Annotated in this window: 48 protein-coding genes and 4 tRNA genes (1 of these 52 only partly in view); 21 read left to right on the forward strand and 31 right to left on the reverse strand. The window is 46.5% G+C overall.

Annotation, left to right across the window (positions count from 1 at the left end):
• A protein-coding gene (locus tag ACPEPR_RS04310) for a YebC/PmpR family DNA-binding transcriptional regulator (protein WP_005177213.1) crosses the window boundary here: on the forward strand, positions 1-375 show its final stretch. 375 nt of this gene lie to the left of the window's left edge; only the last 375 of its 750 coding nucleotides appear in the window; the start codon falls outside the window, past its left edge; the stop codon is at positions 373-375.
• A gap of 52 nt (positions 376-427) precedes the next feature.
• Here ACPEPR_RS04310 and ACPEPR_RS04315 read toward each other — a convergent pair whose 3' ends face one another.
• On the reverse strand, positions 428-898 hold the full coding sequence (locus tag ACPEPR_RS04315; RefSeq protein WP_005177212.1) for an Lrp/AsnC family transcriptional regulator: 471 nt from the start codon (positions 896-898) through the stop codon (positions 428-430).
• A 376-nt stretch (positions 899-1,274) separates the two neighbouring features.
• Between ACPEPR_RS04315 and ACPEPR_RS04320 the strand changes: the two genes are divergently transcribed.
• Positions 1,275-2,870, forward strand: coding sequence for a hypothetical protein (locus tag ACPEPR_RS04320; RefSeq protein WP_423562006.1), 1,596 nt, complete (start codon positions 1,275-1,277; stop codon positions 2,868-2,870).
• 59 nt (positions 2,871-2,929) lie between these two features.
• On the opposite strand, the gene ACPEPR_RS04325 is transcribed toward ACPEPR_RS04320, so the two are convergent.
• A complete protein-coding gene (locus ACPEPR_RS04325; protein WP_423562007.1) occupies positions 2,930-3,694 on the reverse strand; it encodes a glutathione S-transferase family protein in 765 nt (254 codons plus the stop codon).
• A 54-nt stretch (positions 3,695-3,748) separates the two neighbouring features.
• Here ACPEPR_RS04325 and ACPEPR_RS04330 point away from each other — a divergent pair, with 54 nt between their 5' ends.
• Together ACPEPR_RS04330 and ychF are read left to right on the forward strand one after the other, a co-directional pair.
• Positions 3,749-3,994, forward strand: a complete 246-nt coding sequence (locus tag ACPEPR_RS04330; protein WP_168390519.1) for a hypothetical protein — start codon at positions 3,749-3,751, stop codon at positions 3,992-3,994.
• A gap of 22 nt (positions 3,995-4,016) precedes the next feature.
• Positions 4,017-5,108: a redox-regulated ATPase YchF gene (ychF, locus tag ACPEPR_RS04335; protein ID WP_005177206.1), complete on the forward strand. Its 1,092-nt coding sequence runs from the start codon at positions 4,017-4,019 to the stop codon at positions 5,106-5,108.
• A gap of 353 nt (positions 5,109-5,461) precedes the next feature.
• Here the strand turns inward: ychF and ACPEPR_RS04340 are convergent, their stop codons facing one another.
• Complete coding sequence (locus ACPEPR_RS04340) at positions 5,462-5,956, reverse strand: hypothetical protein (protein WP_423562008.1); 495 nt, start codon at positions 5,954-5,956, stop codon at positions 5,462-5,464.
• A gap of 102 nt (positions 5,957-6,058) precedes the next feature.
• Here ACPEPR_RS04340 and ACPEPR_RS04345 point away from each other — a divergent pair, with 102 nt between their 5' ends.
• The 5 genes from ACPEPR_RS04345 (at position 6,059) to dapC (ending at position 12,431) form a co-directional block, all read left to right on the forward strand.
• The gene (locus ACPEPR_RS04345; protein ID WP_045795021.1) at positions 6,059-6,817 is read left to right on the forward strand and encodes an AzlC family ABC transporter permease; all 759 of its coding nucleotides are present in this window, start codon (positions 6,059-6,061) and stop codon (positions 6,815-6,817) included.
• Entirely contained in the window at positions 6,807-7,154 is a 348-nt protein-coding gene (ygaH, locus tag ACPEPR_RS04350) for an L-valine transporter subunit YgaH (protein WP_104472645.1), read from the forward strand. Before ACPEPR_RS04345 ends, ygaH begins: the two co-directional genes overlap by 11 nt.
• Positions 7,155-7,344: 190 nt before the next feature.
• Entirely contained in the window at positions 7,345-8,550 is a 1,206-nt protein-coding gene (gene purT, locus ACPEPR_RS04355) for a formate-dependent phosphoribosylglycinamide formyltransferase (RefSeq protein WP_104472646.1), read from the forward strand.
• Between the two features lie 23 nt (positions 8,551-8,573).
• Positions 8,574-11,237, forward strand: a complete 2,664-nt coding sequence (gene glnD / locus ACPEPR_RS04360) for a [protein-PII] uridylyltransferase (protein WP_160243368.1) — start codon at positions 8,574-8,576, stop codon at positions 11,235-11,237.
• 24 nt (positions 11,238-11,261) lie between these two features.
• A complete protein-coding gene (gene dapC, locus ACPEPR_RS04365; RefSeq protein WP_104511227.1) occupies positions 11,262-12,431 on the forward strand; it encodes a succinyldiaminopimelate transaminase in 1,170 nt (389 codons plus the stop codon).
• 124 nt (positions 12,432-12,555) lie between these two features.
• Here dapC and ACPEPR_RS04370 read toward each other — a convergent pair whose 3' ends face one another.
• Positions 12,556-13,038, reverse strand: a complete 483-nt coding sequence (locus ACPEPR_RS04370; RefSeq protein WP_423562009.1) for a glutathione peroxidase — start codon at positions 13,036-13,038, stop codon at positions 12,556-12,558.
• Complete coding sequence (gene msrB, locus ACPEPR_RS04375; RefSeq protein WP_005177175.1) at positions 13,035-13,454, reverse strand: peptide-methionine (R)-S-oxide reductase MsrB; 420 nt, start codon at positions 13,452-13,454, stop codon at positions 13,035-13,037. Before msrB ends, ACPEPR_RS04370 begins: the two co-directional genes overlap by 4 nt.
• A gap of 155 nt (positions 13,455-13,609) precedes the next feature.
• On the opposite strand from msrB, the gene ACPEPR_RS04380 reads away from it, so the two are divergent.
• Positions 13,610-14,842: a pyridoxal phosphate-dependent aminotransferase gene (locus tag ACPEPR_RS04380; protein WP_005177173.1), complete on the forward strand. Its 1,233-nt coding sequence runs from the start codon at positions 13,610-13,612 to the stop codon at positions 14,840-14,842.
• A 61-nt stretch (positions 14,843-14,903) separates the two neighbouring features.
• Here the strand turns inward: ACPEPR_RS04380 and ACPEPR_RS04385 are convergent, their stop codons facing one another.
• The gene (locus ACPEPR_RS04385) at positions 14,904-16,880 is read right to left on the reverse strand and encodes an acyltransferase family protein (RefSeq protein ID WP_423562010.1); all 1,977 of its coding nucleotides are present in this window, start codon (positions 16,878-16,880) and stop codon (positions 14,904-14,906) included.
• Positions 16,881-17,009: 129 nt separating this feature from the next.
• Between ACPEPR_RS04385 and gloB the strand changes: the two genes are divergently transcribed.
• On the forward strand, positions 17,010-17,744 hold the full coding sequence (gloB, locus tag ACPEPR_RS04390) for a hydroxyacylglutathione hydrolase (protein ID WP_423562011.1): 735 nt from the start codon (positions 17,010-17,012) through the stop codon (positions 17,742-17,744).
• Positions 17,745-17,759: 15 nt separating this feature from the next.
• Here gloB and ACPEPR_RS04395 read toward each other — a convergent pair whose 3' ends face one another.
• Positions 17,760-18,032, reverse strand: a complete 273-nt coding sequence (locus tag ACPEPR_RS04395; protein ID WP_075166696.1) for a hypothetical protein — start codon at positions 18,030-18,032, stop codon at positions 17,760-17,762.
• Between the two features lie 452 nt (positions 18,033-18,484).
• Between ACPEPR_RS04395 and ACPEPR_RS04400 the strand changes: the two genes are divergently transcribed.
• Positions 18,485-18,688, forward strand: coding sequence for a hypothetical protein (locus ACPEPR_RS04400; protein WP_005177162.1), 204 nt, complete (start codon positions 18,485-18,487; stop codon positions 18,686-18,688).
• A gap of 158 nt (positions 18,689-18,846) precedes the next feature.
• Here the strand turns inward: ACPEPR_RS04400 and ACPEPR_RS04405 are convergent.
• The 6 genes from ACPEPR_RS04405 to ACPEPR_RS04430 all read right to left on the reverse strand — a co-directional run bounded on the left by ACPEPR_RS04405 (position 18,847) and on the right by ACPEPR_RS04430 (position 21,757).
• Positions 18,847-18,931 (reverse strand) — tRNA-Leu (locus ACPEPR_RS04405).
• Between the two features lie 86 nt (positions 18,932-19,017).
• Positions 19,018-19,102, reverse strand: a tRNA-Leu gene (locus tag ACPEPR_RS04410).
• 39 nt (positions 19,103-19,141) lie between these two features.
• Positions 19,142-19,215, reverse strand: a tRNA-Trp gene (locus tag ACPEPR_RS04415).
• Positions 19,216-19,248: 33 nt separating this feature from the next.
• Positions 19,249-19,333 (reverse strand) — tRNA-Leu (locus tag ACPEPR_RS04420).
• Positions 19,334-19,440: 107 nt separating this feature from the next.
• Positions 19,441-20,277, reverse strand: a complete 837-nt coding sequence (locus ACPEPR_RS04425) for a protein kinase domain-containing protein (RefSeq protein ID WP_423562012.1) — start codon at positions 20,275-20,277, stop codon at positions 19,441-19,443.
• A complete protein-coding gene (locus tag ACPEPR_RS04430) occupies positions 20,243-21,757 on the reverse strand; it encodes a DUF3336 domain-containing protein (protein ID WP_005177157.1) in 1,515 nt (504 codons plus the stop codon). Before ACPEPR_RS04430 ends, ACPEPR_RS04425 begins: the two co-directional genes overlap by 35 nt.
• 180 nt (positions 21,758-21,937) lie before the next feature.
• On the opposite strand from ACPEPR_RS04430, the gene ACPEPR_RS04435 reads away from it, so the two are divergent.
• Positions 21,938-22,810, forward strand: coding sequence for an ATP-binding protein (locus tag ACPEPR_RS04435; RefSeq protein ID WP_423562013.1), 873 nt, complete (start codon positions 21,938-21,940; stop codon positions 22,808-22,810).
• A 71-nt stretch (positions 22,811-22,881) separates the two neighbouring features.
• Here the strand turns inward: ACPEPR_RS04435 and ACPEPR_RS04440 are convergent, their stop codons facing one another.
• Positions 22,882-23,313, reverse strand: coding sequence for a GFA family protein (locus ACPEPR_RS04440; RefSeq protein ID WP_104484024.1), 432 nt, complete (start codon positions 23,311-23,313; stop codon positions 22,882-22,884).
• Positions 23,314-23,442: 129 nt separating this feature from the next.
• Complete coding sequence (gene tsaD, locus ACPEPR_RS04445) at positions 23,443-24,459, reverse strand: tRNA (adenosine(37)-N6)-threonylcarbamoyltransferase complex transferase subunit TsaD (protein WP_075175188.1); 1,017 nt, start codon at positions 24,457-24,459, stop codon at positions 23,443-23,445.
• A 147-nt stretch (positions 24,460-24,606) separates the two neighbouring features.
• Between tsaD and rpsU the strand changes: the two genes are divergently transcribed.
• Together rpsU and ACPEPR_RS04455 are read left to right on the forward strand one after the other, a co-directional pair.
• Positions 24,607-24,822, forward strand: a complete 216-nt coding sequence (gene rpsU, locus ACPEPR_RS04450; RefSeq protein ID WP_001136722.1) for a 30S ribosomal protein S21 — start codon at positions 24,607-24,609, stop codon at positions 24,820-24,822.
• Between the two features lie 33 nt (positions 24,823-24,855).
• Positions 24,856-25,302 (forward strand): GatB/YqeY domain-containing protein, encoded by a 447-nt coding sequence (locus tag ACPEPR_RS04455; protein WP_005177146.1) that lies wholly within the window; start codon positions 24,856-24,858, stop codon positions 25,300-25,302.
• A 117-nt stretch (positions 25,303-25,419) separates the two neighbouring features.
• Here the strand turns inward: ACPEPR_RS04455 and ACPEPR_RS04460 are convergent, their stop codons facing one another.
• From ACPEPR_RS04460 to ACPEPR_RS04525, 14 genes are all read right to left on the reverse strand, one after another.
• Entirely contained in the window at positions 25,420-25,776 is a 357-nt protein-coding gene (locus ACPEPR_RS04460) for a hypothetical protein (protein WP_180134076.1), read from the reverse strand.
• 48 nt (positions 25,777-25,824) lie between these two features.
• On the reverse strand, positions 25,825-26,220 hold the full coding sequence (locus ACPEPR_RS04465; RefSeq protein WP_168416327.1) for a GFA family protein: 396 nt from the start codon (positions 26,218-26,220) through the stop codon (positions 25,825-25,827).
• A gap of 38 nt (positions 26,221-26,258) precedes the next feature.
• Positions 26,259-27,698 carry a M48 family metalloprotease gene (locus tag ACPEPR_RS04470; RefSeq protein WP_423562014.1) on the reverse strand — a complete coding sequence of 480 codons (1,440 nt, stop codon included), beginning with the start codon at positions 27,696-27,698 and terminating at the stop codon, positions 26,259-26,261.
• A gap of 82 nt (positions 27,699-27,780) precedes the next feature.
• The gene (locus ACPEPR_RS04475) at positions 27,781-28,749 is read right to left on the reverse strand and encodes a 2-hydroxyacid dehydrogenase (protein WP_423562015.1); all 969 of its coding nucleotides are present in this window, start codon (positions 28,747-28,749) and stop codon (positions 27,781-27,783) included.
• A complete protein-coding gene (locus ACPEPR_RS04480) occupies positions 28,746-29,417 on the reverse strand; it encodes a hypothetical protein (RefSeq protein ID WP_423562016.1) in 672 nt (223 codons plus the stop codon). The genes ACPEPR_RS04475 and ACPEPR_RS04480 overlap by 4 nt, the downstream gene beginning before the upstream one ends.
• Before the next feature lie 136 nt (positions 29,418-29,553).
• Entirely contained in the window at positions 29,554-31,443 is a 1,890-nt protein-coding gene (locus ACPEPR_RS04485) for a M48 family metallopeptidase (RefSeq protein ID WP_104505564.1), read from the reverse strand.
• 90 nt (positions 31,444-31,533) lie between these two features.
• Complete coding sequence (gene purF, locus ACPEPR_RS04490; protein ID WP_005177128.1) at positions 31,534-33,072, reverse strand: amidophosphoribosyltransferase; 1,539 nt, start codon at positions 33,070-33,072, stop codon at positions 31,534-31,536.
• 24 nt (positions 33,073-33,096) lie between these two features.
• On the reverse strand, positions 33,097-33,672 hold the full coding sequence (locus ACPEPR_RS04495) for a CvpA family protein (protein ID WP_016658356.1): 576 nt from the start codon (positions 33,670-33,672) through the stop codon (positions 33,097-33,099).
• Between the two features lie 4 nt (positions 33,673-33,676).
• Positions 33,677-34,678 (reverse strand): quinone-dependent dihydroorotate dehydrogenase, encoded by a 1,002-nt coding sequence (locus tag ACPEPR_RS04500; RefSeq protein ID WP_016658357.1) that lies wholly within the window; start codon positions 34,676-34,678, stop codon positions 33,677-33,679.
• A 90-nt stretch (positions 34,679-34,768) separates the two neighbouring features.
• Positions 34,769-35,248 (reverse strand): type II secretion system protein GspM, encoded by a 480-nt coding sequence (gspM, locus tag ACPEPR_RS04505; RefSeq protein WP_168389884.1) that lies wholly within the window; start codon positions 35,246-35,248, stop codon positions 34,769-34,771.
• A complete protein-coding gene (gene gspL, locus ACPEPR_RS04510) occupies positions 35,248-36,387 on the reverse strand; it encodes a type II secretion system protein GspL (RefSeq protein ID WP_423562017.1) in 1,140 nt (379 codons plus the stop codon). The genes gspM and gspL overlap by 1 nt, the downstream gene beginning before the upstream one ends.
• A gap of 33 nt (positions 36,388-36,420) precedes the next feature.
• Positions 36,421-36,876, reverse strand: a complete 456-nt coding sequence (gene sixA / locus ACPEPR_RS04515) for a phosphohistidine phosphatase SixA (RefSeq protein ID WP_163142241.1) — start codon at positions 36,874-36,876, stop codon at positions 36,421-36,423.
• An 84-nt stretch (positions 36,877-36,960) separates the two neighbouring features.
• Positions 36,961-38,034 carry an NAD(P)H-dependent glycerol-3-phosphate dehydrogenase gene (locus ACPEPR_RS04520; protein WP_016658361.1) on the reverse strand — a complete coding sequence of 358 codons (1,074 nt, stop codon included), beginning with the start codon at positions 38,032-38,034 and terminating at the stop codon, positions 36,961-36,963.
• Between the two features lie 30 nt (positions 38,035-38,064).
• Positions 38,065-38,640 (reverse strand): nitroreductase family protein, encoded by a 576-nt coding sequence (locus tag ACPEPR_RS04525; protein WP_034597478.1) that lies wholly within the window; start codon positions 38,638-38,640, stop codon positions 38,065-38,067.
• 224 nt (positions 38,641-38,864) lie between these two features.
• Between ACPEPR_RS04525 and ACPEPR_RS04530 the strand changes: the two genes are divergently transcribed.
• Complete coding sequence (locus ACPEPR_RS04530) at positions 38,865-39,245, forward strand: hypothetical protein (protein WP_005177108.1); 381 nt, start codon at positions 38,865-38,867, stop codon at positions 39,243-39,245.
• Between the two features lie 112 nt (positions 39,246-39,357).
• Here the strand turns inward: ACPEPR_RS04530 and rhlB are convergent, their stop codons facing one another.
• Complete coding sequence (gene rhlB / locus ACPEPR_RS04535) at positions 39,358-40,509, reverse strand: ATP-dependent RNA helicase RhlB (protein WP_005177106.1); 1,152 nt, start codon at positions 40,507-40,509, stop codon at positions 39,358-39,360.
• A gap of 95 nt (positions 40,510-40,604) precedes the next feature.
• Positions 40,605-40,817, reverse strand: a complete 213-nt coding sequence (locus ACPEPR_RS04540) for a cold-shock protein (protein WP_005177104.1) — start codon at positions 40,815-40,817, stop codon at positions 40,605-40,607.
• A gap of 385 nt (positions 40,818-41,202) precedes the next feature.
• On the opposite strand from ACPEPR_RS04540, the gene ACPEPR_RS04545 reads away from it, so the two are divergent.
• The 5 genes from ACPEPR_RS04545 (at position 41,203) to ACPEPR_RS04565 (ending at position 44,060) form a co-directional block, all read left to right on the forward strand.
• The gene (locus ACPEPR_RS04545) at positions 41,203-41,439 is read left to right on the forward strand and encodes a sulfurtransferase TusA family protein (protein ID WP_016658363.1); all 237 of its coding nucleotides are present in this window, start codon (positions 41,203-41,205) and stop codon (positions 41,437-41,439) included.
• Between the two features lie 136 nt (positions 41,440-41,575).
• Positions 41,576-42,445 (forward strand): RNA polymerase sigma factor RpoH, encoded by an 870-nt coding sequence (gene rpoH, locus ACPEPR_RS04550; protein ID WP_005177101.1) that lies wholly within the window; start codon positions 41,576-41,578, stop codon positions 42,443-42,445.
• A 221-nt stretch (positions 42,446-42,666) separates the two neighbouring features.
• Positions 42,667-43,032 carry a DUF423 domain-containing protein gene (locus ACPEPR_RS04555; RefSeq protein WP_005177099.1) on the forward strand — a complete coding sequence of 122 codons (366 nt, stop codon included), beginning with the start codon at positions 42,667-42,669 and terminating at the stop codon, positions 43,030-43,032.
• Between the two features lie 32 nt (positions 43,033-43,064).
• Positions 43,065-43,262, forward strand: coding sequence for a sulfur carrier protein ThiS (gene thiS / locus ACPEPR_RS04560; RefSeq protein WP_005177095.1), 198 nt, complete (start codon positions 43,065-43,067; stop codon positions 43,260-43,262).
• A 12-nt stretch (positions 43,263-43,274) separates the two neighbouring features.
• Positions 43,275-44,060, forward strand: coding sequence for a thiazole synthase (locus ACPEPR_RS04565; protein WP_005177093.1), 786 nt, complete (start codon positions 43,275-43,277; stop codon positions 44,058-44,060).
• The last annotated feature ends 88 nt before the right edge of the window (positions 44,061-44,148 follow it).

Consider the following 44,148-nt stretch of genomic DNA (forward strand, 5'->3'; position numbering starts at 1 on the left):
ACCAACGGTTCAGTGGCCTTCTTATTCACCAAACGTGGTGAAATTACGTTTGAAGATGTGTCTTTAGAAGATCAGATCATGGACGTGGCATTAGAAGCCGGTGCAGAAGATATTGAAGTCTCTGAAGATGAAATTCTGGTGATTACCACTCCAGAAACGTTTGGTACCGTTCAGGATGCTTTAGCAGCAGCAGGTTTAAAATCTGACAATGCTGAAGTGGTGATGAGCCCATCAACCAAAGCTGAAATCACCGACATCGATCAGGCTAAGAAAATCATGAAGATGATTGATATGCTTGAAGATCTGGATGATGTTCAGAACGTTTATACCAACGTTGAATTCTCTGATGACGTTTTAGCAGCCTTAGATGCTTAAAACTTACAGATAAAAAACGCGCTCATCTGGCGCGTTTTTTATTTCTTAGAAATTAAACTTTATTGAGCAAATTCGAGCAGTTTAAAACATTATATTCTTTAATGACGAAGCTCGAATGCAGCGCCACCACATGGTCAATTTTACCAATGCGTTTGAGTAAAATTTCACTGTAGTTTTCCATATCCCGCGCAATCACTTCTACAATAAAGTCAGCGGTTTGCCCGGTCACCAAAAAGGCATTAATCACTTCGGGAATATTTTCCAGTTCTTCCAGAAACTTGGCAAAGGTATCGGTATCATGTTTACTCAGCGACACCTGCAACAGGACATGCAGACTAAAGCCGAGTTTCTGGTAATTAATTTCCCGCTTTAAACCTGAAATAATATTATGATCAATCAGGCTTTTAATCCGGCGATGTACCGAACTCACCGACAAATTCACCCGCTCCGACAGTTCATTTAAATTGACATCTTCATGACTTAAAATTTCAAGAATATGCTTATCAAAGCGATCCAGTTCCATTTTTATACTCTTTTTAACAGGCAATGACACTTTATAATTTTAGCCGAATCAGTACCACAACAATATTTATTTCTCATTATTTTTTCATCTATTGAAATTTTTTTTCAAGATATGATGTGCAGACACAACTGTAGCCTAACGGATCAGACCTCTGCCATTTATCTTGATCTTTTAAAAACAGATAAACGGTTAGCTTCAATAAACCGCTGTTTTCTCAAAAATTTCCTTCTCTCTACTGCGTTTAAATTGCCTTCTCTGCCCAAATACAGCTAATTCCAGAACGTTCACCTTTTACAAGTGTATACAAATAGATTAAAAAAAGATGCGTTTCAACACCAGCAAAAACAAAAACATAAGAACACAAGGAATCGTCTTCATGGCTTTTAAATCTTTCAGTTTGCTGAAAAGCAAGCTCAGCCCGGTTTTAACTGTCGAAACCCAAACCAGCAGCTTTTTCAGTGGCATCAGCTCGACCTTGTCGAACTGGTTTGGACAACTCACCAGCCCCTCTACCCCAACCCTCGACAGCTTATTGCAAAGTCTGTTGTCTGGAAACAGCCTGGACAGTAGCAGTCTTAGCAATTTAATCAGCCAGTTTACAGGAAGTAATAGCGGCAGTTTGGATATTTCTAGCCTGATTAATCAACTGACCCAAGCCAATGGGGGCAGTTTTGATCTGGGCTCAATTAGCAATTTAATCGGTGGTCTGATTGGCGGTGATACTGCTGATCTGGATTTTGAAGCCATCAGCCAGCTGATTGGTGGCTTGATTGGCGGTAATACGGGCGACCTGGATATTGGTACCATTGCTGACCTGGTCGGTGGTCTCATCGGCGGTGGTGCCGGCGACTTTGATATTGGCGCAATCGTAGAACTGGTGAGCGGCCTGATGGGTGGTGGTTCGGATGATCTCGACATCGCAGCGATTACTGAATTGGTTGGTGGGTTGATTGGCGGCGGTGCTGGTGATATTAATATTGGCGCGATTGCCGGATTAGTCAGTGGATTAATCGGTGGTGGTTCAGGCGCTATCAACATTGCAGCGATTGCTGAATTGGTTGGCGGTTTAATTGGTGGTGGCGCTGGCGATATTGATATCAGTGCAATTGCCGGATTAGTCAGTGGATTAATCGGTGGTGGTTCAGGCGATCTCGATATCACAGCGATTGCTGAATTGGTTGGTGGTTTAATTGGCGGCGGTACGGGTGACTTTGATATCGGTGCAATCGTAGAGCTGGTAAGCGGTCTGATGGGTGGTAGTTCAGGCGATATCGACATCGCAGCGATTGCTGAGCTTGTCGGTGGTCTCATCGGTGGTGGCGCTAGCGATATTGATATCGGTGCAATTGCCGGATTAGTCAGCGGATTAATTGGTGGTGGTTCAGGTGATCTCGACATTGCAGCCATTGCTGATCTGGTCGGTAGTCTGATTGGCGGTGGCGCCGGCGACTTTGATATTGGTGCAATTTCAGAACTGGTCGGTGGCTTAATCGGTGGTAATACGGGTGAAATTAACCTTGAAACGATTTCTGAACTGTTTGAAGGACTCATCGGCAATAACACCGGTGATCTGAACCTTGAAACACTGACCCAGTTATTTGAAGGCTTAACAGGTGGCAGCAGTGAGTTTGACTTAAGTGCCTTACTTGGCGGTCTCCCAGACATCGGCAGTGGTTTTGATTTAGGTGGCTTACTGGAAGGTCTGACTGACGGTGGCACAGACTTTGACCTAGGCAATCTTACTGACAGCTTGGGCGATGCATTTGGTTCAACTGACTTTAATCTGGAAGATCTGTTACAAGGCGCCAGTACAGGAGCAGACAGCAGTCTGAGTCTGGACAACCTGTTACCTGAACTTCAAGAAGCTCTGCAATCGACCAGTACAGAAAGCAGTAGCAGCAACTTTGACCTGCTCAGCCTTGCGCCGCAACTGCCTGCAATTGATCTGGATTCATCTACCCCATTCATTTAATGGATTTGATAAAGTCATAAAAATACACGCTACAGGCGCGTATTTTTTATGGTTGCCGTTTAGATACCGCGCCAGTCCACACGGGCATGACGCTCGGTCTGATAAATTCTCAGTACATATTGCCCTAAAGGTAAATCACTGAGTTCATGTTTAAATTGCAGGAATTGTTCGGACAAGGTTTCGCCCTGCTCTTTTTCCCACGGTGTATCCTGAATTTCCAGAATCGGAGCCAGCATGGAACAGACCGCAATATCCGCCAGGCCTAAACGCTCACCGACAAAATATGCGCCGCCATTGGCTATCAGACGCTGGTTTAATTCGGCTATTAAACGGCGCATTTCCCGTTCCGATTCATCAACCTTGTCCTGATCCAGCTGATAGCCTTTGGAAATCAGCATCTTCATAATCGGTTTGGAGTATTTTTCAAATTGACGTAAATAACCTTTTTCACCAATCAGCAAATCTAAAGGCTGCTCACTTTCAGATAAAGTATGTGCCAAGCCCCAGCGACGAACGTGATAGCCCAGAGTCGAGGCCAACTGGTCAATCTCCAGTGCTTCATTGCGCTGTGTCGGGTCTGGGCGTAATAAGGTATGCTCCGGATACACCTCATCTAAATACAGGGCAATTTGGGTACTGTCCGCAATCCATTGATCCTGATCGCGTAAAATCGGCAGCTTGTTTTGTCCGGTTTTTAGCTTGGCAAAAGCCCGGTGCACGCCCGGAATTAAATTCTGCGCGTTATAATCCAGTTCCTTATGATCCAGCAGCCAGCGCGCTTTTTCACAAAAATGAGATAAAGGAAACTGGTACAAAATACGCATATCTTCTCCGTCAATTTTTATTTTTTGTTCAATAATTTGAACAGCCAACATCCATTGGCTACTTTAGTCATACTGCTGCTGAAAAACAATGCGCTTTTTATTCAAAAATCGCCGGTATTCGGCCAAACGCTTCATCAAGCGTATTTAGGTCAGGCTATCCTGTTTAAAAATCAACAAAGATACGGCACGCATTACCCACCATCCGCAGCACATATTTCAGAAATATGCTTTTTCAACAAACATCCCCGCCATGACCTGACTTTATGCTGGCTTTCATGTAAAATCAGCGACAATTTTTGAATAACACTTTGTGAGTCATTTCATGGGTTTTAATTGTGGTATTGTAGGTCTGCCTAACGTTGGTAAATCGACTCTTTTCAACGCCTTAACCAAAGCTGCAATTGCTGCTGAAAACTTCCCGTTCTGTACCATTGAGCCAAACACCGGTATTGTGCCGGTGCCGGATGCGCGTTTAGACAAACTGGCGGCCATTGTAAACCCACAACGTGTCCTGCCGACCACCATGGAATTTGTGGATATCGCCGGTCTGGTTGCAGGTGCTTCAAAAGGTGAAGGTCTGGGTAACCAGTTCCTCGCCAACATCCGTGAAACTGACGCGATTGCTCACGTGGTGCGTTGTTTTGAAGATGAAAACGTCATTCACGTCAATGGTAAAATTGACCCGCTGGACGATATTGCCACCATCAACACTGAACTTGCGCTGGCCGACTTAGAAACGGTATCGAAAGCCGTGACCCGTTTAACCAAAACCGCCAAAGGCGGCGACAAAGAAGCAGTTGCGACCAAAGCCGTGCTAGAAAAAATCCTGCCATTACTGGATGAAGGCAAACCGGCACGTGCAGCCAATCTGGACGATGACGAACGTAAACTGATTCGTGGTTTTGGTTTATTAACCTTAAAACCCACCATGTATATTGCCAACGTGGCGGAAGATGGCTTTGAAAACAACCCGCATTTAGATGCAGTACGTGAACTGGCAGCAGCTGAAAATGCGATTGTAGTACCACTCTGCAACCAGATTGAAGCCGAAATTTCATTATTAGAAGATGATGAACGTGCTGAATTCTTAGAAGCAATGGGTATGGAAGAACCTGGTCTGAACGTGGTCATCCGCGCAGGTTATGGCTTACTCGGCCTACAAACTTACTTCACTGCCGGTGTGCAGGAAGTACGTGCCTGGACGGTGAAAGTCGGTGCAACCGCTCCACAAGCGGCAGGTGTCATTCATACCGACTTCGAAAAAGGCTTTATCCGTGCTGAATGTGTGGCCTATGATGATTTCGTACAATACAACGGCGAAGCCGGTGCCAAAGAAGCAGGTAAATGGCGTTTAGAGGGTAAAACTTACATCGTACAAGATGGTGATGTTTTACACTTCCGTTTTAACGTGTAATCGCCTGATATCAATGAAAAACCCTCAAATATTTGAGGGTTTTTTTATACTCTTTTTTTGAAGAGCAATCTTTGGCTCACCACAATTTAAGCAAGAAAATTAATCAATCAGCGAACCGATCTTGATATCTTCTTTGATTTACTGAGATGTTATTGAATTCCCTACGCTTTCCAGTTCTCGAAAGCGCTTGATTTCAGTGCACTCAAGCGCACCATAACCGTTCAGCACCGTGAAAGATGCGCCAATATCTTGCAGACTAATTGTGTAATGTAATCGCTATTCTGATTGCAAAGATCAATTTAATACGGCGGCGCCATTAAAAAAGCGGAGCCAGAACTCCGCTTATTGATGCTTCAGGATGCTGTCGCAATCGTATTGCCTTTTTGTTTGGGATCGGTATTGCCCAGTTCCGGATGGGCAATCGCATCGGCACATTGCTGTTTATCGCGTTCATAATCGGCCTGTTTCTGGCTTACCGTTGCGCTACTTTCCAAAGTGGCACGCGCCCAGATTTCCAGACTGGTGAGTGCTTTACGGCATAAGGCATATTTTCCTTCGGTGACTGAATCGGTCATTTTGACGTTAATGCGCCATTCGGTGCTTAACTGGCGCGCCGGTTTGCGTACATTATCTTCAATTAAATTGCGCTGTTTGCGATAAACATAAGGTTCCACCTCATTCATCAGCTTCCAGGCCGCTTCTGCATACGCCGTTGCATCATTGGTCAGTTTCGGTGCAGGTTTAATTTCCGGCTTTTCACCGGACTGATCGCCCCCACAGGCCTGTAATAACAGGCTACTGCCCAGTACAGTTGCAACCACAAATTGACGTGTTTTGAACATCCACATATCTGGCTCGCTTCAACAAACATTTCGGCACTATGCTAGTGAATTCGGGTACAATACACAATCATCATTTGACTCCTTGTTCAACTCTCCTTCAGGTGTGTCGTGTCTGAACACAAAACGCTTTCCACACAGCCAGCCGGTTTTTGGCAAGGCGCTAAAGATAGCCAAGCCATTATTTTTACTTATCTCCCCGTTTCTTTTGCATTTGGCGTTTCGGCGACCCAATTCGGTTTTAGCGCCTGGGAAGCCCTGTTTTTATCCTGCACCATGTATGCCGGTGCCAGCCAGTTTCTGGTGGTGGCCCTGTTAGGCAGCGGCACCTCCATCTGGATGACCGCCCTGACTGTCATTGCACTGGATATTCGCCATCTGCTCTATGGCCCGGCCTTAACCAACCTGATTCAGGACCGGCTCAATTTAAAGAAAACCGCGATCTGGGCCTGGGGCCTGACCGATGAAGTCTTTGCTTCCGGCATGATCAAGCTGTCGCAGCGCCGGCAACAATGGTCGGAATCCTGGATGCTGGGTTTAAGTCTGTTTAGCTGGATGTCATGGGCGCTCGGTTCTTTACTGGGCGGTCTGTTTGCCGATCAGGTCAGTAAGCTGCCGCAGTTTTTACAAGCCGCACTGGATTTCCTGTTACCGGCCCTGTTCCTGAGTTTCCTGCTGGCCGCCTTTGAGAAAAAACATACCTTTGTGGTCAGTGTGACTTTGGTGGTATCAGCTATCGCCTGCTATTTCATTGACCTGTCCGCTGCCATCTTTATTGGTATTTTATCGGGCATTTTTGCAGGTCTGTTCAAACACTATGTCTTAAAACAACCGGATGATGCATACGCAGGAGGCTCACATGAATCTTGAAATTATTCTGGTCGGGATTGTGGTCGGCATCGCCAATTTTGCTTCACGCTTTGGACCGTTTTTTGTGATTCAGAAGTTTCAGCAGGACTCACAAAAACGGGGTGCCCTCTGGCTAAAGATTGCTTTGGGTTCAATTGGTATTGCCGCAATCAGTTCAATGCTGGTGGTCGCGACCTTGCCACCGTTACTGGAAACGCCCAATAAAAGTTTTGCCATGCTGGTCGGATTTATAGTGCTGGCCGGGCTGTATTTTAAATACAAGAAAATTGTACCGGCCACCTTGACTGCGGCCGTGACCTATGGCCTGATTTATACCTATATTCCATTTTCCTTCTAGGTTTTGACTTCAACACCAGACCCATTGACGCAGTGCTGCAGTTGTGCTGCGTTTTCAACACTGTATTTCCTCTTGCCCACTGCGTCTAAAAATTGTTGGACAAAATCACGATTTTCTCCGAATCGGCACTAACATCGCGGTGCAGTTCTGCTATGCTAAAAGCCCATAAAATCAAGCATGGATGAATTACATGAGCGTGACGATTGGTACTCCTCTTCAAGCTTCGGCATTTAAAGTATTGCTATTGGGTTCAGGAGAATTGGGGAAAGAGGTGGTGATTTCTTTACAACGTTTAGGTGTAGAAGTGCATGCCGCCGACCGATATGATCATGCCCCTGCCATGCAAGTGGCGCATCATGCCCATACCATTAATATGGCCGATCCTAACGCACTGAAACAGCTGATTGCTCAGGTGCAACCGCATCTGATTGTGCCGGAAATTGAAGCCATTGCCACAGAAGTGCTGCTGGATATTGAAGCGCAAAACGTTGCTACCGTGATTCCATCAGCCAAAGCAGTCAATCTGACCATGAACCGCGAAGGCATCCGCCGTCTAGCTGCAGAAGAACTGGGACTGCCAACCTCTGCCTACCGTTTTGCCGACTCTCTGGAAAGCTTCCGCGCAGCCTGTGATGATATTGGCTATCCAAACTTTGTGAAGCCGGTGATGTCCTCCTCAGGCAAAGGCCAATCCCGGGTAAAAAGCTTTGATGAAGTCGATGCCGCTTGGGACTATGCGCAAACCGGTGGCCGTGTGAATCAGGGCACCGTGATTGTTGAATCGCAGATTGATTTTGATTTTGAAATTACCCTACTCACGGTACGCTCTAAACATCCAGAAACTGGTGAAATTGAAACCTCATTCTGCGACCCGATTGGCCATCGTCAGGATGCCGGTGATTATGTCGAAAGCTGGCAGCCACAACCAATGAGCAGCCAGGCCTTAGCAGAAGCCAAACGTATTGCCCACAAGGTTACCAGCGCACTTGGCGGCTGCGGTATTTTTGGGGTAGAACTGTTTGTCAAAGGCGATCAAGTGTGGTTTAGTGAAGTGTCACCTCGTCCACACGATACCGGTTTAGTCACGTTGGCCTCACAATACCAGAGTGAATTCGAATTACATGCCCGTGCGATTCTCGGCTTGCCAGTGAACACGGCGCGTCATAGTGTGGCTGCCAGTGCAGTGATTTATGCCGGTGTGGATGACCAGAACCTGTCATTTTCTGGCTTGAATCTTGCTTTAGCTCACCCGGATACTGATTTACGTCTGTTTGGCAAACCGGAAGGCTTCAAGCGTCGCCGCATGGGTGTGGCCACCGCCCGCGCAGAAACCACTGAGCAGGCACGTGAGCTGGCTTACGCTACTGCACAAAACGTCAGTGTCAATCAAAACTAGTCGCACAACACGGAACGCTGTTCATGATCAACACCTTACCCTTGCTGAATTACGTAAAAAGTAACCATGACATTCAGGCCATTAATCAGTGGCGAAGTGATGTTGAACATCAGCTGGGGGAATGTTTTGAAAATGGACATTCGATCCGTGACATTATTCTGGCGCGCTCCAATTTTATTGATGAGGCGCTAAAATTCCTGTGGCAACATGCCGGACTGGACCAGACCGATTTAGGCCTGTTTGCGGTGGGCGGTTATGGCCGCCGCGAAATGTTGCCCTATTCCGATGTCGACATCATGATCCTGTCAGAAGATGAAATCTCGCCGGAACAGGAAAAGCTGATTTCAACCTTTATTTCATCGCTGTGGGATGTCGGTAATTTCAAACCCGGCATTAGCGTGCGTACCATTCAGGATTGCGTGATTCAGGCCACCAATGACCTGACTGTGGCCACCACTTTAATTGAAGCACGACTGATTATTGGCAATGAACATCTGGCCAAATGGCCACGCCGGATTGTGTCGCAAACCTGGACCGATAAAACCTTTTTTGATGCCAAGATGGAAGAGCAAGCCAAACGCTATGCTCAGCACAACCATACCGAAAGCAATTTAGAGCCGGATATTAAAACTGCACCGGGTGGCATCCGCGATATTAACCAGATTGGCTGGATTGCCAAACGGCATTTCCGTGTCAACCGTATTTATGATCTGGTGCATCTGGGTTTTATTTCCGAGTTTGAGCTGGGCGTACTGGAAGAAGCCGAAAGTTTCCTCTGGGAAATTCGCCATTATTTGCACCTGCTGACCAAACGCGATGAAAACCGCCTGCTGTTTGATTATCAGCGTGATATTGCAGCCAAGTTCGGCTATGTCCGTGAAGAAGGCAAATCACCCAATTATCCGATTGAACAGTTCATGAAGCGTTATTACCGCACCGCGCAGCAGGTGTCGACGCTAAATGAAATGTTACTGGCCTATTTTAATGAATCGGTGATTACCCCGCGCCTGCCGCAATATGAACGCCAGATTGAAGAAATTAATGAAAACTTCAAACTGGTCGATGGCAAACTGGCGGTGCAGCATCACAAGATTTTTTCTGAAAAGCCCAGTGCGATTCTGGAAATTTTCTATCTGCTGGCCAATCGTCCTGAAATTACCGGGATTCGTGCCCGCACCTTACGCCTGCTGACCCTGGCTGCCAAACGCATTGACCGCGATTTTCGTGATAATCCAGTCCATCAGGCGCTGTTTATGGCGATTTTACGCTCGCCGTACCGTTTATATGACACCATGGTGGCAATGAAACGCTATGGTGTATTGGGCAACTATATTCCGGCTTTCGGGCAAATTACCGGCCTGATGCAATATGACCTGTTCCATATTTATACCGTCGATGCGCACACCCTGCTGCTGATTCGCAACCTGAACCGCTTTAAAGAACCGGAATTTGCCAAAGATTTTCCGGTGGTCAGCTCGGTGTTCCAGCGTCTGGCGCGTCGTGACATTGTCTATCTGGCCGCAATTTTCCATGACATTGCCAAAGGTCGTGGTGGCGATCATAGTGAACTTGGCGCCGCCGATGCGATTGCCTTCTGCCGCACGCATGGCTTTACCGAACGTGAATGCAATCTGGTGGCCTGGCTGGTGCAAAACCACCTGCTGATGTCGGTCACTGCACAGAAAAAAGATATTTCCGATCCGGATGTGGTCAAAGCTTTCGCCGAACTGATGGGCGATATGGAACATCTGGATTATCTGTATACCCTAACTGTGGCCGATATTAACGCCACCAATCCAACCTTATGGAACACCTGGCGCGCCTCGCTGATGCGCCAGCTATACACCCATGCCCGTGATGTGATCCGTTCCGGCCTGGGTCGTCCGGTGGATTATCAGATGCTGATTGAAGACACCAAATTTGCGGCCAGCGAATTACTGGTCGAGGATTTCTCGCTGGAAGAAGTGGAAAAAGTCTGGCAGGAACTGGGCGATGAATACTTCCTGAAAGAAACCGCCGATGAAATTGCCTGGCATACCCGTGCCATCTTGCAGCACAGTGATAATCCGGCACCGTTGGTACTGATGCGCGCGCATCGTAAATATGCGCAAGATGCGGTGCAAATCTTTATTTACACTCAAGATCAGCCGAACCTGTTTGCCACCACGGTGGCGATTTTAGACCGCATGAATCTGGATGTGCAGGACGCGCGGATTATTACCGCCACCAAAGCCTTTAGTTTAGATACTTATGTGGTGCTGGACCGTTTTGGCACCCTGTTAACCGATGCCGAGCGTCAGGACACCGTGATTCAATCACTGGTCACCGCATTAAGCCAGTCGGATAAATATCCGGGACTGATGCAGCGCCTGATTCCGCGCCAGCTGCGCCATTTTGATATTGAAAATACTGTAGACATTAGCCTGAATGCCGCACTCAACCAGAACATGGTGGAAATTGCGACACTTGACCAGCCGGGCTTACTTGCCAAAGTCGGCGGCTTGTTTATGATGCAGGGGCTGGATATTCATTCTGCTAAAATTGCCACCCTAGGCGAACGTGCCGAAGATATTTTCTTTGTCACCAAAAAAGATGGCGCGCCCATGAATGCAGAAGAAGCCAAAAGCTTTGCGGCCAAATTAAAGGCAGCACTTGATGAAGCCTCAAATCAGGTGTGCCAACATTAACATCAACCTATCGGTAACGATTACATGAACTCAAGTTTGTCTTTATTGCACCCTTATCCATTTGAAAAGTTAAACCGACTTTTTCAGGATATACAACCGGCCGATTTACCGCTGATTCCCCTCTCAATTGGAGAACCGAAGCACCCGGCACCGGAATTTGTAAAACAGGCCATTATTGACAACTTCCAGCATTTATCGACTTACCCGAACAGCAAGGGTCTGCCTGAATTACGCCACAGCATTGCCCAGTGGCTAAGTCGCCGTTTCAAGCTGAACAGCATCAGTGCAGATCACCATGTTTTACCGGTTTCAGGTACCCGTGAAGCGATCTTCTCTTTTGTACAGGCACTGGTGAAACGTGAAGATGCACCGTATGTGGTGATGCCAAACCCGTTTTACCAGATTTATGAAGGCGCAACCTTGCTGGCTGGGGCCAAACCGTATTTCATTAACTGTACCGAAGACAACCAGTATTTAGGTGACTTTGATGCCGTGCCGGCCGAAGTCTGGGAAAAAACTGCCTTGCTATTTGTCTGCACGCCGGGCAACCCGACCGGTGCGGTACTGTCCAAAGACCAGTTTAAAAAGCTGATTGCGCTGTCCGATCAATACGGTTTTGTGATTGCCTCGGATGAATGCTATTCAGAACTGTGGTTTGATGAAGCACCAACGGGCCTGCTCGAAGTTTGTGCCGAAATAGGCCGCGACGACTATAAAAACTGCGTGGTTTTCCATTCGCTGTCCAAGCGTTCCAATCTGCCGGGGATGCGTTCAGGCTTTGTTGCCGGCGATGCCGATTTACTGAAACCGTATTTGCAATACCGTACCTATCACGGTGCAGCCATGCCGGTACAGCATCAACTGGCCTCTATTGCGGCTTGGGATGATGAGCAGCACGTTGAAGACAACCGCGTGCAATACCGCGCCAAATTTGACTTGTTCCAAAGCGAGCTGGGGCAACTACTCCCTTTACAAAAACCGGATGCCGGTTTCTATTACTGGCTCAAAGTTGATAATGATGAAGCCTTTGCCAAAATGCTGATGGAAAAAGCGCATATTAAAGTGTTGCCGGGCCGGTATTTATCGCGTGAAACCGAGCAAGGTAATCCGGGTGAAAATCATGTCCGTTTAGCCTTGGTGGCCGATATCGCCCAGTGCGAACAGGTGATTCAACGCCTCAAAGCGATTTTGTAGGTGCTGATATTAAAAAATCCACTCTATTGAGTGGATTTTTCATTTTAGGCAGGACTAAACACTGTTTGCATGGATGAGGATCATCCCCAAAATTAAAGCTGATGCTGAAGTCGCTTGTCCTGTATTAACCTTGTAAAGCCTGTTCAATATCCTGTTCCAATGCATCCGGCTTGGTGGTTGGTGCATAGCGAGTCAGCACTTTGCCATCTTTACCAATTAAAAACTTGGTAAAGTTCCACTTGATGCCGTTGCCCAAAATGCCTTTGCTGTTATTGGTTAAATAACGGAAAATTGCGTGTGCTTCCGGGCCTTTGACATCGACCTTGGCAAACATGGGAAAGCTGACCCCATAATTTTTCTGGCAAAAGGCCCCGATCTGCTCATTGGAACCGGGGTCTTGGCCACCAAACTGGTTACAGGGAAAGCCGAGCACCTCAAAGCCTTGGGGCTTATATTTTTCATACAGCTTTTCCAGTCCGGCAAACTGCGGGGTAAAACCGCATTTGCTGGCGGTATTCACCACCAATAAAACCTTGCCTTCATAATCGGCAAATGATTTATTTTTCCCATCTAACAACTCAGCCTCAAACTGGTAAATGTTGGTCATGGATAGGTTTCCTCATCACTTTTTTCTTGTGTTTTTAGTTCTAATGACGCCGAGTTGACGCAATAGCGCAAGCCGGTCGGTTGCGGTCCATCATCAAAAACATGGCCCAAATGTGCATCACAATGATGACAGACAATTTCGGTACGCACCATGCCATGCGACTGATCGTTATGTTCTTCCACGACCCCCGGGGCAATCGGACGGTAGAAACTTGGCCAGCCACTGCCGCTGTCGTATTTGGTATCGGAAGAAAATAAGGCTTCTCCACAGCAACGGCACACATACACCCCATCCTGTTTGCTGTTCCAGTATTTCCCTGTAAAGGCCGGTTCGGTTCCTTTTTGTCGTGTAATCCGAAACTCTTCTGGTGATAACTCTCTTTGCCATTCTCGGTCTGTTTTATTGAGTTTTCCCATCACTAACTCCTTTAAATCTTTGACATTCAATGTCATGCTTCAGTACTTCCATATTTACGCTAGAGCTTGCAAAATATCTAGCTAAATTTCAGTATAGATTGTGATAATTGCGTAATCTATTTTTTGCTAACAGAAACATATAATTGGATGGAATTATGTCCACAGGTAACACGACTCCTCGCGAAATTAAAAAATCCTCAAAACTCGAGCATGTATGCTACGACATTCGCGGACCTGTGTTACGAGCGGCCAATGAAATGGAAGAAGCCGGCCATAAAATTATTAAACTGAATATTGGTAACCCCGCCCCCTTCGGCTTTGAAGCCCCGCAGGAAATTATTAACGATGTGGCGCTGAACCTGCCAAATGCAGTCGGTTATACCGACTCCAAAGGGATTTTCCCGGCACGTAAAGCTATTTGCCAGTATTATCAACAAAAAGGCATTTTTGACCTGCACGTTAATGATGTCTATATCGGCAATGGCGTGTCTGAGCTAATCGTAATGGCCATGCAAGGCCTGCTGGATGATGGCGATGAAATGCTAATTCCAATGCCGGACTATCCACTGTGGACGGCGGCGGTTAATCTGTCGGGTGGTACAGCCATTCACTATAAATGTGATGAAGAAAACCACTGGTATCCAGATCTGGCCGATATGGAAAGCAAAATCACACCCAATACCCGCGGTATTGTGATTATTAACCCGAACAACCCGACCGGTGCAGTTTATCCACGTCATGTGCTGGAACAGATTGTCGCGCTGGCAAAAAAATATGATCTGATTTTATTTGCCGACGAAATTTACGACAAAATCGTGTATGACGGCATTGAGCATGTGTCGGTTGCAGCCCTGGCTGGTGATCAGCTGTGTATTTCATTCAACGGTTTATCTAAAGCCTACCGTATTGCCGGCTACCGTTCTGGCTGGATGGCCATTACTGGCGACCGTTCACGCGCAGCCGACTATATTGAAGGTCTGGACATGCTGGCCTCTATGCGTCTGTGTGCCAACCATCAGGCGCAATATGCGATTCAGACCGCGCTTGGTGGCTATCAGTCAATTAATGACCTGATCCGTCCGGGTGGCCGTCTGTATGAACAGCGCAATATTGCCTGGGAAATGCTGAACGAAATTCCGGGTGTGTCTTGCGTCAAGCCAGAAGGTGCAATGTACTGCTTCCCGAAACTGGACCCAAATGTCTACGCCATTGAAGATGATGAAAAACTGATGCTGGATTTCCTGAAAGCCGAGAAAGTGCTACTGGTTCAAGGCACCGGCTTTAACTGGCCAACCCCAGATCATTTCCGTGTGGTGTTCCTGCCAGCTGAAAATGAATTACGTGAAGCGCTTAGCCGTTTAGGCCGCTTCCTGGCGAAAATCCGCTAAGCTGAAATACAATAAAAAAAGCCGTGACCAATTCACGGCTTTTTTATGCAAACGGGAAAGATTAAAGCGATTTCAGCGGATTGCCGTATTGCTGTAAATAGGCCTGCCCCAGCGCTTCCGAACCTTTAAAACTGAGATGATCATCATCCTGATTTCGATACAGCGGCGTCCCCTCGACACTTAAATCACATTGCTTCGCATCACACAGCACCTTGGTCGGCTCCACTACAATCAGTTGTGGATACTGCTGCTGCAATTCATTCATCCACTGATAAATTGGTGCATTGCTCTGCTGGAATGCCTCTGCCGACACCGCGCATTCACGCTCAATCCCCAGCCATTCACGGCGTAATGAACAATTGGCCTGATCTGGATCAATCACCGGGACATCCATCAGCATCACCACATACTCGCTGCTGGCCAGCGCACTATCTACCGCAGCCTGTAAACCGGCAAAATAACTGTCTAAATGATTTGCGACCTGACTGCCCTCTTCTGCGCTCGGATGCAGATCATGCCCTGCATCCAGATACTGGCTAAAGGCGGCTGACATCACCACAAATTGATAATGATGCTGTTTTAAATGCGCCTCAATTGCATCATTGCGGGCTTGAAAGGCAGTCACTTCATGCTCACCACGGCCACGCTGGACACCGGGTAAATAAATGGTGGTGTCCTGAGTGCTGTCATAACCACGCAGTCCGGCATCTTTGGCCCAGACATCCAGCAGTCCGGTATAACTGTTGGCATGTGAGTCACCAATCAGCATAAAATCAATCTGCGGTTTTTCCACGCCCAGCACACAGTCTTGCGGATTGGCCAGCGTTTCAGGATTGGGAAAGCTGTGACATTTCTGCCGGATGCCATGCGCAAACGAATTTAAGGCTGCCATCTGGTTTTGCACTTGCGGACTTAGGCGCTCCGGAAAACCCTGATGCTGGCTGACCAGCTGCGCCAGACCAATAAAACAGAGCGCCGGCGCCACAAAACCGCTCAGAATGACCTTGTAATTGGCAGCCATCACAAAACCTTTGCTCGGCTGTTCAATATAACGATAAGTCAGATAGGCCAGCGCGATACTGAGCAGCACCATGGCCAGCTGATAACCGGCATTAACCGGCAGCATATAGATACTGAACAGCACGATCACCGGCCAGTGCCATAAATATAAAGGATAGGAAATTTTGCCCATCCAGAGGCTAAAACGGTTGGTCAGTACCACATTCTGTGACTGCACGCTCTGGCCGATATAAATAATCAATGCGGTTGCCAGACATGGGATCAGCGCCATTGCGCCAGGAAATGGTGTGACATGATCAAACCACATTGCTGTGCCTAACAACAGCGCCAGACAACTCCAGACCAGCGTTTGCGCCAGCCATTTTGACCATTTTATTTGTGGCAAAAAGCAGATCAGCGCACCCAAGAGCAGTTCAAAGGCGCGGACCGGCATACTGTAATAGGCTTTCTCGGCATTCACGCTCAACTGCTGCTGCGCATACAGCAACGACATGAGAATAAAAGATCCGACCATCAGCAGACCCCATTGCCGGTTACTTCTTTTCATAAAGCACAGCAGAATCAGCGGCCAGAAAATATAGAACTGCTCTTCAACACCCAACGACCATAAATGCAGCAGCGGCACTTCATTGACACTCTGACTGAAGTAATCACCGACTTCACGCTGCATATAAATATTGGCCATCAGAAACGTGGCATAAAAGACACTGTCGAAATAACGACTCAGCTCATCGGGCAGCATCACCTGCCAGGCCACCAGACTCACCACACTCAGTACAGTAAAATAGGCCGGTGCCAAACGCACCACCCGCTTTTTATAAAAGCGACCGATTGAGAAAGTCTGGTTCTGGATTTCTTTGCTTAAAATTAAGGTAATTAAATAGCCCGAAATCACAAAGAAAATATCGACGCCAATATAACCACCGGGGAAAATAGACAGGCCAATATGATTAAAAATCACCAACAGGACGGCAATCGCTCTTAAACCGTCAATATCGGCGCGATAGGCAAAACTCATGAACGTGCAGGGGAAAATTGAAACGTGGGTTATTGTAGACCTTTTCAGTCAAAGATCAATTTTGGATACACAGCGACGACAACATCGCTTTCAGGCTATACTGGGCATCATATTATGTGGGGGTGAGGGATGAGCAACTATAAAGTGCATCTGCTGGATATTCAGAACCAGTTACAGAATTATATTTGGCTGCTGGAACATACTACATCCAGAGATGTGATTGTGGTCGACCCCACCGAAGCCGAACCGGTGGAACAGTATTGCCGTGAACATGGTTTAAATTTAAGCCAGATCTGGCTGACCCACTGGCATAAAGACCATATTGGGGGTGTGCCAGAACTGCTGCAATCCCGCAATATTCCGGTCTATGGCCCGCGCGAAGAGCTGAGTAAAATCCCGTTTATCACCCACCCTTTGCAGCATGAAGCCCATTTTAAATTTCATGATCTGCAGGTGGATGTACTGGCGGTTCCCGGCCATACCCTGGGGCATATTGTGTATTTTATGGATGCCATCGATACCCTGTTTTGCGGTGACACCCTGTTTGCGATGGGCTGCGGCCGGGTTTTTGAAGGCACCTTTGAGCAGATGTATCACTCTTTAAACCGTCTGGCGGCATTACCAGCGCGCACCCAAGTGTACTGCACCCACGAATATACCCTGTCCAATGCCAAATTTGCCCTGCATGTTGAACCGGATAATCTGACGCTGCAACAGCGTTATCAGCAGGTGGAAGATTTACGCCTGCTAAATCAGCCGACCTTGCCAAGTACAATTGAACTGGAACTGCAGACCAATCCTTTTTTACGGGTGGACAGCGTCGAAGAATTCCAAAAATTACGTGAAATGAAAGATAATTTTTAAAACGGTTTAACCGGTTTATAATAGCTGGTGACTGGCCGCATACGCATCCAGTTCGGTCTGTGTCACCACACGTACCGCATTCATTTCATCAATGCGTACCAGCAGTAAGCCGCCTAATGCTGGTTGATAACGACGCGCACTGCCAAATGGAGTATAGGCCACCTGCGATTGTTCGGCAAAGACCAGCCAGTCTTCGTGGCCTAGCATTACCGCCACCGGGGTTTGGCCCTGTTGCTGCATCTGTTGAATGGTCTGCTGTACGTCAGCTTCAATGGTATTTGGCGTCATCTTACTCACTCCTGTGGCTGTACTTTATGATACCCGATCTCCAGGCCCGCTATGGCTTAAAATAAAGCCATCAATCACTCAGCGTATGCAAATTATAGCCGGCAGATCGCTACAACTTTTTATCTCGCGCCGGGCCGAGGTTGTAAGAAATACTTAAAGATGTGTTGTCATCAATATTTAACAAATTATTTCAAGCCGGCTTAAATAGCCCATAGATAATGTTGAAAATTTAGAATAAAAATACATCAAATATATCAATCAATTAATTTAAAATTTGCTTAAAATTCTGCCGCTTTATTCATCAATACATGTTTTTCAGGCGCTCAAATTCTGTCTTTTTTGCTGCAAAAATCATCAGTCTCAATATTTTTTGACACATTCTTGAATTTTGCCCTTTAAAAAATCTTGATATAACCATATCTATACTTTATTGAAGATAAGGGAGTACACTCGTGAAAAAAGTGGTAAAAGCTAAAAATTTAATTGCCTTTCGTATTTGGTTAGAAAAACTGGGATATTCAGTCAAAAATTTAGCCGATGGCCGTGGTTTTACCTTTAGTTTTAAAAAAGAATATGGTCTGGTCACTGGTGAACTGGCCGGCAATGCACTAGCCGTACAACTCGGTGAAGAATTTGAGGACCACTTAAAAGCCTGAATTCGTTTACGCACTCTTTGATCGAGAAAAATAAAGTGTTCTCATAACTTGAGCCCGTTGAACCGTCTGTTCTGCGGGCTTTTCTTTGGGCGAGATAAAGGCCTGACAAAATAACAGGCAATAAAAAAGCAGGACATCTGCCCTGCTTTTTCAGAATTTGGTGGGGATGAAGAGACTCGAACTCTTACACCTTGCGGCGCTGCGACCTGAACACAGTGCGTCTACCAATTCCGCCACATCCCCATATAAAGATGCCAATTTTTTGAAGAAATACTCAAGCTGGCCGGTTCAACAAAAGAAGCGAGGAGTTTAACCTTGCTGATTTTGAGTGGTGGGGGCGGAGAGACTCGAACTCTCACGCCTCGCAGCGCTGGAACCTAAATCCAGTGCGTCTACCAATTTCGCCACGCCCCCATACCGGGTACCAACTTAATGCTGGATTTCTCAAAATTCTGGCAGAGGATCAAGGATTCGAACCTTGACGAACGGTTTTGGAGACCGTCATGCTACCATTACACCAATCCTCTGTTACCTAAAATCAAGCTCACTTGATATTTAAGTGGTGGGGGCGGAGAGACTCGAACTCTCACGCCTCGCAGCGCTGGAACCTAAATCCAGTGCGTCTACCAATTTCGCCACGCCCCCGATGGCTGTGTATATTATAGAGATCACTTCCCGATGACAAGCCCTTTTTATGAAAAAGCCACTTGTTTGTTTAAATAAAAAACAAAAGTCTCTATTTTGGTTTTTTCTTAAGCATTTTCAGTGCTTAACAGCGTTTTTAAGGCAAAAAAACTGACTTCTCTCTGGCTTTTTTGTTTGTTGAGCATCACCTCAAGCAAGTCTTGAAAGCCCAAATACGCTGCGGGTAACTCAATTTTAAGCTGCTGACAATGCAAATAGGCCCAATCCTGATAACTTTTGGCCTGTAAACGGCGCTGAGTCAGCCATTCATAGATAATAATCCCCAGCGCATAAAGATCACTGGCCAGCGTTTTGGCTTCACCATGAAATAATTCAGGTGCCATATAGCGTGGTGTGGCAGTCATATTGGACATTAGCGGATCATCTATGGCCTGCAACTGCTCAAAATCAATCAGTTTGACCTGCCCTGCCCATTCGCGCCAATGTTCGGCTTTTAAATCTGCATGTAGATAGCCCAACCGTGTTAGCTGTTCCAGGCTATCCAGTACCTGCAGCAAACGTGTTTGAATCTGGCTTAGGCTAAATTGTGAGGGTGCTAAAGCAAATAACGCTGGCGCATCCGGCACAATCAGATAATCCTGAAAAGTCTCCTGCTGAATGCACAGCATTTCGGTATTTTGACTACAATAGAATGGCAGTAAAAAATCCGGTGCATCTGCCTGCTGAAACTGGCGATAAAAATCCAGCTCTCGGCAAAAACCTGCGCTCAGTTGCGGATGCGCATCCCTCTGCTGGGCTTTCAACCAGTATACAGATTGCCCTTGTTGAAACTGAAACAGACGCCGCCCCATCTTGAAGCTTTGCGGCTTGGTTTTTAACTCAAAACAATAGTGTTCAAGTTCAGCCGGACTAAACGGCAATAAATTCGGATTTGGCGTGTTCAACGGGGTTCTGCTGATATTCTAAAAGTTCCAGACAATGCTGAATGGTTTTACCCACGCGGGCATGGGTTTCAATCATGGAGATTTTTGGCCAGGTGGCGCGTTCACCTTCGCGTTGTAACAATCGGAACAGGTGTGGACGCGGGTTTTGTAACATATAGCTATAATGACGCCAGCCATATTTGCCAACAATATTCACATCACCATAATAACGCTGATCGACAATGCCATGGCCATGATCGAGCAGACGGCGTACCGCCGGCACACCACCGACACGTTCACGGGTAAAGTCCATAATCCCCTTACTAATCACCTTGCCTTGACGGCGCACAATGCGCTCCGGCCAGCTCAGCATATCTTTACGGAAACGCTCGGCATCGGTTTGCATAAACGGCACCACATGCGGATTGACCTGACTGGCAATGGTGTAATTCACATTATATAGACGCGCCATTTTTTCCTGCGGGAAATCACTACGCACACTGCCATCGACCCAGCGGGTTCTGCCCATATAGGGTGTATGTTCACCATCCTGCCGTTTACTGGTCAAACGCACCGGCGGAAACAGCACCGGTACCGCACAGGAAGCCAAAGCCGCACTCCAGACCAGCAAATCTGGCGAGGTATAACTGTTCATGATGCGTGCTTCTTGTGATGCATCATACGGCGCGACTGCAATATTGATATGCAGCCCGGACACCTTAAAGGCTTCTTCAAAGGTGACATCGCCCAGGTTGGTGAGCAGGAATTTTTTTAGATAACGCACATCGGCAATACCGCCATTGCCCTTTAAAATGTCTTCCCAGCGGCGAAAATGAAAAGCTTCGGTAAAGAAAGATTCGCCATTTAAAATGTGCATCATCTCCGATGGTTTGGAAATGCCGAGCATGGCGGTCATAATCGCCCCGGCACTGGAGCCAGACAGCACTTGCGGCATCAGGTCACGCTCTAGCAGCGCCTTGCACACGCCGGTATGAAACAGACCCAAGGTCGCCCCGCCTGAAAACATAATTGCCGGCTGGCCATAAGCCACCTGACAGTTTTTAAAAAATTCGATCTTTTCCTGAGTACTGAGTAAATGGCATTCTTTGGATGCAATAAAGGCCAGACTGTTGCTGACTTCTTCAATATAATCTTCAATAATTTTTTTGGTGCCGACATAGGTCGCAGTAAACAGCATTGGATGGGCAATGTTGGCCACATCATAGGTCAGGCCTTCGCGCAGAATATACATCAGGTCGCTGGTGCGCTCTGCCAGGCGGTAACGGCGTAATAAATTCAGACGATGGGCAATAATTTCAGCATCAAAATACGGCGAGGTGTTGTCATACTTCCATTCCTGCGCCCCCGATTCTTCATCTATTTTTAGTGCCAGATTTTTCCATTCTTCGTAACTCTCGGCATGTTCTATTTTTCGTTTTAATTTTTTGATCCGATAGGCCTGATGAGGATTAATGTCCTGGCTAAACTCTTTAAACAACATAGCTTCCCTCTGCGCTTCGCTGAATAGGCGCTGATCTGTCGATGTCTCCTAACTATGCAGAAATTTCAGACATTCTTCAATTGCATAATTCATGTTTTCATTGCTAAATCCTTTCGCCTTGGTATACAGTCGTTTGTGCACCCGATAATCTTTTGACCTAGACCGAAAAGCTGAATAATCATGGCGCATATTGATTTACCCGATAATATTCTCACCTCGCTTGCAACCGTTTTACAGCAGCTCCAGCAACATTTGCCTGAACTCAAGCAAGCCACCGATTTTTCTGCATCGGCCTTTAAATGGCAGGATCAACAGTTAAAAGCCATTTACCAGCCACGAAAAATCTATCTGGAAGATTTAAAAGGCATTAAAAAACAAAAAGAAAAAGTAATTCAAAATACCTTGCAGTTTTTAAAAGGCTTACCGGCCAATGATGTACTGCTTACCGGTTCACGTGGTACCGGAAAATCTTCCATTGTGCGTGCCCTGCTAACCGAGTATGAAGCACAAGGGTTACGGTTAATTGAAATTGAACGTGATGATTTATCGGATTTGCCTGAAATTCAGAAGCTGATTGCAGATCGGCCGGAAAAATTTATTGTCTATTGTGATGATCTGGCCTTTAACGCCGAAGATGAAAATTATCGTTCTTTAAAAAGCGTGCTAGATGGTTCATTACAGTCCGGTTCAAGTAATTTTGTGATTTATGCCACCAGTAACCGCCGGCATTTATTACCTGAGTTTATGCATGAAAATACACCGGTAACACGGGTAGATGTGCCGCAATATACCGAGCTGCATCCACAGGAAGCGATTGAGGAAAAAATTTCGCTGTCCGATCGTTTCGGGATGTGGCTGTCGTTTTATCCAATGGATCAGAATCTGTATTTAGAAATTGTCGAGCATTATCTGCAAAAGGCGGAGATGGAGCTCACCGCTGAAGCGCGTGCCGAAGCTTTACGCTGGTGTCAGGCGCGTGGGCAGCGTTCTGGTCGTGCCGCTTATCAATTCTCGAAGCACTGGATTGGGTCTGCGCAGTTAAAATCTTTGTAAAATGTTTCAATTCATTCAATGCCCAATAAACTTAATTGGGCATTTTCTTATTAAATGGCATATCTAAAATATCAACTATCCGACTGAAAATGTGATGCTAATACCGTCCACTCTGGTAATTCAGCATAATCCTGATCTGCAACGATTGTGGGTATCCAAGCAGTTTTCGACTGAAGACAAAAATTTAATCGCCGCTCTGGTTGAAGATTATTTTCCAGTAGACCTAAAGGAATCCACATATAATCCGTTTTTCCCACTTGATTAGGTACAGGGGATCCACATTGAGTACAAAAAGATGAGGTAAAGCCACTGTCCTTCTTATAAGTATGGACAGTATTCTTACCGGATTCCCAGTTAAAATTTTGCTGAAGAACTAAGGTTGCAGCATTTGCACCAGTACCACTCTGCTTTCGGCACAAACTGCAATGACAATGATAAATTGTATGAATTTTCTGTTGAATGGAAAAATTAACCTGTCCACATAAACAACGTCCCGTATACATCTTTTATTCTCACAACTTATTTTTAATTCGTAGTTTGGCATAGAGTTTAAATAAACTCGAACACCTTCAATAAGGTTTATCATGTTGATAAAAATAAAAAAGAGGCTTTCGCCTCTTTTACATGATCTTTTATGCTTGCTCTGGATTGGTCAATTCCGTCATTGGCCAGCGCGGAGTCGTGGTCACAGACAAACCATCCTGCTGCCCTGCTTTTAAACGCTGATAACCGGCAAAGGCAATCATGGCACCATTATCGGTACACAGCGCAGGCTCTGCATAATAAACCGTGGCTTTAATCTTGGCTAAATCAGCTTCCAGACGTTCACGCAAACGCTTGTTGGCACTCACGCCACCCGCAATCACCAGACGTTTTAAACCGGTCTGCTTTAATGCTTTCACCGATTTTTTTACCAAGGTATCTACAATCGCTTCCTGGAAACTGGCGGCAATATCGGCATCACGGTTTTCATCACCGAGTTTTTTCATCTGTACCGAAACGGCAGTTTTTAAACCACTAAAGGAAAAGGTTAAATCCTGATGCAGCATCGGACGCGGGAAAGCAAAAGCATTCGGATCACCCTGCTCGGCCAGTTTGGCAATATTCGGTCCACCCGGATACGGCAAGCCCATCATCTTGGCCACTTTATCAAAAGCTTCACCGGCCGCATCGTCAATTGACTCACCCAGCAGTTCATACTGACCAATGCCATACGCGGCCATCAGCTGTGAATGCCCCCCTGAAACCAGAAGTGCAACAAATGGAAATTCAGGCGGCGTTGCAGACAATAACGGTGCCAGCATATGCCCTTCCATATGATGCACGCCAATCGCAGGTTTATTTAAGGCAAATGCCAAGGTACGGCCAAATAGAGCCCCGGTCATCAAGGCGCCCATCAGGCCCGGACCGCGGGTATAGGCCACGGCATCAATATCCGATTTTTTCACACCGCTTTGCTCAAGCAGTTCGTTCATTAATGGAATCAGTTTACGCACATGGTCCCGTGAGGCCAGTTCTGGCACCACGCCGCCATATTCGGCATGCAGTTTGATCTGGCTATACAGCACCTGTCCGCGTAAACCCAACTCACTGTCGTACAGCGCGAGTCCTGTTTCATCACACGATGTTTCTAAGCCTAAAACGATCATTAAACTGCCTATAACCTGTATCAAATTTATTGCGGGAACTATTATAGACTTGTGATATGAGATGTAAATGAGTAAAATACTGACCTTCACTTGTGATCGAGGGCAATTCGGCCCCAGATCTTATCCATAACTTAATGAGGATTCTTCATGCCACAAGTTAAATTGAAAGAAGGCGAACCAGTAGACGTAGCTATCCGTCGTTTCAAACGTTCTTGCGAAAAAGCAGGTGTTTTAGCTGACGTACGTAAGCGTGAATTCTACGAAAAACCAACTCAAGAACGTAAGCGCAAAAAAGCTGCTGCTGTTAAACGCTACCAAAAGAAATTGGCGCGTGAATCAGTACGTACTACTCGCCTTTACTAAGATTAATTTGTGATTGACTGCCTGGATTAAAACATGACTACTTTAAAAAGCCAGATTACTGACGTTTTGAAAGCGACAATGCGCGCTAAAGAAATGGACAAGTTAACGGTCATTCGTAGTCTACAGGCGGCAATTAAGCAAATCGAAGTCGATGAGCGCAAAGAGCTTGACGATGCTCAGGTTCTTGCGGTCATTGAAAAGCAAATTAAACAACGTAAAGAATCGGTTAAAGCCTTTGAAGGTGCTGGCCGAGAAGATTTAGCTAGTAAGGAACAAGCCGAAATTGAGGTGTTATCTCAGTTTCTACCAGAAGCTATGACTGAGGAAGAACTTGATTCCATCATTGCGCAAACGATTGCAGCGCAAGAAGCTACTAGCATGAAAGATATGGGTAAGGTGATGAATTCTCTGCGTCCGCTCATAGCCGGGCGCGCCGATCCTGCACAAGTATCTGCCAAAATTAAAGCCAAATTAAGCTAATTCAAGTCAGGCATACGCCTCACTTCCTCCCCGAACAGCATCAACAGCTGTATCAGTTTATTTTCCCGAAAATAAAAAAACTGCCTAAAGTTTTAAGCAGTTCTTGAGTCACTTCTATCAGTGTGCACAATTGACCTGATATTTTTTCAGCATCTGCATTTCTTTAGATGAATACACCTGCTGGGCCACATCCTGCTTGGTCATGTGGCGATATTGCGGATCCAGATAGGCACGGTTTTCATCTGCAGCGCTATACAGCTGATCAATATAATTCTGCACAATGCCACAAAACTGCTGTTGCTGCGCCGGACTAAAACCCGATTGCTGCGGATTCAAGCCCTTTAAAAACTGCCGGGTCTGCTGCTTATAACTCTGGTTAATCTGCTCAACCGCCAGTACATACTGCTCCACACTCGCTGCCTGGACCACAGACAGACTCCCCCAGAGCAATACGCCCATCCATAATTTTTTCATCGCGTTATTTAAAATCATTATTTAGCCAGGAGCTAGAATTCTAGCATTTTAAACCCCATGCCTTACAGAGGTTTCCAGCAGACTGACTTGCAAAAACTGCGGTTTTCGATGCGCAAAAGCCTGTTCGGTCGGCGCCGGCACATAGCCTTCAGTCACCGTTCCCAAACGCAAACGCAGAATCCCAGGTAAATCTAAACGATAAGAATAAATCGGGCTACCACATTCCTGACAAAACACCCGCGCCTTATTCGGACTGTGAAAATATTCTTTTAAATATTGCTGGCCGCGTACAATTTTAAATTTGGCTTGATCAATCGGGCTATTCCAGCCCAGCATGGTCCCCTGCGCACGCTGGCAATGCTGGCAAAAACATAAAATGGTCTTTTCCAGCTCGGCCTGATAATGGTAATACACCAGCCCGCATAAACATTGTCCCTGTAACATCATTGTTCTCCTTACTGTTATTATGATTTTTCATGCTGTTAAATTTTGAGCTGTCGTTCCCGCTGCATTTCTGTGGTACGTGTTTTCAGTTTGGCAGTCATAGCCTGATTGTCTTTGGCCAGACGCTGGGCATGCAGCAAGGATTTAATTGCCTCTTCCTCCCATCCGGACCAGTATTGCAGTTCTGCACGATAACGCAATACATTCACCGTGTGTAATGGCGAACTACGATCAATATTGGCGGCCTGCTGCATCAAACGCCAGGCACTTAAATCGCGCTCATTCCGGTTCAGGAACTTTTGCACCAGTGCCTGTGCTTCAGCCGGCTGATTCTGCCGGATCAGCACTTCTGCCAGCTTGTAATTCAAGGCCCGGTTCTCCGGCATAATCCGCGCAGGCGAACTGATCACTTTATAAGCCTCACTCAGCTTATTCTGCCCTAAATAGATGTCAGTTTGAATTAAGCTAATAAGATGATGTAAACGGCGATGATTTTTGGCCTGATCCAGGGTTTGCTGTGCCAAGGCATAATCTCCCTGCCGGGTATAAAAAGCCGCTAAAGCCAGCTGTGCAGCAAAGTTATTGCGGCTGGCCAAGACCTGTAATTGCTGCTCTGTCGCCTGATTGGATACCACCAAGGTGTACTGTTTTAAAATATCAAATTCTTCATCACGTAATGATGATTTCACTCGTGGCAACTGGTTGGCACGTAAACGCGCTTCACTCATCCGTTCTGTGGTTAGTGGATGGGTAAACCAGAAATCTGGCAGGAAACTGACCCGGCTGGTGGCACGGTGCATTACCTCAAAAAAATCAGCCATGCTTTGCGGGTTATAACCGGCAGTATACATATATTGCATGCCAATCCGGTCGGCTTCACGTTCCTGATTACGGCTATAGGTCAGCTGCTTATCCATTAATGCGGCCTGCGAGCCCATCATCACGGCAGCACCGGCATCACCATCGGCCTGGGATGCCACCAATGCACCCACCAGCACACCTGCTAGTGCCAGCAGACCCTGTCCCTTAAAAGCTTCCTGTGAACGGCTATAATGACGCTGGGTCACGTGGGCAATTTCATGCGCCATCACCCCGGCCACTTCATCCATATTACGCGCAGAAGTCACCAGACCGGTATTTAAGGCAAATAAACCGCCTGGCACGGCAAAGGCATTAATTTGCGGATCATTAATAATGAGCAGACCAATGGGCTGGCCCATTTGGGTCTGGCTGAGCAGATGCGAGAAGACCGAGAACAGCTGGTCTTCCAGCCACGGATTTTGCGCCACCGGCATTTGACGCTGCACTTCACGATAGACTTTTTCACCAATCATGCGTTCTTTTTGCTGATCGATCAGCCCCACCCCTGCGCCAATTTCTGGCACATTAAATTGTGGTGAAGTGGTGAAGTTTGCCCCATGTGTCGAAGTGAATGCTGTAAGCAGGCCTAAACTACCTGCTAAAAACAACCGTTTCAAATTGCCGTTCTCAAATTATCTGCTCGTGTCTTGAATATAGCATTCAATATCGAAGAAATATGCAACGAAGTGTTAGGAAGTTTTACGCAAATCTGCCATTGACCGCGTAGCCCGGCTGCCGGCCTTCCAGCACATCCACCAGATTTTTATAGGCCAGCCAGGCCATTTTTTTACGGGTTTCTGCGGTCGCTGAGCCAATATGCGGCAAGGTCAGCACATTGTCCAGACCAAAGAGCTCCGAACTTTGCAGCGGTTCTTTTTCATAGACATCCAGACCGGCCGCAAAAATTTTCTGTTGTTTCAGCGCGTCAATTAAAGCCTGTTCATTGACCACGGAACCACGGGCAATATTCACAAATACCGCATGTTTTTGCATCAGCTCAAATTCACGCGCACCAATTAAAGCGGTCGAGTCGGCGTTTAAATCCACCGCGACCACCACAAAGTCCGACTGTTGTAGCAGCTCATCCAGACTGTGATATTGCGCATTTAAGGGCTGCGCCTGCGCCAGATTTTCACGGCGGTTATGGTACAGAATATTCATGTTAAAGCCATAACGCCCACGACGGGCAATGGCGGCACCAATATTACCCAAACCAATAATCCCTAAAGTTTTACCATGAATATCCTGACCGAACTGGGCCGGGCCAACGGTACGTTTCCATTCACCCTGTTTGGTCCAGCGATCCAGATAGGCCAGCTGACGCGAAGCTCCCATTAACAGACTAAAAGCTAAATCAGCAGTGGTTTCGGTTAATACATGCGGTGTATGACACAGATAAATCTTTTGCTCAGTCAGATAGTCCACATCATAATTGTCATAACCGACACTGATACTGGAAACCACTTTAAGACGGCGCGCACCCGTCAGGTTAGAGGCATTGAGCAAACGCCCCGCACCAATCATGCCATCAGCATCTTGGACATGAGCACGAATCTGCTCATTAACATCACCCAGTTTCGGGCTAATTTCTACCACGTCATACTGCTGTTTCAGCTGGCTTAAAATGTCCTGATCAACCTGACTAAATGCGATAACTTTTTGTTTCATTCCTGATCCGTCATGTGTTTTTTATCTTGCATAGCCTGCCATAGCTGTTTTTTCAATAGCGGCTGTTCTAGCATCTCGGCCAAAGCGGGCAATGCTGTAGCTTGCGTTAACTGTACATGAGGCAATTGACCCAACACAATGATCTTTTTCTCCAGTGCAATCGCATCCAGAAAACCTTGTACATATACCGAAACCGCTCGACCATCTTGCAGCTCAGGCAAAGCAAAAGGCCAATTCAGCTCAAAAAATTCTGCCTGTGCCGCACGCTGGATATTGCGCCATAACTGTTGCTGCGACTCATTGATGTGGGTGGCATCCAGCACAATCGTATATTGTTCTTTAACAATGGCTTGTAGATGAAATGCATCAATCTGTAAGGCGGGCTGCACTTCCACCAGGGCTGCAGGTGTGACAGGTTCTGCCGGGCTTTCTACTGGATTTTCTTGCGGAGAGACTTGTGGTTCCGCAACAGGCTGTCTAAGCTGTAAGGCAATATCTTGAGGCGCCGTCGCCGCGACAGCTGCCGGCATGACAATTTCAGTCAGCAGTTCTGCCGGGGCCTGATCGCGCCATAAGGAAAATGCTGGCAAATTTTGAGATGCAACGTCCCGGGGAATCCATATATCAATTCCCAAACTTGCCAAAATCTCACGTTGATGCCCAATCATCTGCTATCGTCACTTATGTCCATAGGGCTATTCTAGCCGGATTAGTCCGGTTTTGCTGTGCTTTCTGCATCCAGTCATATCAAAGCTGCTCAATGAGGATGACTCGATCCGCCTACCGCACTCAGAAATAGAGTGCTTAGATAATCATTAAACTGTTTTTCTTCTGCATACGCTCAACCATTTCTTCGGTGGCAAAGCCTAAACGCCAGTACAGCAGCTCCAGTACATCCAGCTCATCCTGAGTGATAATCCGGTCATTCCACAAACAGGCTTCAGCAATACCCAGAATACTTAAACGGTCACGCAACAACAGCCCGGCCATATCATTCAGAATTTCTGCCAGATCAATTGGCTCATCGGAAATTTCTTCATACAGCGACATTTCATACGGTGTCAGTACGCGCTGTAAAATTTTTTCCCGCACTTCCAGCTGGTTGCCGCTATTGATTTGCTGCACATGCAGCAAGGCATCAATTAAACGTACAATTTGCGGTTTAACTTCATCCAGCGCCGTCGGGGTATGTAGCGGCAGCAGGTTCAACTCGGATTTGACCCGCTCCAGCAGCAAGGCATCCAGCAGTCCAATTTCCCCATCTTCCTGAATAATTTTGGCCAGCTTGGTCAAAAACTGCCGCGCGATACTGGCCGGCATACCGCCAATATTCTGGCAGGCTTCCAGAAAAATGGAGATATGCACCCGACCATCCAGATTTAACAAGGCATCGACAATGGCACGGCTGACTTCTACTTCAGGCGGAATAAATTCGCGGTATTGGCGAATCATTAAAATTGCCATCATCACCTCACGCGAACCAGTGGCCGTCTGCAAGGCACGCTGGATCAGTTCCGGACGCGGCATATTACGGCGGATTTCCGGTTTCAGCGGCTTGATTGCATCTTTAATGGCAAAGCTAATCGGGGATAATCGCAATAAAGGCAAAGGTTGCGGCGAACTCCACGGCGCATAATATTCACCATTGACCTCTTCCAGTGAACGAAACAGACCAAACCAGGGCTGGCTGCGCAGCTTTTTCAGGTTTTCCAGTTGTAGATCCTGCACCAGTGCCGGATTTAACTCATAAATCCGCGCATCAATACTCGGATGGATATTCAACCAGCTTTGCGGACTCAGCGAGTTGGCAAAACACATATGCGCAATTGATTCCGAATATTCACTGTGAATTTGTGAACCGGCATGGTGCACATAAATCCTGAGCAGGGTTTGAATATTGGCATTGTTCTGGATTAAACGTTTGGTTTTCAGGTCGTTTTTAAAGGTACGCCCGCTCAGGTTTAAATATTTAATAAAACGGGTAATCAGCATGCCTAAGCTGCCAATCAGCCAGATCATGCCGCCCAGTGCAACAAAAGGCGTGGCAGGTGCATAAGCGGTGTTGTAATACTGCTTGCCAAAGCCGAGTTTGGCCACTTTACTGCCCCACTGGCTAAACGTGGTCAGGCTGCTGTAGAGAATTTTCAGCTTGGTATTTTCCGCAGTTTCACCACTTAAAATTTGATGAAACTCATGACTGAGCAAGCCATACAGTTCCTGCTCATCCAGGTTTTGCAAGGCGCCCCAGGTCAGAATAATCGCAATATCGCGTGGATAAAAACCGGCGGTCAGTGCATTTACCCCGACTTCATCCGGCAGGACATACAGCGCCGGGGTATCAATCGCGAAGGTATCGGCCAGCTGTTCGGTAATTTTTAAGGCAACACTTTCTTCCGGCGTGCTTTCAATCAGGCTTAAACGACGTGCACACAGCTGCTTGGCCAGTGAGTGGCCGCCAGAACGGAAAATATATAATTCAATGGCAATAGAAATACCCATTAAAGACAGCAACACGGCTACTAGATAAGGACTCAAGCTATGCCAGTAGATGGACTGCGAAGCATCAATATAATGCACCAGCAAACCCAGTACAGTATTTAAAATAAAAATGGTCAGGATGACCGCAAGCAGACACAGGCTTGCAGACCACATCATATTCTTGTTTTTAATAAAGTAGTAACCTACATCTTTCAATGTAAATTTCCTTAAATTACATTGTCTTTAGGCGACATCATAAATGAAAAAAGCGGGAATTTCCCGCTTTTCCTGCCAGTTTTACAAGAATTATTCTTCTTTCAAACCGGTCAAATCCACCGATGCAGCATCAATATTCACATCGATATAATTGTCTTTTTTCTTTTTGGCTGTATCACTGCGTTTTTGCTGAAGATTATCCAGATAGGCTTCATCAATACCGCCAGCAACATAAACCCCATCAAACACCGAGCAATCGAAATCATTCACTTCTGGCACTTTATGGGTACGTACTGCAGCTTTCAAATCTTCCAGATCCTGGAAAATCAGACGGTCAGCACCAATAATTTCACGAATTTCTTCGACGCTACGGCTAGAGGCGATCAACTCAGATTTAGCCGGCATATCAATACCATACACGTTTGGATATTTCACCATCGGTGCCGCTGAAGCGAAGAATACGCGTTTGGCACCAGCGTCACGTGCCATCTGGATAATTTCGTTACAGGTGGTACCACGCACAATCGAGTCATCTACCAGTAACACATTCTTGCCTTTAAATTCCAGCTCAACCGGGTTCAGCTTTTGACGTACCGATTTTTTACGCTGCTGCTGACCTGGCATAATGAAGGTACGACCGATATAACGGTTTTTCATAAAGCCTTCACGGAATTTAACACCTAAGGTGTTGGCCAGTTCCAAGGCCGAAGTACGCGAAGTATCTGGAATTGGAATCACGACATCAATATCGTGTTCCTCACCCCATTCACGCAGGATTTTTTGCGCCAGCTTCTCACCCATTTTTAAACGAGCTTTGTATACCGAAATACCATCAATGGTCGCATCTGGACGCGCGAAATACACATATTCAAAAATACATGGATGATATTCAGATTGCGCCGCACACTGCTGGGTAAACATCTGGCCGTTAGAGTCAATGAAGATGGCTTCACCTGGTGCCAGGTCACGCTCGACTTTAAAGCCCAGTGCCGTAATTGCCACCGATTCAGAGGCAATGATGTATTCCATGCCTTCATCGGTTTCACGCGAACCGTAAATTAACGGACGAATCCCATGCGGGTCACGGAAGCCCACAATCCCTTGACCGGTCACCATGGCCACCACGCCATAAGCCCCTTTACAACGCTCATGCACACGCGTTACCGCATGGAAGATATCTTCTGCTGCCGGCTCCAGCTTGCCGCGTTTTTGTAATTCATGGGCAAAAACGTTTAACAGTACTTCTGAATCTGAATCGGTATTCATGTGACGTAAATCAGTCTTGAACAGGTCTTCATGAATTTCTTCGGCATTGGTCAGATTACCGTTATGCGCCAGCGTAATACCGTACGGCGAGTTCACATAAAACGGCTGCGCTTCTGCACTGCTAGATGAACCTGCCGTCGGATAACGCACATGACCAATCCCGTAGTTGCCCAGCAAGGCACGCATGTGACGGGTATGGAATACATCACGTACCATGCCGTTGTCTTTACGCAAGAACAAGCGACCTTCATGGCAAGTGACAATCCCAGCTGCATCTTGTCCCCGATGTTGTAACATCGTTAATGCATCAAACAACATTTGGTTAACAGGTGATTTACCAGCTATACCAACTACTCCACACATAGCAACCTCGCAGACCAGCTAGGATTAATAAAAAGGATTATTCGTTGACTCATCTGCGCCCTTTCGTTCAGGTTCAGATGAAGAACCAGAAGATTTCGGAGCATCTTCTGATTTGATGTGCTGTAAAGCCTCATTGGCGGCATCTTTGGACATTTGTGTGGCCCAAGGCGCATAAGGTAAAAGGGTTTGAATAAATTTAGACTGTTTCCAGTGCGGCGAACTTTCGACCCACGGCCCAATGCCCTGAATGGCAATTAGCACAATCAGCAGACCTTTGAGGGTACCAAACGCACCACCGGCTAAACGATTTAATGGGCCCAGTTTCAGCGATTTCAAGATGCGGTTTAATAATGCGCTCACCATCCAGGTCAGCACCACAATCACCAACACAATAAAAGCAAAGGCCGCAATTTTCTGAACCACCGGATCAGCACTGAGAGCGGTCATTGAAGGCGCTAGAACGGAAGCATATTTTGCCGCCACAATCAGGGCAAAAATCCAACCGACCAAGTTCGCAAAGGCTTTAATAAATCCTTGACGCAAACCGTTAAGCCCTCCAATGAGCAGAATAATCAGTATAAAGATATCGATGGCGTTCATGACTTTAAAGTGCGTCTACACAATCTTTCACAAGTTCCGGGCCAGTATAGACCAAACCGCTATACACTTGTACCAAAGTTGCACCGGCATTGCGTTTCGCAACTGCCTGCTCACCTGAAAGAATACCACCAACACCAATTAAAGGAATTTTGCCCTCTAAGGTTTTGGCAAAGGCTGCCAGACACGCGGTACTCTTTTCAAATACTGGCGCACCCGATAAACCACCGGCTTCATCGCCATGTGGCAAATTCTCTACCCCTTCACGAGACAAGGTGGTATTGGTCACAATTAAACCATCAATTTTAAATTGCAGTAATTGCTGGGCAATAAATTCAATATCGGACGGTTCTAGATCTGGCGCGACTTTCAGCACCAACGGTACATAATGCTGATGCTCTTCGGCCAACGCCAACTGACGCTGTTTCAAGGTTTGCAACAGCTCGGTCAGGGCATCGCCGCTTTGCAGACTACGCAAATTCTTGGTGTTTGGTGATGAGATATTGACCGTAATATAAGAGGCGTAATTATAAACTTTTTCTAAACAGATCAGATAATCATCAACCGCTTTTTCTACCGGAGTATCGGCATTTTTACCAATATTAATCCCCAGTACGCCTTTAAATTTGGCGGCCTTGACGTTTTCAATCAGCTTATCGACGCCATCATTATTAAAACCCATGCGGTTAATAATGGCTTTGGCCTGCGGTAAACGGAACAGACGCGGATGTGGATTACCGGCTTGCGGACGCGGGGTGATGGTACCAATTTCAATAAAACCAAAACCTAAAGCGGCCAGCGCATCAATATAGGCACCATTTTTGTCCAGGCCTGCAGCCAGACCCACCGGATTCGGGAATTCAATACCCATACAGGTGACTGGTTTTGCTGCCACCTGCTGACGCATCAGGCCCATTTTATGACCTGATTTTAATAAAGATAATGTGAGCTCATGTGCACGCTCCGGTGCCAAAGAAAACAACAAAGGGCGGGCAAGAGAATACAACATATCGGCAAAAGTCTACGGCTTTTTAAGTCGGCCTATTATAGGCCCAGATTGTTGAAAACACCATGCTTGACCATTGTTTATTTTTACCGGTTATTGCACTGTCGCCGTTAATTTAATCTGCCCGGCATCGGAAATTAATTCCATTTTTTCAATGCTTAATCCCATTTGTGCCAGCTGGGTCAGGAAATTGGCCAGCACAGAATATTGTGCATGACTGCTTACAATTTGAATTTTTTCACCCGACTGCTGCGATGCAACCGATAAACCCTGCTGCTGTGCCACGCGCTGTACTTTTTCCAGACTGCTGAGCTGTACATCCCCGGCCGGCTTCATGGTCACGGCGTTGCTTTGCATCCACACCACCAGATCTTTTAAGGTATTGAGCCGTTTTTGCTGCTGATCTGCTGCGCCGTGCATATACCACAGCGCCGATCCGATGGCGGCTACCAGTACAAAAATACCGGTAAAAATCACCATGATCCGTTCACGCAAGCTCAGCGTATCTAAATAGTCATTTAATTTTTCCAGCGACTGATCCCAACGCTGCTGAATTTTTTCTACTGCTTTCATTATTGTACTTTCACCAGTCCGATTGCGCCGTTGGCGGCCGGTTGAATATTACCCAGCTCGACTTTAAAGCCCAGCTGGTTTAATTGCTGGGTCAATGCCTGCAAGCTGGCTGCAGAGCTGGCCTGTAATTCCATATTCAGACTGGACAGATCATAATTGACCCGTCTGGCCACAATCTGATTCTGCATCAATACCGGCCCGATCCGACTGAGCAGCTGTAAGGCCTGGGTATCGGCAGTCTGGCTTTGTTTTAACTGATATTCAAACTGGCTTTTAATATTTTGCTCGGTGACCGGATAGTTTTGCCCAAACCAGTATTTAAACTGATCAATCGCCTGCACCGCGGTCTGATTCGCAACTTTTTTATACTGATACCAGCGCGTGGCATCATAACTGAACTGCACCACCAGAATCCCCAAAAATACCGCAGCACAGGCTTTCCAGTAACCCGAAATGCCCGATTCACTTTTGGCTTTGGGTAAAATATTAAAAGGATGCTGTTTGACTTTTTTCAGCACCGGCACTTCATAATGGAAAGAGCTTAACTGCTCATGCGTGCTGATAGCCTCAATACTGTGCATCTGTTCGGCGGTAAAATTACTGATCTGATAACGCTGTTCAGGCGCCTGATAATCCAGAAATAAAGCCAGATCATCGACCGAGCTGCCCAGATATTCATTTTCACGTACCAGCAACCGGCCACAGACATTGGCCAGCACAATATGATCAGGCTCAGGCACTGGCAGCAATAAAAAGTCTGGCAATAAGGCCGTGACTTTGACCGGCAATAGCGCCAAAGCATGTTGCAAGGTTTCGACATGGCTTTGCCCCACACCAAGTAAAGTTAGGCGGTCCGGCTGCTGAAAATGATGCAGCACTTTCATGGCATCAATTGGCAATACCACAAATTCTTCTAGCAGGAATTTAATTCCGTCTGGCCCCAGCTGCTTGTATTGGGCCTTGCTCATCTGCTGTTGCAGCATCTGTATATCCCGGCTCGGAAAATACACCACTGCTTCTTCACCCTGATGAAGCTGTATCGCCTGAATCAGGTCTTCCAGGGTATTAGCCTGAACCCAGTACTCCCCGCTCGACCATTGCCAAACCCCATTGGCTTCCGGCATCCATATTTGCAACATTGTTATTGTACTGCCATGAAATAAAGTGTGTTGTTATGCGTCTGGAATAAAACTTTTTATTTGTGTCGATAAACCTGCAGCAATGACCGCCTGCTCATAAATACGCGCTTCTGCCAGCGCATAAGGATGGAAAGATTCCCCGGTTAACTGCTCTGCAATATGGGCCACCACATTCATATGACACACCACGGCAATTGATTCATAAGGCAAATGCGATAACCACTCAATAGCCTGAGTCGCATCATCATCCGGTTTAATGGTATTGCAGATCACCACAGGCACATCTTTAAAATAGGTCTGGATATGCGCCAGCGTTTCCTGGGCACGTAACAGCGGACTAACCACAAACACATCCGGACGGATCAGATCTTTTAAATACTCTGCCGTTTGCTGTGCCTGGGTATGCCCACGTTCGGTCAGGGGACGTTTAATATCATTACCATGCACGGGTGGTGAAGCTTCACCATGACGCACTAGGGTCAATTGCATATACATTTCCTTATTTCATTTTGTCCGCATTATAAGCAGTAAATATGACAGTTCGGTTCATCAAACTGTCATATTTTAACCAATTTATACCTCATGATGCGGCAATACAAACTCTACATCACTACGATGGCCATTTTTCATGAGTGCCAGTGCAATCGTCAGCGGCGGCTGTCCTTCATAAATCACATCATACAAGGCGCTGGTAATTGGCATATACACATCCAGCTCTTCAGAACGTGCTTTGACCTGCACAATGGTATTAATCCCTTCTGCAGTCTGGCCCAGTTCCTGTGTGGCCTGTTCCAGGGTTTTACCTTTGCCCAGTGCATACCCCACCTGATAATTACGACTCAATGGACTGCTACAGGTGGCAAATAAATCACCGACACCCGACAAACCAAGGAACGTCAGCGGGTTGGCGCCCAGCTTGACCGCAAAACGGCTCATTTCAGCCAGGGCACGGGTTAAAATCATACTCTTGGTATTTTCACCGACGTTATACGCGGCAGCCATGCCCATGGCCACGGCATAAATATTTTTTAACGCCCCACCAAGTTCCACCCCGTGTACATCATCACTACCGAATACACGGAATAAAGCACTGTGCAGTGCCTGCTGCACCGCATAACGCACCAGTTCTGACTGGCTGGCAATCACGGTTCCGGCGGGCTGCCCGGCTACAATTTCTTTGGCCAGGTTCGGGCCAGACAGCACGCCATACGGCACTTCTGGCAATTCGGCACGAATAATATCGCTCATAAAGCAGAAGGTTTTGGCCTCAATGCCCTTGGTCAGGGATACCACCGCTTGTGAAGTAATAAACGGCTTAATCTGCTTCAGCACATCACGAAAAGAATGACTTGGAATGGCGACCAAAATAATATCGCGGTCGCGCACCGCCAGTTCCAGATCCGATACTGCTTTTAAACCCGGCTCTAAAGGAAAATCTGGCAAATAGCGTTTATTGATATGAGTGCGGTTAATTTCTTCAGCGGTGGCTTCATCCCGAATCCAGATCATGGTATCGCAGCCGTTACGCACCGCGGTATTGGCCATTGCGGTACCAAAACTGCCCCCACCCAAGACGGTAATTCTTAATGCGGTTTTCTGATCAATATTGACCGGTTCTACCAGACTGGCAAAATTCAATTCTGACATTATTTTTATATCCTCAGCCGTATGCGATGCTTATTCCGTCCAGTAACTGACATAGGCGTCAGTCTGAATGTCCGCACGCGGCGCAATCGCTTTTGCGGCAGTTCCAATATAGATGATGCCTGAAATTAAATCATCTTCATTTAATTTCAAAGCTTTTTTCAATAATTTTGATTCCACTACAGCACCACTGCGCCACATGCTGGCAAAGCCTTGTGCCTGTAAAGACAGCAGGAAATTCTGTACCGCCGCCCCGGTACTTAAGGTCTGCTCAAAATCCGGAACTTTAGGATGCGGCTGGAATTTGGTCAGTGCCAGCACCAGTAATGGCGCCCGGAAAGGATGATGTTTCACACGTTCCAGCTGCACCGCATCGGTCTGGCCTAAATCGGCCAGAGCCTGTACCAGCAACTCGCCAAAAGCTTCGCGGCGCTCTGCCGGAATCACCACAAAACGGGTCGGTTTTAAACGATGATGATCAGGCGCGGTCAAGGCTGCCTGAAAGGCACGCTCCAGCTGCGCTGCATTCGGTGCCGGCTCGACCAGATGCCCAATCGACTGACGTTGATGAATATTCTGATGAACCGTAGCTTCCATTGTATCCGTCATTGGCTTATATCTATCTATAAAATCTGCCTCAAGATTAGCATAAACCACAGAATTTACTCTATTTGCGTTGGGTTATTTGTATAAATCCTGAGTTTTAATGGCCGGCTTGTCTGTCACAGAGCCACTATATAAAACTGCATTTCTTTACAGCTTCTACAAACTCTAAAAGTGCAGATATGTTTAGATAGATGACTGATTCAACAAATAAAATATGGGGACCACACATGAACAAGCTGATTGGTTTAAGTGCTGCAGCCACCGCTGCGCTATTTTTGACCGCCTGTGCTTCAAACCCGACCTCTTCGCTGGCAATTCAGAAAGAAAATAATCAGTACGAAGTCACCGGTTTAGGTAAAAGCAATATCATCTCCAAAAACAATGCGATTAGTGCGGCCAACAAAACCTGTGGTAGCCGCGCTACACCGGTGGTGGTCGATGAACAGACCACTTATAACGGCGCTTTAAAAGGCGTGGTCGATGAACAGACCGGACAGATGATTCAGGCTGCCGCGACTGTGCTCGGCACCATCTCGGGTCGTAATGCCCAGCTGGCACAGGATGATGATTATCAGACCGTACTCACCTTCCGCTGTCAGGCCAACTAATCTGAACGTAATCAAAAGATGCAATAAAAAATGGATCAGGTCCTTTGGAGCTGATCCATTTTTTCATTTTGATGCGGGTAGCTGCCTCAGCAACAACACGACATAGTAAAGTCTAGCAATAACCATCTAAACGGGTTAATGGCAGTTTTTGCCCGATGGCTTTTTCAATTTCTGGCAAATAGAAGGCATCATCTTCGGCCAGGAAACTGATACTCACTCCACGCGTACCAGCACGACCGGTACGACCAATACGGTGTACATAGTCATCTGACTGTTCTGGCAAGGTAAAGTTCACCACATGCGATACACCATCGACGTGAATGCCGCGTCCGGCAACATCGGTGGCAATCATGATGTTGTGCTTGCCATTTTTAAACTGGTCCAGCATTTTCAGGCGTTTATCCTGGGCAATTTCACCAGATAGCATCACCACTTTATAGCCATCACGTTTCAGATGGTCATACAGACGGCGCACCTGATCGCGGCGGTTGGCAAAGATCATGACTTTTTCAATCGGCTCGTCGCGCAAAATATCTTGCAGCAGTTTATATTTGTCTGAATTCGACACCATATATACGCGCTGCTCGACATCGGCATTGGTTTTCTTTTCCGGTTCAATTTCGACAGTCACCGGTTCAAATAACCATTGCTGGGCCAGATTCAGCACATCATAGCTAAAAGTGGCTGAGAACATTAAAGTCTGGCGCTGCTCTTTACGCGGTGAAAAACGCACAATCCGTTTTACCGATGGAATAAAGCCCATATCCAGTAAACGGTCGGCTTCATCAATCACCAGAAATTCCAGCTGATCCAGCCAGACTTCTTTTTGCTCGACAAAGTCAATCAGACGACCCGGGGTCGCGACCATAATGTCGACAAAGTTTTTATCCAGCTGCGCTTTTTGCTTGTCAAAATCGACACCGCCCAACAAGGTCACTACATGTAGGTCGGTAAACTTCACCAGCTCTTTGGCATCGCTTTCAATCTGTAAGGCCAGTTCACGGGTCGGTGCCAGAATCAGGGCACGCGGCTCACCACGGAAACGCTGCTCTTTCACCGGATTATTCAATAAGTCATTGATTACGCTAATGAGGAAGGCAGCGGTTTTGCCGGTACCGGTCTGGGCGCGACCAATGGCATCATGTCCAGCCAAAGTAAATTTTAAAACCTTTTGCTGAATGGGCGTCATTTCCTTAAAACCTAAGGCCGCAATAGCTTGTCTCAGTTTCGGATGTAAATTTAAGGTTTCAAAACCAGATGACATAAAAATGTGCTCTAACTTATTAATCACAAAAACGTATCATATTATAAACAAAAAACGCCCCAATAGATGGAGCGTTTTTCAGATTAATCCAACGATTAGTCTAAAGGTTGTACTTCTTCCGCTTGGAAGCCTTTTTGACCTTTAACTACGCTGAACTCAACACGTTGACCGTCACGAAGTGAACGGTGGCCTTCGCCTTGAATCGCACGGAAGTGAACGAATACATCGTCGCCGCCGTTACGTTGAATAAAGCCAAAACCTTTAGTGTCGTTGAACCATTTAACTACGCCTTGTTCACGAGCTGTCATAAGTTAATCCTCATTGATTAAAAAGAAGGACCACCCGGTGTTGCAAACAGCAGAGTAAACAAAGTTTAAAAATATTTTTATTTCTAAGCTTGTAATCATTCTGTATAACTATTAACAAAATCCCGGTTACATCCAATTTGTAATAGGGCGACAAACAACAACTGCCTATCTCAAATCCTAAATACGCATCGAGCTTAACACGGGTTTATGACAAATAATAGATTTTTTTTGATTTATCTTATTCAGAATTCATGCTTTTTTCGACAGAGTTAATTCAAGATTTTTCAATGTTATATTTTGATAAAAACCGCAAATAAACTTTAGATTTGGCACCAAATTTGCTAATATTTTGAGTCCTTTTTTAAAGACCCGATTGAAGCAGATTATGGACAACTCTGTCGATGAAATGATCATCATTGATGCGATGGGACAACCCTGCCCCATGCCCTTACTGATGCTAAAACGCGCTTTAAAAAAAACCGGCGCCGGACACTTTCTGCTCAAGTCCTCTGACCCGCATAGTCAGCAAGATGTCAGCCGCTATTGTCAGATTCACCAGTACGGCTGTGAATTGACACAAATTTCTGCCAATGAGTTTCATTACTTTATTGAAATTAAATAATTTTCAATTAAAGTAAACAGCATGCATTGGCATAAAACTTTACATTTCTCTACCTTTTTTCCTTAATTTGCAAGGATATTGGTATTAAGATGAAATTTACAGGTAATACGACCCACCGATCCTATAAGGAGAACTCATGAGTGACAGCCGCAATCAGTTGATGCCCCTGTCATTATCTGCGCCAGGCGTAAATCTCGGTGCTTATATTAGTACCGTCAATCAAATTCCTATTTTAACGGCTGAACAAGAAAAAGAGTTAGCTGAACGTTATTATTATGATCAAGATTTAGATGCAGCAAAAATGCTGGTCATGTCGCATTTGCGATTTGTAGTCCATATTGCGCGTAGTTATGCAGGTTATGGTTTGCCACAAGGCGACCTGATTCAGGAAGGCAACCTCGGTCTAATGAAGGCCGTGAAACGCTTCGACCCGAATATGGGCGTGCGTCTGGTGTCATTTGCCGTGCACTGGATTAAAGCCGAGATTCACGAATACGTGATCCGTAACTGGCGTATTGTTAAAATTGCCACCACCAAGGCACAGCGTAAACTGTTCTTTAATTTACGCAGCCTGAAAAAATCCAGCAAAAAACTGACGCTGGAAGAAGCCAAATCGATTGCCAACGACCTGAATGTCACTCCGGAACAGGTCCTGGAAATGGAAGGCCGTCTGACCGCTTATGACGCGGCTTTCGAAGCGCAAAATGATGATGAAAGTGAAAACACTACCCATGTTGCGCCGGCGCTTTATTTAGAAGATAACCGTTACGATCCGGCCCGTCTGGTCGAAGATGAAGATTATGAGGCACAAAGTACCTCTGCCCTGCATGAAGCCATGGAGCAGCTGGATGACCGTTCGCGTAATATCTTGCAGCGTCGCTGGTTAGATGATGATAAATCGACCCTGCATGAACTAGCAGCTGAATATAATGTTTCTGCGGAGCGTATTCGCCAGCTTGAAAAAAATGCCATGGAAAAAATTAAAGTGGCAATGTCATCTAACTAAGTGATGATTCCAGAGTGCTAAAGTTAAAAAAGGGCGATCTGCCCTTTTTTGCTGTCTGTGCTTGCTGAAACCGGGCGATGATCTTAAAGAAATCCATTTTCTTCCCCCCTAAAATCAAAAAGCTGGATTCAATACCACATTTCAGGGTGAAAGTTTTTCACTTTCTCGTTGCCCGGAAAAATGTTAAGGTTGAGCGCAAATTTACTCAGGTCATTCTTGCTATGTGGATTGCAATTTCTGCCCTTAATTTAGCACTTGCGGTGATGTTAGGTGCATTTGGGGCACATGGCTTAAAAGCACGCGCAACAGAAGCTCAACTGGCGTGGTGGCAAACAGCGACTGATTATTTTTTCTATCATGCCCTCGGATTATTGGCACTGGCGATTCTGGCCAAAGTCATGACTCAATTTCCCATTAAAGCCAGCTTCCTGCTGATTCAGGTCGGGATTGTGTTTTTCTGTGGCTCATTGTATGTGATGGCGCTAGGTTTGCCGCGCGGTCTGGGGGCCATTACCCCAATTGGCGGTGCGCTAATGATTGCCGGCTGGCTGGTACTGGCCTGGAATGCCATGAAATATGCCCGATAATTCGGGAACGGAACAGCTAGGAAACTGCAGGTATGCACATTTATTTAAACGGCGAATTACAACAGACACAGTGCCATAATTTACTAGAACTGGTGCAACAACTGGCGTTGGAAGGCAAACGTTTTGCGGTAGAACAAAACGAGATGATTGTGCCGAAAAGCCGACTGGAAAGCACCCCTATTCATGATCAAGACCGCATTGAAATTATTCATGCCGTTGGCGGCGGCTAAGACGGAGCACGTATGGAAGACACCCTACTTAAAATCGGTTCACGCACTTTTAACTCGCGCTTGCTGGTGGGCACGGGAAAATATAAAGATTTGCAGGAAACAGATCTGGCCATTCAGGCCAGTGGTGCGGAAATTGTGACCGTTGCTATTCGTCGCGTGAATATTGGTCAGCATCCCGATCAGCCAAATTTGCTGTCTGTGATTCCACCAGAAAAATATACCATTTTGCCAAATACAGCCGGCTGTTTTGATGCCAACAGTGCAGTGCGTACCTGTATGCTGGCGCGCGAACTGCTCGATGGTCACAATCTGGTAAAACTGGAAGTACTGGGCGATGAAAAAACCCTGTATCCAAACATCACCGAAACCTTAAAGGCAGCGCGCACGCTTATTGATGATGGTTTCGAGATTATGGTCTATACCTCGGATGATCCGATTGTGGCACAAGAACTGGAAAGCATGGGCTGTGTGGCAATTATGCCTTTAGGCAGCTTAATTGGTTCAGGGCTGGGAATTTTAAACCCGCATACCATTTCTATTATTAAAGAAAATGCCAAAGTACCGGTACTGGTCGATGCGGGTGTCGGCACTGCCAGCGATGCAGCAATTGCCATGGAACTGGGCTGTGATGGTGTGTTAATGAATACTGCAATTGCAGCAGCGCAAAATCCGGTCTTGATGGCTTCGGCAATGCGCAAAGCAGTGGAAGCGGGCCGTGAAGCTTATCTGGCAGGCCGGATGCCGCGTAAACGTATGGCCAATGCCAGCTCGCCAGAAACCGGTTATTTCTTTAAATAATCCGGACATTATCTGCGCTGAGAGATGAGTTGATCCTTCAGGTTTCACTTGATTTAAAAGCGAAACATGAAAAAAGGACTCTGCTTGA

Origin of the sequence: Acinetobacter sp. AND/436 (genome assembly GCF_049546925.1) — a bacterium.
Lineage (GTDB): Bacteria > Pseudomonadota > Gammaproteobacteria > Pseudomonadales > Moraxellaceae > Acinetobacter > Acinetobacter indicus.

Coding starts and splice junctions, on each gene's coding strand:
- tsaD (WP_075175188.1), bottom strand. CDS start 24,459: ATGATCGTTTTAGGCTTAGAAACATCGTGTGATGAAACAGGACTCGCG.
- thiS (WP_005177095.1), top strand. CDS start 43,065: ATGCACATTTATTTAAACGGCGAATTACAACAGACACAGTGCCATAAT.
- ACPEPR_RS04380 (WP_005177173.1), top strand. CDS start 13,610: ATGTCCACAGGTAACACGACTCCTCGCGAAATTAAAAAATCCTCAAAA.
- ACPEPR_RS04545 (WP_016658363.1), top strand. CDS start 41,203: ATGGACAACTCTGTCGATGAAATGATCATCATTGATGCGATGGGACAA.
- ACPEPR_RS04565 (WP_005177093.1), top strand. CDS start 43,275: ATGGAAGACACCCTACTTAAAATCGGTTCACGCACTTTTAACTCGCGC.
- rhlB (WP_005177106.1), bottom strand. CDS start 40,509: ATGTCATCTGGTTTTGAAACCTTAAATTTACATCCGAAACTGAGACAA.
- ychF (WP_005177206.1), top strand. CDS start 4,017: ATGGGTTTTAATTGTGGTATTGTAGGTCTGCCTAACGTTGGTAAATCG.
- ACPEPR_RS04440 (WP_104484024.1), bottom strand. CDS start 23,313: ATGTATACGGGACGTTGTTTATGTGGACAGGTTAATTTTTCCATTCAA.
- gspM (WP_168389884.1), bottom strand. CDS start 35,248: ATGAAAGCAGTAGAAAAAATTCAGCAGCGTTGGGATCAGTCGCTGGAA.
- ACPEPR_RS04495 (WP_016658356.1), bottom strand. CDS start 33,672: ATGAACGCCATCGATATCTTTATACTGATTATTCTGCTCATTGGAGGG.
- ACPEPR_RS04385 (WP_423562010.1), bottom strand. CDS start 16,880: ATGAGTTTTGCCTATCGCGCCGATATTGACGGTTTAAGAGCGATTGCC.
- ACPEPR_RS04540 (WP_005177104.1), bottom strand. CDS start 40,817: ATGACAGCTCGTGAACAAGGCGTAGTTAAATGGTTCAACGACACTAAA.
- ACPEPR_RS04320 (WP_423562006.1), top strand. CDS start 1,275: ATGGCTTTTAAATCTTTCAGTTTGCTGAAAAGCAAGCTCAGCCCGGTT.
- gspL (WP_423562017.1), bottom strand. CDS start 36,387: ATGTTGCAAATATGGATGCCGGAAGCCAATGGGGTTTGGCAATGGTCG.
- ACPEPR_RS04475 (WP_423562015.1), bottom strand. CDS start 28,749: ATGAAACAAAAAGTTATCGCATTTAGTCAGGTTGATCAGGACATTTTA.
- rpsU (WP_001136722.1), top strand. CDS start 24,607: ATGCCACAAGTTAAATTGAAAGAAGGCGAACCAGTAGACGTAGCTATC.
- ACPEPR_RS04340 (WP_423562008.1), bottom strand. CDS start 5,956: ATGTGGATGTTCAAAACACGTCAATTTGTGGTTGCAACTGTACTGGGC.
- ACPEPR_RS04435 (WP_423562013.1), top strand. CDS start 21,938: ATGGCGCATATTGATTTACCCGATAATATTCTCACCTCGCTTGCAACC.
- purF (WP_005177128.1), bottom strand. CDS start 33,072: ATGTGTGGAGTAGTTGGTATAGCTGGTAAATCACCTGTTAACCAAATG.
- ACPEPR_RS04500 (WP_016658357.1), bottom strand. CDS start 34,678: ATGTTGTATTCTCTTGCCCGCCCTTTGTTGTTTTCTTTGGCACCGGAG.
- ACPEPR_RS04480 (WP_423562016.1), bottom strand. CDS start 29,417: ATGATTGGGCATCAACGTGAGATTTTGGCAAGTTTGGGAATTGATATA.
- dapC (WP_104511227.1), top strand. CDS start 11,262: ATGAACTCAAGTTTGTCTTTATTGCACCCTTATCCATTTGAAAAGTTA.
- ACPEPR_RS04395 (WP_075166696.1), bottom strand. CDS start 18,032: ATGACGCCAAATACCATTGAAGCTGACGTACAGCAGACCATTCAACAG.
- ACPEPR_RS04325 (WP_423562007.1), bottom strand. CDS start 3,694: ATGCGTATTTTGTACCAGTTTCCTTTATCTCATTTTTGTGAAAAAGCG.
- ACPEPR_RS04555 (WP_005177099.1), top strand. CDS start 42,667: ATGTGGATTGCAATTTCTGCCCTTAATTTAGCACTTGCGGTGATGTTA.
- ACPEPR_RS04520 (WP_016658361.1), bottom strand. CDS start 38,034: ATGTCAGAATTGAATTTTGCCAGTCTGGTAGAACCGGTCAATATTGAT.
- ACPEPR_RS04525 (WP_034597478.1), bottom strand. CDS start 38,640: ATGACGGATACAATGGAAGCTACGGTTCATCAGAATATTCATCAACGT.
- ACPEPR_RS04530 (WP_005177108.1), top strand. CDS start 38,865: ATGAACAAGCTGATTGGTTTAAGTGCTGCAGCCACCGCTGCGCTATTT.
- ygaH (WP_104472645.1), top strand. CDS start 6,807: ATGAATCTTGAAATTATTCTGGTCGGGATTGTGGTCGGCATCGCCAAT.
- glnD (WP_160243368.1), top strand. CDS start 8,574: ATGATCAACACCTTACCCTTGCTGAATTACGTAAAAAGTAACCATGAC.
- ACPEPR_RS04315 (WP_005177212.1), bottom strand. CDS start 898: ATGGAACTGGATCGCTTTGATAAGCATATTCTTGAAATTTTAAGTCAT.
- msrB (WP_005177175.1), bottom strand. CDS start 13,454: ATGGGAAAACTCAATAAAACAGACCGAGAATGGCAAAGAGAGTTATCA.
- sixA (WP_163142241.1), bottom strand. CDS start 36,876: ATGCAATTGACCCTAGTGCGTCATGGTGAAGCTTCACCACCCGTGCAT.
- rpoH (WP_005177101.1), top strand. CDS start 41,576: ATGAGTGACAGCCGCAATCAGTTGATGCCCCTGTCATTATCTGCGCCA.
- ACPEPR_RS04430 (WP_005177157.1), bottom strand. CDS start 21,757: ATGTTGTTTAAAGAGTTTAGCCAGGACATTAATCCTCATCAGGCCTAT.
- purT (WP_104472646.1), top strand. CDS start 7,345: ATGAGCGTGACGATTGGTACTCCTCTTCAAGCTTCGGCATTTAAAGTA.
- gloB (WP_423562011.1), top strand. CDS start 17,010: ATGAGCAACTATAAAGTGCATCTGCTGGATATTCAGAACCAGTTACAG.
- ACPEPR_RS04370 (WP_423562009.1), bottom strand. CDS start 13,038: ATGACCAACATTTACCAGTTTGAGGCTGAGTTGTTAGATGGGAAAAAT.
- ACPEPR_RS04465 (WP_168416327.1), bottom strand. CDS start 26,220: ATGTTACAGGGACAATGTTTATGCGGGCTGGTGTATTACCATTATCAG.
- ACPEPR_RS04460 (WP_180134076.1), bottom strand. CDS start 25,776: ATGAAAAAATTATGGATGGGCGTATTGCTCTGGGGGAGTCTGTCTGTG.
- ACPEPR_RS04455 (WP_005177146.1), top strand. CDS start 24,856: ATGACTACTTTAAAAAGCCAGATTACTGACGTTTTGAAAGCGACAATG.